The sequence below is a fragment of the Massilia luteola genome (assembly GCF_034420155.1).
GTDB lineage: Bacteria > Pseudomonadota > Gammaproteobacteria > Burkholderiales > Burkholderiaceae_D > Telluria > Telluria luteola.
On record NZ_JAXOFN010000015.1, the window covers coordinates 57,672 to 111,810 of the forward strand.

Below are 54,139 nucleotides of genomic sequence, written 5' to 3' on the forward strand. Positions count from 1 at the left end.
ATGCCGTCGACCTTGTGCATGCGCATGGTCTGGCCTTCCATGCCCATCTGATGGACTTCGGCGCGGCCCGCGACCGGGGTCTGGACGTCGACGAGACGCGTGGCCGTGGCGGAACGCAGCTGCATGAAGGCGCCGGCCGTCTTCTGGGCCGGCACGGTGGCGCGGATCCACGGATCGCCGACGGTCACCTGGGCGAACGCGGCGGATGTGAACAGGCTGGCCGCGGCCAGCACGAGAATGTTTCGATACATGACTTCACCTGACTGAAAGTGGATGGCGGCGCGGGTGCGCCGGGAACGAGGTCAGGCGAAGGCAGGCGGGCCGCGCGGGACGGCCGCCAGCCAGACGGCCAGCGGACGGGGCGCGTGATGGAACAGGAAAGGATGGGGGCCCGTGCCGTGCACGAATACCAAGGGCGCATGGACGGGCGGCGGCATGCCATGGCTGCCCGCATGGGTGAGGCAATAGCCGCAGTCGTCGAGGAAGCCCATGCCGCGATGCTCGTCTTGCATGAGCAGCGCGGCCGCGGCCGCGAACGGCGCGCCGCCGTCGACGCTGCAGACGTCGACCGGGATCTCTGGCCGGCTCGCCGCCAGCGCATGCGAGACCGTAGGCGCGAGCGCGTTCAGCAGCACCGCGAACAGTGCCAACCAGATGAAGCGCATGCGTTTTATCGAACGAACCGGCATGATCCGATTATAGCCGCGTATGCACGCCGTGGCGCACGCGCGGCCTGGGACAAATTGTCCGAATCAGCGCTCGGCCATGAGGATCTCGCGCTCGACCTGCACGGTCTGCTGCCCGTCCGTCAGCCACACCTGGCCGTCCTGGATCGTGCATTGCAGCTGCATCGAGCGCTGGACCATCTGCTCCAGCTGGGCGCTGGTTTCGGCCGGAATGTTAATGATGGAAATTTTCCTCGTGCGTTCGAGCTTGCTGGCCAGGCCCTTGAACCAGATGTTGCTGGTGGCGCTGTAGCTGTACGCGACCACGTGTCCGGCGCGGCCGGCGGCCTTCATGAGGCGGCGTTCGTCGGGCTGGCCGACCTCGATCCAGAGGTCGATCGCACCCGTCAGGTCCTTGCGCCACAATGCGGGCTCCTCGACGTCGAACAGGTCCTTGCCGTAGGTAAGCAGGGGGTCGGCGTGCAGGGCGAAGGCGAGCAGGCGGATCATCACCCGCTCGTCGGTTTCGGATGGATGCCGCGCGATGGTGAGCGCGTGCTCCTGGTAGTAGTTGCGGTCCATGTCCGCAATGCTCAGGTCTGCCTTGTAAATCGTTGCTTTCAGGGCCATTGAAGCCAGTCTTTCAATCTAAAGTGGTCAGCTGAACACGACGGTCTTGTCGCCGTTCAGCAGGATGCGGTGTTCCACGAACCACTTGACCGCGCGGGCCAGCACGACGCTCTCGACGTCGCGGCCGATCGCCGTCAACTGATCCACGCTCATGGCGTGGTCGACGCGCTCGACGTCCTGCTCGATGATCGGGCCCTCGTCCAGGTCGCCCGTGACGAAGTGGGCCGTCGCGCCGATCAGCTTGACGCCACGCTTGTGCGCCTGCGCATACGGACGCGCGCCCTTGAAGCTGGGCAGGAACGAATGGTGGATATTGATCGCCCTGCCCTTCAAGGCTTCGCACAGCCCCGGCGACAGGATCTGCATGTAGCGCGCCAGCACGACCAGGTCGATGCGGTGGGTGTCGAGCAGGTCGATGATGCGCGCCTCCTGGGCGAGCTTGGCCGATTCGCTGGCACCCGCCTCGAGCGGCAAGTGGTGGAAAGGGATATTGTAACTGGCCGCGAGCTGGTAGAAGTCCATGTGGTTCGACACGATGGCCGGAATCTCCACCGGCAGCAGGCCGCTGCGGTAGCGGAACAGCAGGTCGTTGAGGCAATGGCCGATCTTGGACACCATGATCAGCACGCGCGGTTTGCGCCTCGCGTCCTGCAGCGCGCCCTCGGCGCCCAGGTCGGCGCACAGCGAGCCGAAGCCGGCGCGCAGCAGTTCATCGGACATCGCGTCGTCTTCCAGCGCGAAGTGGACGCGCATGAAGAACAGTTTCGATTCCGGATCGCCGAACTGGGCCGAGTCGATGATGTTGCAGCCGTGTTCGGCCAAAAAGCCCGACACGCGCAGCACGATACCGCGGTGATCCAGGCAGGACAAGGTCAGGATATATTCTGGATACATTGCTAGATACTTCAGAATGGTTGAGATTGACTGAGCCCGGTCATTGTCGCATGGATTGCCAATCCGCCATTTCCCCAAACCGGGGTCAGAGCCCGATTTAAAGAAATTGCCAAAAACCGGGCTCTGACCCCGGTTGGTAAAGGAGACGCATATGGAAGCAACGAACCGGCAATTCCGCCTCGCCGCCCGCCCCGTCGGCCTGCCGAAGGCCACTGACTGGCAATTGACGGAGGAAGCGCTCCCCCCGCTCGGGGACGGCGAGGTGCGCGTGCGCGTGCTGTACCTGTCGCTCGATCCGGCCATGCGCGGCTGGATGAACGAGGGTAAATCGTATATCCGTCCGGTCGCCATCGGCGAAGTGATGCGCGCGGGCGGCGTCGGCGTCGTCGAGGCGTCCAGCTCGCCGCACGTCGCCGTGGGCGACCACCTGGCCGGCACCTTCGGCGTGCAGCAGTACTGGACGGGTCCCGTCGACGCGAAGGCCGCCGCGGCCATGAAGATCGATCCCGCGCTCGCCCCGCTGCCGGCCTGGCTGAACGTATTGGGCATGCCCGGCATGACGGCCTACTTCGGCCTCACCGACATCGGCCAGCCGAAAGCCGGAGAGACGGTCGTCGTGTCGGCGGCCGCGGGCGCCGTCGGCGCGACGGTGGGCCAGGTGGCGAAGCAGCTCGGGTGCCGCGTGGTCGGCATCGCCGGCGGGCCCGATAAATGCCGCTACGTCGTCGACGAGCTGGGCTTCGACGCCTGCATCGACTACAAGGCCGGTCCGGTGGCGGCGGGTCTCAAGGAACATTGTCCGCAGGGTGTGGACGTCTATTTCGACAACGTGGGCGGCGACATCCTCGACGCCGTGCTGGCGCGCATCAACCTCAAGGCCCGCATCGTGATCTGCGGCGCCATCTCGCAATACAACAACACGACGCCCGTGCGCGGACCGGCCAACTACCTGGCGCTGCTCGTGAACCGGGCCCGGATGGAAGGCATGGTGGTCTTCGACTATGCGCCGCGCTACTCGGAAGGCGTGCAGCGCCTCGGCGCCTGGCTGCGCGACGGGGCGATCAAGAGCCGCGAACACGTCGTCGAAGGGCTCGACCATTTCCCCGACGCGTTGACGATGCTGTTCGAAGGGAAGAACTTCGGAAAACTGGTGCTCAAGATCGCCGACGACACCCACTGACACCAACCCCGCGCCACCGGAACCATTTCATTTCCCGCCTCTCTAAACTCACGAGCGCATCCATGGACGCTCGCTTTGATTGTTCAGGCACAAGGAGATCGATATGGCGACAAGCAAGGATGGCGGCAACAAGGGCGCTGCCGACTCCGGCGGCAGCGAGCAGAAAAGCCAGCCGGCCAAGCGCGGTTTCGCTGCGATGGACCAGAACCAGCAGCGGCAAATCGCCAGCAAGGGTGGCCAGGCCGCCCACCAGAAGGGCACGGCGCACGAATTCGATTCGGAGGAAGCGCGCCGCGCGGGCCAGAAAGGCGGGGAAGTGGTCAGCCGCAACCGCGCCCACATGGCCGATATCGGACGCAAGGGCGGGGAAAGCCGGCAGTCGGCCAACCGCGCCGCGGCAGCCGCGAAAACGGGCAACCGCCAGGGCGGCAAGGAGCAATGACGTCCGGGATCGGTCCGCGCCCTGGGCCGGTCCCCTTCTCGAAGCGCGCAAGCGCCGACCGCGCCGCCGTGCCGGGCGTGGTCGCCCGTCGCCCCTCGCCCGTCACCTGTTGCATCATCGTCATCCGCTGACGTCAAGACATGGACGTGCTACAGTGCCGCCCTTATGTCTTCTCCCTCCCGCCTGAAATACCTGAGCGCCTATCCCGCCCACGTGCTGTCGCAGGTCGAGCGCCTGATCGCCGACGACCGCCTGGCCGACCACCTGCGCCAGCGCTACCCCGACGCGCACGACGTCCGCACGGACAAGGCCTTGTACGGCTACGTGCAGGACCTCAAAGACGAATACCTGCGCAACGCGGCGCCCGTCGCCAAGGTCGCCTACGACAGCAAGATCGGCATCGTGCAGCAGGCGCTGGGCCTGCACACGGCCATCTCGCGCGTGCAGGGCGGGCGCCTGAAGGCCAAGCACGAGATCCGCATCGGCACCGTGTTCCGCGACGCGCCGCCCGCGTTCCTGCGCATGATCGCCGTGCACGAACTCGCGCACCTCAAGGAAAAGGACCACGACAAGGCGTTCTACAAACTGTGCTGCTGGATGGCGCCGGATTACCACCAATACGAGTTCGACGTGCGCCTCTACCTCACGCAGCTGGACCTCGGCGGCGCGCGCTTGTGGGAGTGACCCGGCCCGCCACGGCGGGATATCACTCCCGGTATCGGCGTTGTCATTTATTTCATCGGACAGCAACAAAATATTGCCTATCTGACATCATATAATCCTGGCGCACACAAGGAGAATCCATGCGCCGATATGCAGTGAACGTTGTTACCGTGGTGTCGCTCGTCCTGGCACCGTTGTCCCCCACGCTCGCGGCACCCGCCGCGCAGGCGGAAGAGCAGGCGCTCGCGGCGCGGATCGATGCGCTGATCGCCCCGTATTTTCCTGCCACCGGCCCCGGGGTCGCCGTGATCGTCACGAAGGACGGCAAGACCGTGTTCCGCAAGGGCTACGGCCGCGCGGACGTGGCGTCCGGCACGGCGCTGCGGGCGGATGCCCCGGCGCGGATCGGCTCGATGACGAAGCAGTTCACGGCCGTCGCCATCCTGATGCTGGCGGATGAAGGCAAGCTGGCCCTGTCGGACGACATCACGCGCTTCCTGCCCGACTATCCCACGCACGGCGCGAAGATCACGATCGAACATCTGCTGACGCACACGTCCGGCATCCCCAGCTACACGGACAAGCGTGGATTCCGCGACGTGATGCGCACCGACGTCACCGTCGCGCAAGGCATCGCGTTCTTCAAGGATGACGCGCTGGAATTCGTTCCCGGCAGCCGGTTCCGCTACGACAATTCCGGCTATTTCCTGCTGGGCGCGATCATCGAGAAGGCGTCGGGCCTGCCGTATGCCCGCTTTCTCGACGAACGCATCTTCAAGCCCCTCGGCATGACGCACACCGGCTACGAGGATGCGCGGTTCCAGCCCGTCACCGGCTACGACGGCCGGGCGCAACCGGCCGGCCCGATCAGCATGACGTGGCCGTACGCGGCCGGCGCGCTCGTGTCGACCGTGGACGACCTCGCGCGCTGGCAGGCGGCACTCGCCGATGGCAAGCTGCTGCGGCCGGACACGCTGCGCCGGGCCTGGAGCGCCCACACGCTCAACGACGGCACGCCCAATCCGTACGGCTATGGATGGTTCGTGGGCCGGCTGCACGGCGTCGACGAAGTCTTCCACGGCGGGAATATCCCGGGTTTCACGTCCGACGCCGTCTGGCTGCCGAAGGAGCATGTCTATGTCGCCATGCTGGCCAACCGCGACGCCGACGGCATCCACGTGCCGCTGGCCAAGCTGACCCACGGGATCGCGATGGACGTGGCCGGCAAGCCGCTGCCGGTGCCGTCCGCGACGGCGCCCGATGCGGCGACACTGGACGGCTATGTGGGCGTCTATCCGATCGACGACAAGCGGGCCCACACGGTCCGCCACGAGAACGGCGGGCTGACGATCCAGGGCACGGGCATGCCGCGCGCGCAGCTGCGCGGGTACCGGAAGGACGGCGTCCTGATCGGCGACAGCTTAATCACTGTACAGTTCCACCGCGACACAAAAGGGGTCGTCACGGACCTGACGATCGACGATGAACTGAACCGCACGACGCACCACCGCGGCAGCACGACGGTGCCCGAACTGCGGGCCGTGCAGGTGGCGCCCGCCGTCCTGGACCGGTACCTGGGCCGTTACCCGCTCGCGCCGGGACTCGTGATCGAGGTGACGCGCGAAGGCGGCACCTTGCGCGCCACGCCGGTGGGACAGCCGGCGATGAAGCTGACGGCGCTGGCGCAGGACACGTTCGTGGACGCGGAACACGACGTCCGGCTCCACTTCGACAAGCGGGCCGCCGGCACGATGGGCATGACGCTGGAACAGGGTCCGCACAAGCTGAGCGCGCCAAGGCAGTGATAAAGCGCGGCGGCGCGGCAGCCAATGGCCGGATCTGACGCAATCCCTCGTTGCCGTAGCGCAACAAGATTTTGAACAAGGGCGGCCGACGGGCAAAAGCTGTCGACTTTCCTTTGAGCACGGATTACAGTCGAGGTCCACACCCTGGCGCTCCCAGCCGGCCCATCCGTCGACTCAAATGCAGCAACAACGCCTCGTTCAGTTCCTGTTACTTCCCCTGGTCGGCCTCGCCAGCCTTGGCACCGCCCGCGCGCAGGACGAGCCGGTGCGCAGCCCGGACTGGCGCATCTCCGGCTTCGGCACGCTGGGCGTCGCGCATGCGAGCGAACGCGATGCGGACTACACGTCGTCCGTCTTCAAGGCCAACGGCACCGGTCTCACGCGCCGCTGGAGCACCGACGTCGACACCCGCCTCGGCGTCCAGCTCGACGCCACGCTGGCGCGGCACTGGTCGGCCGTGCTGCAGGTCGTGAGCGAACAGGGGCTGGACAACACCTACCGGCCGCGCATCGAATGGGCCAACATCAAGTACCAGGTGACGCCCGAACTGGCCGTGCGCGTCGGCCGCATCGCGCTGCCCGTGTTCCTGACGGCGGACTACCGCAAGGTCGGCTATGCGTATCCGTGGGTGCGGCCGCCGGTCGAAGGCTACAACGTCCTGCCCGTCACCAGCAGCGACGGCATCGACGCCACCCTGCGCTGGGACCTCGGCCCCGTGCGCAACGCGTCGCAGGTCTTCTACGGCCACAGCGCCGTCGCCCTGATCGCACCCCTGCACGTGTACGGACGCGGCGGCGTCGGCATCTCGAACACGAGCGACTGGGGTGCGCTGAGCGTGCGCGCCAACATGATCAGCGCCGAGATCTCGAGCGACATCGGCATCGACCTGTTCGACGCCTTCGACGCGTTCGGCCCGGCCGGCCAGGCCCTGACCCGGCGTTATGCGATGGACCACAAGCGCATGACGCTCGCGAATATCGGCGTGAACTACGACCCGGGCAGCTGGTTCGTGATGGCCGAGGCGGGCCGCACGGCCAGCCATTCCTTCCTCGGCGCCACGCGCAACGCCTATGTCAGCGCCGGCTGGCGCTGGAAGTCCCTGACGCCTTACGCGACGTGGGCGCGCGTGCGGGCCGTGGGGACGACGCTGGATCCGGGCCTGCCGACGGCCGCCCTGCCCCCGGTGCTGGCGCCGACGGCGGCCATGCTGAACGCCGGCCTGAATACGCTGCTGATGCGGATCCCGCAGCAGACGTCCGTGGCGACCGGCCTGCGCTGGGACCTGCACACGAACATGGCGCTCAAGGTGCAGCTCGACCGCGTCACGCCGCGCGACGACTCGGTCGGCACCTTCATCAACCCGACGCCGCGCTTCCGTTCCGGGCGCACCACGCACGTGGCCAGCGTCGCCCTGGACTTCGTGTACTAGCATGGCGGCGCACAAGTATTCCCGCTTCCTGGGATCGGCCCTGCTGCTCGCCTGCCTTGCCGATGCTCGCGCCGGCGCGGCCGAACTCGTCGTGATCGTCTCCGCGCGCAATCCCGTCACCACGCTGCGCGCCGACCAGGTGGCCGCGATCTTCCTCGGCCAGTCCGCGCGCTTCCCGGACGGCGCCGAGGCCGTGCCGTACGACCTGCGCCTCGGCGCGCCGATCCGCGACGAATTCTATGCGCGCGTGACAAGCAAGACGCCGGCCCTGCTGAAGGCGCACTGGTCGAAGATAGTGTTCACGGGCCGTGGCCAGCCGCCCGCCGAACTGCCGGACAGCGCGGCCGTGCGGCGCAAGATCGCGGACGATCCGGATGCCATCGGCTACATCGAACGGGGCGCGCTCGACGGCAGCGTGCACGCCGTCCTCGTGGTGCAATGATGACCCCCTCGCCCGCCTCACCTGGCCGGCGCCGGCGTCCCCGCTGGCTCGCGCGCGCCCTCGAGACGCATATCGCGCTGCCGCTGTTCGCGCTGCTGCCGCTGGTCGCCATCTGGGCCGCGACGTTCCACTTCATCGAGACCGAACGTCTCGCGGCCGTCGCCGCCGCGCACGATTCCGCGCGCGAGCAGCTCGACACCTACGAGGCGCAGGTCGCGCGCAACCTGAACGCGATCGACCAGACGCTCAAGGTCGTCAAGTACGCGGTCGAACTGAACGGCCCGCGCGGCGCCCTGCCGGCGCTGCGCGCCCAGGGCCTGCTGCCGCCCGGCCTCGTGTTCGAGGTCAGCATCGCGGACCGCGACGGCCGCATCGTCGACAGCAATCCGCCGATGCCGGGGCAGGACGTGTCGCGCGCGCCCTATTTCACCGTCCACGCGAACGACGATGCCAGCGCGGTCTTCGTCAGCCAGACCGCCGGCGATCCGATCCGCCGCGAACCGCACCTGCATTTCACGCGCCGCATCGACGACGCCGAGGGCAGCTTCGCCGGCGTGGCCATCGTCGAAGTGGACCCCGCGTATTTCACCAGCTCGTACGAGCGCTCGCGTGCCGGCGAACTCGGCCTGCTGGCGCTCGTGGGCAGCGACGGCGCCGCGCGCGCCGTGCGCATCGGCGACGACGTCTCGTGGGGCCAGCCGATCGCGCTCGACGGCCTCACGGAGGAAGCCGTGGCGCCGCAGCCGACGCCGCCCGACGGCGTGGAGCGCTACGCCGGCGCGCGCCGCCTGGCCGGGTTCCCGCTCACGGTCGTCGTCGGCCTGGCCGCGCGCGAACAGATGGCGCAGTACGAGCAGCACTACGGCACCTACCTGGTGGGCGCGACCGCCGCGAGCTCGCTGCTGGTGGCCGTCGTGGCGATGATCAGCGCCTGGTCGTGGCAGGTGGCCAAGGCGCGCCGGCGCGAGCGCCAGGCCCAGCAAACCTATGCGGCGGCGTCGGAGGCCAGTCCGGACGCCTTCTTCGTGCTGCGCAGCGTGGCCGGCATGGATGGCGGCATCGTCGATTTCCTGGTCGAGGGCTCCAACAGCCGCGCCGAACTGTTCACGGGCATCGCCAACGAGGCGCTGCGCGGCCAGCTGCTGGGCGACGTGCTGCCCTACTACCGCACCAACGGCATGTACGACCATCTCGTCCAGGTGGTCGCCGAACAGCGCGTCATCGAAGCCGAGTGGCAGGCCAACGCCGGCCCGGCCGCCGGCCGCTGGCTGCAGCGCCAGATCGTGCCCGTCGAAGGCGGCGCCGTGGCGATGGTGCGCGACATCACGGAGCGCAAGCTGGCCGAGGACCGCATCCGCCACATGGCCCACCACGACGAGTTGACGGGGCTCCCGAACCGCAGCCTGATCCGCGACCGCCTCGACCAGGCCGTGCGCAACGCCCAGCGCAACGGCGGCCACCTGGCCCTCGCCTTCGTCGACCTGGACGGCTTCAAGCTCGTCAACGATGGCCTGGGCCACAACGCCGGCGACGAATTGCTGAAGGTCGTCGGCTGCCGCATGCAGGCCTGCCTGCGCCGCACGGACACCCTCGGCCGCCTGGGCGGCGACGAATTCGTGATCCTGCTGCCGGACGCCGGCGAGAGCCCGCTGGCGTTGACGCCCGTGCTGGAAAAGATCCGCCAGGCCGTGACGGAGCCGGTGCAGATCGGCGACCAGTCGGTGCGCGTCAGCTGCAGCATGGGCGTCGTCGTCTACCCGCGCGACGGCGACGACCCGAAGACCCTCATGATGAACGCCGACGCCGCGATGTACCGCGCCAAGGACCTGGGCAGCAACAACTTCCAGTTCTACACGCGCGAGATGAACGCCAGCGTCGAGGAAAAGCTCGTGCTGCTGGAAGGCCTGCGCAGGGCGCTGGACGCCACGCTGGCGGACGACGCGCCGGACAAGCCGGGCGTGGACGCTCCGGCGGCCGAGGCGCCGGCGGGACGCTTCTACCTGCTGTACCAGCCGAAGGTGGACCTGCGCACGGGCCGGGTGTTCGGCGTCGAGGCGCTGATCCGCTGGCGCCATCCGGAGCACGGCACCGTGCCACCGATGCGCTTCATCGGGCTCGCGGAAGAATCGGGCCTGATCGTCGGCCTGGGCGAATGGGTCGTGCGCACGGCCTGCCGCCAGGCCCAGTTGTGGCGCGCGGCCGGGCTGGACGCGCTCGCGGTCTCGGTGAACGTGTCGGCCCGCCAGTTCGAGGAAAGACGCCTCGTCGAACGCGTCGCCGGCGCCCTGCGCGACAGCGGCCTGCCGCCCTCCTCGCTCGACCTGGAAGTGACGGAAAGCCTGCTGATGCGCGACCTGAACCAGGCCGTGGAACGCATGCGCGAACTGAAGGAGATGGGCGTGACCTTGTCGATCGACGACTTCGGCACCGGCTATTCGAGCCTGTCCGCGCTGAAATCGTTCCCGATCTCGACGCTCAAGATCGACAAGTCGTTCGTGCGCGACCTGGCCTCCAGCTCCGACGACCAGGCCATCGCGCTGGCCGTGATCTCGCTGGGCCACCGCCTGCACCTGCGCGTGATCGCCGAGGGCGTGGAGACGGTCGAGCAGCGCGACTTCCTGCTCGCGAACGATTGCGACGAGATGCAGGGCTATCTGTTCAGCCCTCCGGTGCCGGCCGAGCGCATCACGGAGATGCTGCAGGCGCAGGCCCAGCAACGGCGCCTGGGGAATGCCGAAGCCGTGGCGGGATAAGGAGTTCGGCTACCGGGCGCCGGGAGCGGCCAGCCGCAGGCGCCGGATCAGCGCGTCGGGATCGGCGTCGAGCGTCATCAGTTCCGCGTGCGCGGGCCGCACGAAGCCCGTCTCGACGAGGTGGCCGACGAAGGACGCCAGGCCGTCGTAGAAGCCGTTCACGTTGAGCAGGCCGATCGGCTTGGCGTGGATTCCCAGCTGGGCCCACGTGACCATCTCGAACAGTTCTTCCAGCGTGCCCATCCCGCCGGGCATGGCGACGAAGCCTTCGGCCAGGTCGGACATCATCGCTTTCCGTTCATGCATGTCCTTCACGACGAACAGGCGCGTGAGGCCGGCGTGGCCGACCTCGCGCTCGACGAGGTGCCTGGGGATGACGCCCGTCGCGTCGCCGCCGAGGCGCAGCACTTCGTCCGCGATCACGCCCATCAGGCCGACCTTGCCGCCGCCGTAGACGAGGCCGATGTTGTGCTCGACGAGGGCGCGGGCCAGGCCGCGCGCGGCGTCGGCATACACGGGATCGGCGCCCAGCGAGGCGCCGCAGTAGACGGCAATGGATTTCATGGAGTCCTCAGGGTTCCGGCGGCAGCTTGGCGAGAAAATCGTCGGACAGGCGCTGGAACAGCGCGAGCGTGTCGCCGCGCAGGTAGGGGCCGAGCATCGACAACACCTGATAGCAGCCGCGCGCCAGCGCGTCGGCGATTGCCTGCTGCTCGCTGTACTTGCGCGGATTGCGCACGTATTCGTACGACAGCCAGTACGTGGCGACGACGACCATGTTCGTGGCCATCGCGCCGATCTGGGCGTCGCCCGCCTCGAGCGAGCCTTCGCTGCGCAAGCCGTCGCACAACTCGCGCGCGACCTTGATCTTGTGCGCCAGGATCGCCTTGAAGTGCAGTTCGAGCTTGCGGTTGCGCGACAGGAGGTCGTTCAGGTCGCGATAGAAGAACCGGTATTTCCAGATCAGCTCGAACATGAGGTGCAGGTACAGCCACACGTCTTCCATGTTCGAGCGGCGGCCGGCCGGCACGGTCAGCATGCGCTCGATCTCCGCCTCGAACTGGACGAAGATCGAATTCACGATGTCGTCCTTGTTGCGGAAGTGGTAATACAGGTTCCCCGGCGAGATGTTCATCTCGTCGGCGATCACGGTCGTCGTGATGTTCGGTTCGCCGAATTCGTTGAACAGCCGCAGCGACAGCTCGAGGATGCGTTCGCGGGTTCGGCGCGGGGCTTTTTGTTGCATGGAAACAAATGTGGGTGGACTCACCCGCAAGGATATCATCGACCGGACGGCGCGGCCACAGCCACCGTCCTTCAGGCCCGCGCGGGACGCAGTTCGCGCAGGTTGCGCAACACCTCGGCCAGCACGCGCGGGTTGCGGCCCAGCGCCACGTGGCCGATGCCGCCGAACGCGACGTTGCGCGCGCCCGCCAGCACGCTCGACTCCTGCGGGGCGACGATGTTGTCGTGGTGCGTGTACAGCGACACGATGCGCGCGCGCACGTCCTCGCTCTCGGCGGCGGCCAGCGCGCGCAGCCACGGGCTGTCGCGGCGCATCTGGGCGGCGTTCGCGCCAAGGCCGAAGCGCGCCAGCGCCGTGCCGTGGTGCGGCGTGCCGAGAGTGATCAGTGCCGCCACGCGCGCGCTGCCGCCGGTTTCATACCGTCGCATCCACGCGCGCGCGGCCAGCCCCCCCATGCTGTGCGCGACGATGGCGATGCGCGCGGCGCCCGTCGCGGCGCACAGTTCGCGCACGCGGGCCTCGATCGGCGGCGCGTAATCGTCGATGCTGCCCGCGACCGGTGCCAGGTCGATGCCCGCGTGGCTGATGCCCTCGCGGTCCAGCAGCAGCGCCATGTGCGCCCAGTAGCCGCTGTTGCAGCCGTAGCCGTGGATGAGCAGCACGGGCGGGTACCCGCTGTCCGGGTGGATCGTCATGCGCGCGCGGCCGCGCGGCACGTGCCACGACGTCACCAGCATGCTCGCGCAAAATTCCTCGGCCAGCATGCGCAGACGCGCCCCGGCCCCGAGCCGGTACGCCGGCGGCGTGGCGCTCGCCGCCCATCCCGCCATGACGAAGTTGTTCATGTTGATGACGAGGCGGACCAGCGCCACGGCCCCGATGCCGGCCGCCAGCGCGCCCCACGCCGGCACGCCGCGGCGCAGCAGCACCCACGCGACCAGCAGCGCGCAAGCGGCCTGCACGAGCAGCACGAGGCGCAGCAGCGTGCGGGCGCTGGCCAGCTTCATCGCGTCACGCCTGCGCCTGCGGGCGCGCGGCCGGCCGTCCCGTCAGCGCCTGCGCGAGATCGCTGGCCAGGCGCGCCGTGATGCCGTAGATCGACAGCTGCGGATTGGCGCCGATCGACGTCGGGAACAGCGAGCCGTCGTGCACGGAGACGTTCGCGAGGCCCCGGTAGCGGCCGTCCGGCTCCGTCACGCCGGGGTGGTCCGGGCCGGCCATCGCGCAGCCGCCCATCACGTGGGCCGACACGACGCGCGTCAGGTGCCGTTCGAACGGCAGCGCGGCGATGCCCGCCTTCGCCTCGTTCCAGCTGGCGTAGCGCGGCGCCCGTTCGTGCGCCACCTGCACGCCGCTGGCGCCGACCGCGAACTGGATCTCGGCCATCGTCAGCAGCGCGCGCCGGGCGCCGTCCCAGATCGGATCGTTCAGCGGGTAATCGAGCACGGCGGCGCCGTCCCCGTGCAGGCCGACACTGCCGCCCTGCGACTCGGGATGGAAGCCGTCGCGCAGCAGCGCCAGCATGCCCTGCAGGTGCGGGAACTGGCGCATCATCTCGGCGTGCTCGCGACCGAAGCCCTGCATCGTCGTGGCCAGCAGCACCGGATGCAGCGGCGGCGCCTCCAGCTTGAAGCCGAGCGGGCCGTCGATCGCCTGCGTGTGCATGAAGTGGTCCGAATAGACGGTCTGCGGCGCGCCTGCATAGCCATCCACGCGCTGCGGGAACAGCGCGGCCGACACCAGCGTCGGATGCAGGAAGGTGCGCTTGCCCAGCTGTCCATCGGGGTCCGGCGCGTTCGAGCGCAGCAGCAGCGCCGGCGTGTTGATCGCGCCGCCGGCCAGCACGTAATGGCGGGCACGCACGCGCAACGTCCGTCCCGTCGCGTGCAGGCCGGCCGCGTCCAGCAGCGTGCATTCGAGGCCGTCGACCTTGTCGCCCTTGACGACGAGCCGCTGGGCGCGGGCGCGGGTGACGAGCGTGGCGCCATGGTCCAGCGCGGACGGGATCGTCGTCACGAGCATCGACTGCTTCGCATTCGTCGGACAGCCCATGCCGCAGTAGCCCAGGTTCCAGCAGCCGTTGACGTTGCGGCGGATGAGGCCCGTCGCAATGCCGAGTTGCGCGGCGCCGCGCCGCAGCAGCTCGTTGTTCTCGTTCGGCGCGCCGGGCCAGTCGGCCACGTGCAGCCGCGCCTCCATCAGCGCGAACCACGGCGCCAGCGCGGCCTCGTCGTACGTCGCGAGGCCGAACTGCCGCTGCCAGAACGCGAGCGTCGGCGGCGGCGTGCGGAAGCTCGACGTCCAGTTCACCGTCGTCGAGCCGCCCACGGTGCGGCCCTGCAGGATGTTGATGCCCTTGTCGCGCGTCTTGCGCGCGGCCGATTCCTGGTACAGGGTCGGGTAGGCGTCGGCCTCGCGCATCCTGAAATCGCGCGACGACTTGAGCGCGCCCTCTTCCACGACGATGACGGACAGGCCCGACAGCGCGAGGATCTCCGCCGTCACGCCGCCGCCGGCACCGCTGCCGACGATGACCACGTCGGCGGACAGGTCGCGGTCGCGCTCTTCGCGCGCGCCGTCGATCACCTTCCAGCCGCGCGCGAGGCCGGCGTGGATCGGATCCGGAATCATGGATTCGGCGCTCATGCCAGCGCCTTCAGCGGCCCTGGATAGCCGATGGCATCCCAGTGCGCGGGATCGCTGTACCAGCCGCCGAGCACGAGGTCGTGCAGGGCCGCGTACGCCGTGCGCAGCAGGGCGAGGCGATGCACGCGCCAGTCCTGCAGGAACGCGGCGACCTCGACGTCCCGCGCCGCGGCCCAGCCGTGCGGGATGCCCGTCAGCAGACGCCGCGCCGGCGCCAGCGCGAGCAGGCCGAACAAATCCTGCACTTCCTGCTGGGCGGCGAGGGGCAGGCCGAGGATGGTCTGGTGCACGCGTTCGGTCGTCGCGGCGATGGCGCGGGCCTTGTCGGCTGGCGCATCCGGCAAGGCGCCGGCCAGGATCGCGGGGACGATCGCGTCGAGCGCGGCGCGCGCCTCGCCGTCGAGCACGAACCCGCGCGGCGGCGCCGGATGCGTGACGCGATACCAGCCGCCGCCCGCGGCCAGCAATGCGGCCGCCAGCACGCCGGCTTTCAGGAAGGTTCTACGGGTTGTCTCCATGCCTACCCTTTATCAGTATTTGTAAAAGTGTAAGCGAAACGACCCGCCCCGCGACGGGATGAAACTAGAGCGCGGCGTCTAAGGCTCGCCGACCAAAGCCGCCGCACAATTGCCCAAAACCGGGCTCTGACCCCGAATTGTCGACTCTCGTTAATCGTGGCCGGCGTCGGCGTCGTTGGCCGGCGCGGCTTTCATCATCTGGCGGGCGATGCCGCGCAGGATGTTGACTTCTTCGGTCTCCAGCTGGGCGCGCGCGAACAGGCGTTTCAGGCGCGGCATCAGCTTCTTCGGGTTGGTGGCGTTGAGGAAGCCGATCGCCACCAGCGCGTCTTCGAGGTGCGCGTACATGCCCTCGACCTGCGCCACGCTCGCGGCCTCGCCCTGGAAGCCGACGCCTTCCTGCGTGCGGTTTTCGCCCTGGGCGGCGAGGCGGCATTCATAGGCCAGCACCTGCGCGGCCTGCGACAGGTTCAGCGATGAATAGTCCGGATTGGCCGGGATGTTGATCAGCACATTGCACTGTTCGACGATCTGGTTCGGCAGGCCGAAGCGCTCGTTGCCGAGGATCAGGGCCGGGCGCAGGTCCGCCATGCCGGCCGCGTGCGCGGAAAATTCGCGCGGACTCCACACGGGCGGCGAGAACTCGCGCAGCCGGGCCGACACGGCGGCCGCGAAATTGCAGCCGTCGAGGGCGGCGGCGATGCTGTCCACGATGCGCGCGCCTTCCAGCACGTCGATCGCGCCGCTGGCGAAAGCCACGCTTTCCGGGTCGTGCAGCGGGTCGGCGCAGCGCGGCGACACGAGCACGAGGTCGGAAAAGCCCATCGTTTTCATGGCGCGCGCCACCGAGCCGACGTTGCCGGCGCGACTCGTCTCCACCAGCACGAAGCGCAGACGTTTGAAAAGAGAAGAGACAGTTTCGGTCGGGTTCATTTAAAATAACGCCATCGCGCGGTGACGAGCGTTGAAATGCGGGCAAGAGGTTCGCGATTTTAACGGCTTCGGCACCGCTTTGCTCTTTAATTATTTCTCGTTCAGATCGTTCACAGCGCCCGCGCGCGGTGGGCGTCAGCATTTTTTACGGATAGCTTATGCACCCCATGCTCAATACGGCCATCAAGGCCGCCCGCCGCGCCGCGACCGTCATCAACCGCGCATCCTTCGACCTCGACCGCATCACCGTCAGCGAAAAGAGCCACAACAACTTCGTCACCGACGTCGACCAGGCTTCGGAACAGGCGATCGTCGAAACGCTGCTGAAAGCCTATCCCGACCACGCCATCCTCGGCGAGGAATCGGGCGCCACCGCGAACCTGAACGACGAGAGCGAATACGTCTGGATCATCGATCCGATCGACGGCACCACCAACTTCCTGCACGGCTACCCCAACTACTGCATCTCCATCGCGCTGCGACAGCGCGGCGTGATCACGCAGGCCGTCATCTACGACCCGGTCCGCAACGACCTGTTCACCGCCACCAAGGGCGCCGGCGCCTACCTGAACGACAAGCGCATCCGCGTGCGCAATCCGGACCGCATCAACAAGGCGCTGATCGGCTCCGGCCACGGCGCCGAGCCGCGCGACCTCGCCGAATACCTGCGCATGTACGAAGTGGTGGCGCCGCGCTGCCACGGCCTGCGCTCGAGCGGCTCGGCCGCGCTGGAACTGGCCAACGTGGCCGCCGGCCGCGTCGACGGCTACTTCGAAAAGCACCTCAAGATCTGGGACATCGCCGCCGGCTCGCTGCTCGTGACCGAGGCGGGCGGCATCGTCGGCGAATTCAGCGGCGAATCCGAATACCTGAACAAGGGCGACGTCATCGCCGCCGGCCCGAAGGTCTTCGCGGGCATGGTCGCGCTGCTGAAACCGTTCGCCTGAGCGGCCACCCGCCGTTTCGCGTAAAATACGTCTCGTGTAAGTCCGGGGAATGCCGCGGGCCTTGCTGGCCGCGCGGGTTTCCCGCAGCAGGCAGGCATCGCAGGCGCCTGCAACCATGCCTCCGGCACCCACGAGGTGTCGCGCTCCCGCTTCCACCGGCCCTGTCCCAAATCGGCACAGGCCGCGCTAAAATTTCCATAGCGAAACATTTTTTAACTATAATGTCGCGTGATCGTTGACGTTGCGTCTGCGTTCACGTCTTGGCGTGCCGGCACCAGTACCGGCCGCCCTGTTGTGTAATCCGATCGGCTGGACTGGCGTTTCCGCTGCAAAAAGGCGTGGCAACGACGGGCCGATCCCTACCAGATAACTATGTCATTCAATTCTCTCGGTCTGTCCGACGCCATCGTGCGCGCCGTCACTGAAGCTGGCTATACCGCCCCGACCCCGATCCAGGCCAAGGCGATTCCCGCCGTGCTGGGTGGTGGCGACCTGCTGGCCGGCGCCCAGACCGGCACCGGCAAGACGGCCGGCTTCACGCTGCCCGTGCTGCACCGCCTGTCGACCGACAAGGCCGGCACGCAGCTTTCGAATAAATCGTCCAAGCGCCCGATCCGCGCCCTCGTGCTCGCCCCGACCCGCGAACTCGCGGCCCAGGTCGAGGAAAACGTCCGCACCTACGCCAAGCACACGAACCTGAACTCGGCCGTGATCTTCGGCGGCGTCGGCATCCACCCGCAGATCAAGATGCTGGCGAATGGCGTCGACATCCTCGTCGCCACGCCGGGCCGCCTGCTCGACCACGTGGGCCAGGGCACGATCAAGCTCGACAAGATCGAAATCCTGATCCTGGACGAAGCCGACCGCATGCTGGACATGGGCTTCATCCACGACATCCGCAAAGTGCTGGCCGTGCTGCCGCCGAAGCGCCAGAACCTGCTGTTCTCGGCCACGTTCTCGGACGAGATCAAGGGCCTGGCCGACCGCCTGCTGGACAACCCGGCCATGATCGAAGTGGCGCCGCGCAACTCGACCGTCGAAGTCATCGCCCAGAAGATCCACCCGGTCGACCGCGACAAGAAGCACCCGATGCTGGCGCACCTGATCAAGACGCACGGCTGGAAACAGGTGCTCGTGTTCACCCGCACCAAGCACGGCGCGAACAAGCTCGTCGAGCAGCTCGGCAAGGACGGCATCGGCGCGATGGCGATCCACGGCAACAAGAGCCAGTCGGCGCGCACCAAGGCGCTGGCCGAGTTCAAGGACGGCAGCCTGACGGCGCTCGTCGCCACCGACATCGCGGCGCGCGGCATCGACATCGACCAGCTGCCGCACGTGGTCAACTACGACCTGCCGAACGTGCCGGAAGACTACGTGCACCGCATCGGCCGCACGGGCCGCGCCGGCGCCACGGGCGAGGCCGTGTCGCTCGTCTGCGTGGACGAGCACCAGATGCTCAAGGACATCGAAAAGCTGATCAAGCAGACCCTGCCGCGCCAGGTGATCGCGGGCTTCGAGCCGGACCCGAGCGCGAAGCCGCAGCCGATCCAGCTGCGCAGCGGCGCGCCGGGCCATCCGGGCCGCGGCCGCCCGGGCGGCAACCGCGGTGCCGGCAACGGCGCAGGCGCCGCCGGCGGCGCCAAGCCGCGCACGCAGGCGGCACCGGCCACGGGCCAACGCAACGGCGGCAATGGTGGCGGCAACAACGGCGCGCGCGCCGGCCAGCCGGGCAACCGCAGCGGCGGTGGTGGCGGCGGCAATGGCGGCGGCCGTGGCCGCGGCCCGCGTCCGGCGGCGCCCCGCTCCGGCGGCGACCGCTGATGCACCGCTGATGCGCACGGGCGCCGGTACGCCGGCGTCCACCCGCACGTCGAAGGCCGGGACTCTGTTCCCGGTTTTTTTGTGGCTGGCCGAGATATTTGCGAACTCAAGTACTTGCGAACTGTTAAAATCCAATCTATACTTAACGAATCAAGTAATAGTCCAGCACCCGGAGCCCCCAATGACCTCGACCGATACTACGACCGACACCCCCGACAACCTCACCACCGAATTCTGCCTGCGCCTCTCGCGCGCCTGGGCGACGCTCGTGCGCCGCCTCGACAGCGCCCTGGGCGGCCACCACGGCATCAGCTTCGCCGACTACCAGCTGCTGCTGCACCTGCAGCGCGCGCCGGGCGGCCGCCTACGCCGCGTCGACCTGGCCGACAAGCTGGGCCTCACGGCTTCCGGCGTCACGCGCTCCCTGCTGCCGCTGGAAAAGATCGGCCTCGTCACGCGCCAGAGCGACCCGCGCGACGCCCGCGTCGGCTACGCGCTGATCACGCCGACGGGCGGCGAACTGGTGACGAACGCGACGACCGTCGTCGACAACATCAGCCGTGCCATGCTCGGCGGCCCGGCGCGCGACCAGTTGCAGGCCACGTCGGACCTGCTCGCGCAGATCGCCGGCATCGGCCGCTGATGTCCTGATCCGCCGCGCCTGAACCGGCGCCGCTGCTCGCACCCCCAACCGCAACCACAATCTCAACCACGATGGCGTGCAGGCCAGGCCCGCGCACGCCCCTGCGACGACAAGGAGCTCGCATGAACAACCCATCCCGGCCGCTGCTGCGCGACCGCAACTTCGTGTGGCTGATGAGCGGCGGCGCCGTCTCCATCGTGGGCGACCAGTTCACCCTGATCGCCCTGCCCTGGCTCGTGCTCGAGCTGACCGGCGATCCCGTCGCGCTCGGCATGTCCGTCGCGCTGATGGGCCTCCCGCGCGCCGTATTGATCCTGTTCGGCGGCGCGCTCGTCGACCGTTACGCGCCCAAGCGGGTCCTGATGCTCACCAAGCACGTCAACACCGCGCTGCTGGCCGCGCTGGCCATCCTCGTCTACGGCGGCCACGCGCACCTGCCCGTCGTGCTCGCGCTGGCGCTGGGCCTGTCGCTCGCCTCGGCGTTCGGCATCCCGGCCGGTACGTCGATGCTGCCGCATGCCGTTGCGCCGCAATACCTGCAAGCCGCGAACGGCATGATGATGGGGCTGCGCCAGGCGGCGCTGCTGGCCGGGCCGCTGCTGGCGGGCCTGCTGTTCGCACTCGCCGGCGACGGCAGCGGCGGCCCCCGCCACATGCACGGCCTCGCGCTGGCGTTCGGCGTCGACTGCCTCAGTTTCGCCGTGTCGGCCTGGACCCTGGCGCAGGTCGCACCGCGGCCGTTCACGCCGCCGGCGCCGCAACCGGTACTGCGCGCCGTGGCGGCCGGCCTCGCGGCCGTGTGGCGCGACACCCTGCTGCGCACCTGCTTCATCTACTGGGGCCTGTGCGCCTGCGTGATCGGCGGCGTGATGCAGGTCGCGCTGCCCCTGCTGGCCAGCAGCCGCCTGCACGGCGCGTCCGCGCTCGGCCTGCTGCTGGGTGCGCATGGCGCCGGCGCTCTGCTGGGCATGGCCGCGAGCGGCATCGCCGGACGCCGGCGCGCCGGCAATCTCGGCATGACCTTGTTGCTGGTCGACGGCATCGTCGGCCTGCTGCTCGTGCCGCTGGGCCTGATTACCGCCAGCTGGCAGGGCATGCTGATCAACGTCCTCATCGGCGTGCTGGGCGGGTTCGTGCAGGTCGCGGTGTTCACGTGGATCCAGCAGCGCGTACCGCGCGAACTGCTGGGCCGCACGATGAGCCTGTTCATGTTCGTCTTCATGGGCCTGGCGCCGTTGGCCGCCGCGCTGTCCGGGTGGATCGCCAGCCGCGTCGCGCTGCCGACACTGTTCGGCGGCGCCGGCGCGTGCCTCGCGGGCGCCGCGCTGCTGGCCTGGCTGTTCACGCCGATGCGTGCGCTGCGCGACGCGCCCGCCACGACGGTTTAGCATGGTCGCTGTAACATAGGCGGTTATCCCACCGCAAAGGAACCCGCATGCCCCGCTTCGCCGCCAACCTGAGCCTGATGTTCAACGACCTCGGCTTCCTGGAACGTTTTGGCGCCGCGCGCGCGGCCGGCTTCGACGGCGTCGAGTTCCTGTTCCCGTACGCCTTCGACGCCGAGCAGATCGCCGGCCGCCTGGCGCGCCACCGGCTGGAACTGGCGCTGCATAATTTTCCAGCCGGCGACTGGGCGGCCGGCGAACGGGGCCTGGCCTGCGATCCGCGCCGCGCCGGCGAGTTCCAGGACACCGTCGAACTGGCGCTGGAATACGCGCTCGACCTGGGCGTGAAACGCCTGCACTGCCTGGCCGGCAAGCTGCCGCCGAACGTGGCGCCGGAACGCGCGCATGCCACCTTCGTCGACAACCTCCGCTTCGCCGCCGCCGCGCTGGCCCCGCACGGCATCGCCCTGCTGATCGAGCCGATCAACGACCGCGACATCCCCGGCTATTTCCTGACCCGCAGCGCCCAGGCCGCCGCCATCATCGCAGAGGCGGCCGTACCCAATCTGTTCCTGCAATACGACATCTATCACATGCAGCGCATGGAGGGCGACCTCGCCAATACGCTGCGCGAACGCCTGCCGCTGATCCGCCACATCCAGCTGGCCGACGTGCCGGGCCGGCACGAACCGGGCACCGGCGAGATCAATTTCCCGTTCCTGTTCCGCACCCTGGACGAACTGGGTTACGACGGCTGGGTCGGCTGCGAATACATCCCGCAAGGCGACACCGTGGCCGGCCTCGGCTGGCGTCCGTCCGTTTGAATTGATCATTGGCAATAACGAAGCGCCCAGGTTTGAAAGAATGGGGGCTTTTCCGGCCGGCATTTTGCCGCCCAGAAAGGACCCATGGACCTGCGCCGCTGCCTTTCCTTTTTTGTCCTTGCCGCCAGCCTGCTGCTGGGCGGTTGCGCCAGTACCGGCCAGGTGAGCCTGGCCGAGGTGCGGCAATTCGCCGACGCCTCGGCCCGCGTGGGCGGCTATGGCGAGCTGTCGCGCCGCTACCGCGACACCTACGAGCGCGAGCAACCGTATCTGTCGCCGGGCGCCGACCGCATCGCCAAGGAAAACGATGCGCGCCGGCGCGCCGTCTACGACGACTTCGTCAGCATCCAGAAGACCGTCGTGCTGTACATGCAGACGCTCAGCGTGCTGGCGGGCGACACCCGCTACGACCTGTCCGACCGCATCGACGACCTCGGCAGCGGCCTCAAGGCGAATGCGGAATCGGGCCTGCAGCAGCGGCAGATTGCCGCCTACACGGGGCTGGCACGGCTGCTGACGCGGGTGATCGCGTCCGGCTACCAGAACCGCAGCGTCGAAACGATGGTGCGCGACGGCGACGCCGACGTGCAGATCCTGCTGGAAGCGATGATCACGCTGACCCGGCTGTACGCCAAGACCAACGACAACGAAAAGAAGACCGTGCTCGGCATCTTCGACGTCGAAATCCCCTTTTCCAGCAAGACATCCGACCGCATGCTCGTGACCCTGGCCAAGGTCCATTACCTGAACAAGTCGACGGAATATAAACTGGTCGACAAACGCTATGACCTGGCGTTGCAGGGTTTGACCAAAGTGGCCCTCGGCCACCAGAAACTGCGCGTAAACATCAATAACCTGCATGGCGACGAGATACGCACGATGCTGGCCGCGTACGCGCGCGACCTCACGCGCCTGCGCGACGCCCTGTCCGATTGAGCGCACGAGGAGAGATCATGGCAAACGACACGAATTCCCGGCCGGGCGGAGCCCAGCCCGCGCCGACCGCGCCGCCCGGCCCGGCCGAGGCATTGTCGACGGCACGCCAGGTGGAAGAACTGGCCGACGAGCTTTCGGCGTGCGCGGACAGCATCCACGACCGGGTGATGCGCGACATCCGCCGCCACCACGGCGAGGACGTGCCGGAATCGGAGCAGGCGGCCGCGCGCGCCCTGCTGAACGCGGAGATGGAGCTGCGCCAGCGCGCCAACCGGCTGTATGCGGAGGCGGCGGCCTGCATCGTGTCGGCGCTGGGCCAGCCGCAGCAACACCTGATCCAGCTGACCGTGGACGCCGCCGACAAGATCCGCCGCATCACGCGCATCGGCGACGGCATCACGCTCGTGGCCCGCCTGCTGGGGCTGGCGGCGGCGGCCAGCACGGGCCAGGTCGTGCCCATCCTCGCCGCCGTCGAGGGTCTCAAGGGCCAGCTCGACGTCATTGCCGTCGACAACGCGCCCGCAGCGCCCGCCGCTCCTGCCTGAGGTGTGGCGGTAGGCATCCCCGGCGTTCCGCGCTACACTGGGTTGCCGCCGCGCGGCATCCAACGACACGAACGAAGGGGATCTCCATGAACGTCAATCCACACGTCGAGTCCGGCGCGTTCCGTCACGCCTTCCCCGTGGACATGGCGTGACCATGGAACCCCTTACGCCCGAGCAGCTGGCGCTGCTCAAGACCATGCTCGAACGCCGCGTCGAGGCGCTGTCCAGCGTCGAGCAACCGCAACAGGACGCCAGCGAGCTGCCCGTGGACGAGGTCGAGACGTCGCCACTGGACCGTGCCACCGTACGCCTGCTGAACGACCTGTCGCGCGAAGCCGCCGACCACCATTCGGCCGAGATGCGCCAGCTGCGCCAGGCCCTGGCCCGTTTCGAGGACGGCACGTATGGATTGTGCGAGGAATGCGGCCAGCCGATCGGCGCGTCGCGCCTGCTGGCACGGCCGGAGGCGCGGCTGTGCATCGATTGCCAGACGCGGGCCGAACGACGCTAGGCCTATCCGACTGACCTGGCCAGGCCTGCCTGACTGACTGACTTGTTGCGCCGGCAGTGAGAACGTCGCCCCTGCGCAGGCAGGGGCCCGAGGTCGCTGCGTCGCGTCGCACGCAACCCCGGGGACCCAGCGCCAGCGGCGCTATCCGCCTGCGCCGAACGACGTTCCAGGCCGCGGACGAAATTTCGCCCCGACCCGCAGACGGTCAGACACCCCCTTGCGCGCGCAGTACGGTCGACCGCTCCGTGAAAAAGAGCGGGAGGCCCGTCAGACAGGCCGTCCCGCCCCCACTGCCTGGCGCCCCGCGGTGGCCGGCGCCGGCTCCCCCGAACCAGCCGGACCGACCAGGCGCGGCAGCGCCGTCGCACAACATTCGGCGCGCGGCGTGCGCCGCAGACCGTGTGCAGCACATCGTGCGCCGCACACCGTGTGCCGCACACCGTGTGCCGCTTAATACATGTGCTGGCCGCCGTTGATGGCCAGGTTGGCGCCCGTCATGAAGCCGGCGTCTTCCGAGGCCAGGTAGGCGACGAGGCCGGCGATCTCGTCCGGCACGCCCAGGCGGCCCACGGGGATCTGCGGCAGGATCTTGCCGTTCATCACTTCGCTGGGCACCGCGTCGACCATCTTGGTGCGCAGGTAGCCGGGCGATACCGTGTTCACGGTCACGCCGTGGTGCGCCATTTCCAGCGCGAGCGCCTTCGTGAAGCCGTGCATGCCGGCCTTTGCGGCCGAGTAATTGACCTGGCCAAAGGCGCCCTGCTGGCCGTTGACGGACGAGATATTGATGATGCGCCCCCAGCGCTGCGCCATCATCGGTTCGACCGCCTGCTTGCTCATGTTGAACACGCTGTCGAGGTCGGCACGCAGGACGGCCTGCCAATCCTCGACCGTCATCTTGCGCAGGCTTTTGTCGCGCGTGATGCCGGCATTGTTCACCAATACGTCCACCCGGCCCATCTCGGCCAGCAGTTTCTGCATCATCCATTCGCAGTCGCCGTAGTCGGTCACGTCGACGCGATACGCCGTGAATCGGTACCCTTCGTCCCTCTGGGCGGCCAGCCACGCGTCAGGCGTGGCATTGCCGGGCGAATAGGTTGCCGCCACGCGGAACCCCTCCGCCTGCAGGCGCCGGCAGATTGCCGTGCCGAGTCCACCCATTCCTCCAGTCACCAAGGCTACTTTGTTATCGTGCATGGTTTCATCGTCCTGTCATCAAACCTGCCGCGCCGGGTGCGCAGCACGAAGCACCGAGTCTAGGGCGCCGGACAAAGCCGTCCTTGACGAAGCGCAAACGGATAAAGCTGGGTCGGCCGGACATGGGGGAAGGAAAACGATGTACCTGAGTAATCGGACAGAACGCCGCCGCAGCACGCGGCGGCAGTTACTCAGTGGATGATGTCGGGCACGGTGGCCGGGTCGAAGTCGGCCCAGTCGCCATCGACGATATTGCCCCTGGCCCGTTCGATATGATGGGCGCCGAGGTCGCGCAGCAGGTCGACGGCGCGCTGTTCGAGGCCCCCATCGTCGAACGCGACGGCCACGAGCATGCCGGCCGGACGGTTTTCCACCGGCGCGCGGCCGCCCTTTTCGCTCTCGCCCGATTCTTTCATCTTGGAAAAGCTGAACAGCGAACCGACGTGGGCGCCGACGAGGCCGCCAACCACGGGCCCCAGCGGTCCGGTGACGGGGGTCGTCAAGGCGCCCGCGACGATGCCGATCGCCGCACCTGCGCCGGCGCCCTCGGCCACGCCCATCGGCGACTCCTTCGCGCCCGGCGAGTGGATGTTGTCGCCGCCGATCGGCGTCAGGTCGTGCTGGCCCGGCTGGCTCAGGTAGAACCCACTGATGCGTTCGCTCGAAAAACCGGCGTCGACCAGGGCGCGGCGCGCCCGCTCGACGTCATCCTGCAGCTGGAAGTGCCCTGCAATGATCGTGGACATGGATGACCTCCTGCGTCGATAGTAAGTGCATCATGCATCCCGCCGGGCTGGCTCTCTGTACGCGAGCGCACGCTTGCGCGCGGCTTAGCGCCATTGTCCATAGACTTCGCCGTAATGCTCGGGTTCCGGCGCCGGCGCGGCAAACCAGGCGCGCGGATCCACGCGATAATACGCCTCGAACTCCGCGTACAGGTCGGGATGGCGCGCGGCCAGCTCGTGCGGTTGCTCGAAGAAACTTTCCGTGGCCACCGCAAAGAACTCGGCCGGGTTCGTGGCGCCGTACGGATCGAGCACGTCGCGCTGGCCCCAGTACGCATCGCGCCGCAGCATGGCGAAGTCGCGCGACAGCGTTTCCGACCAGATGCGATAACGTTCCGGACTGCCGAGGAAGGGCGCGCCGTTGTTGCTGCCCGATTCGCTGTCGAGCTGGTGTGCGAATTCGTGCAGCACGACGTTGTGCGTGCCCTCGGATGCCAGGCCCGCGCGGCGCACGTGCTCCCAGGACAGCACGACGCGGCCGTCGCCCCACGATTCGCCCAGCAGGTCCTGGCGCGTTTCCGTGACGACACCGGCGGCGTCCTGCTCGCGACGCGGCACGAGGAAGGCACCGGGATAGACGAGCACGGCATGGAGGCCGGGATACACGCGGCTCGGGCGATTGAGCAGCAGCAGGCAGGCCTGCGCGGCGATGGTCACGCGCATCTCTTCCGTCACCTCGAGGCCGGCGCAGCCGACGAACGTCTTGTGGTGCAGGAATTGCTTGACGAGGCCTTGCAGCTGCGCGCGCAGTTCGGTGGACATGCCCCGGTATTGCGCGACGTTGCGTTCGATGACGCCGAGCTGAAAGGCGGTCAGCGGCCGCCCGAGCACCCGGCGCAGGCGCCAGCGCGGGACGAGCCAGGCCAGCAGCACGGCGAGCGCAAGCGCGGCGCAGACGACAGCGGCTTCCATCGCAATCTCCCGATACCGGTGTTAATTGGCCCCGGCCGGCGCCTGCCGCGCGAAATGCGCGGTGACCGCCTCGGCACCGCCGATCAGCTTGCCGCCGACAAAGACCTGCGGCCACGTGGTGCCGCCGGAGACGGCACGCAGCACGCTGGTCGTGATCTTCGCATCTTGCGGGATGTCCGTGAAGACGATGCCGTTCGCCTTGAGCACGGCCTTGGCGCGCGCACAAAACGGGCAGCCCGGCTTGGAAAACATCACGACCGGTTCGCGCGGGGTCGCGTCCGGATTGATGTAGCGCAGCATGGTGTCGGCATCCGACACTTCGAACGGATCGCCCTCCTTGTCCGGCTCGATGAACATCTTCGCGATGACGCCGTCCTTGACGAGCATCGAGTAGCGCCACGAGCGCTTGCCGAAGCCGAGATCGCGCTTGTCGACGAGCAGGCCCATGCCTTCCGTGAAATCGCCGTTACCATCGGGGATCATCGTGATATTGCCCGCTTCCTGGCCGGCCTGCCAGGATTGCAGGACGAAGGCATCGTTGACGGCCATGCAGACGATGTCGTCGACGCCGTTCTCGCGAAAGGCAGGTGCCAGTTCGTTGTAGCGCGGCAGGTGCGCGGAGGAACAGGTCGGCGTGAACGCGCCCGGTAAGGCGAACACGACGACGGTCTTGCCTTTGAACAGGTCATCGGTCGTCACGTCGCGCCACTGGTCGTTCGGGCGCGCCTTGAACGTGACGCGGGGAACCGGTTTTCCTTCCAGGGCTTCGGCACTCGGCAGCATGGATTCTCCTTGATGGGGTAAGCGGTCAGGGTGCCGCATCCGGCATATGAGCGCGCTTGTCGCCTTTTCAATTGGGAATCTGGAAAAAAACAGCGCCACCCGGCCTGTCGGCGGGGTGGCGCGTCGGCCGCGGCTGCTTCCTGCGGCCGCGGGTCGGATTGCGGGCGCTCAGGCGCGCTCTTTGCCGACCTGGCTCGGCGGCGGGCCGAACAGGGCGGCGACGAGCGGATCGCGGGTCACCGGGCTGCGGTTGACGCGGATCGCGTAATGGGTGTCGTCGGCGAGGATGTGGAAGTGGCGCCCGGTGCCGGCCATGCTCTGCTCGCGCAGGCCCGGACGCTCCTTGCGCGGAGCGACGCCTTCGCGCTTGGGCTGGCAGATGGCGCCCAGGAAGGCCTTGACGCGATCGGGGTCCGGCGAAATACGGTACACGGCCTTGCCCAGGTAGGTGGCGGTGCCTTCGATGTAGCGGGCCAGTTCGATGACGCCGGCTTCGCGCAGGTCGCGGATGTATTTGCGGGCGCCCGAGGGCGAGAATTTGAGGAACCAGGCGATTTCGTCGGCCAGCATCTCATGGGTTTGCAGCTCGCCAATCAGCTTCTGCATGTTCTCGATCCGGCGCTGGGTGGCCGACGTCGACCGCACCCGCTCGATCGGCGCGAGCGAAATCGGTGCGCGCTCGGTCGGCTGCGGTGGGACGCGTTCGATCAGTGCAGAGTTGCTGGAAGTGTGCACCGCGTTGAGATCGCCTTGTACCGCATTGTGGTGAGTCGCTGCATGCATATTGGTCTACTCCGTGAAGAAAGGACTGTGTTCTGGTATGGCCCGGACCGCCGTGTCTGTATGACCACTTGTCAACACGCCGGTTCCGCTTAACTGGATACAAGATTGCCCGCCTCATCACCCCTGGTCTGTGCGCCATCCAACATTTCTAAAAATTTCTGAAAGTTATTTATCCTTCGAGGCAAGAGAAATTCATACGTGAATTGACGAGCAACAAATTGGCGGGGCTCAACGGGAAGCATGCAGCGCCGCCGGAAATCGAAGCGGTATTGATCAGCCGTCGCATGAGCGAGCGCATGCATTCCCGGGACTGGAGATGACGAAGCTGTAATGAAACGAAGCTACATCGCAGGAAGGGCGACGTTGCGCGTAAAAGGCGGATTTTACTTCGCAGTTCGTAACATTTTGAAACAACACGCAATCATGGCATAAATGACTACGTTGTAAAATCACCACAGCAACCGGCCGTTAGGTGCGCTAGCGCACTGACCCGAAAAATAGCCGACTTGTAAGCTTGGCATCAACATCTCTGCAAGGCATGCGATGTCAAGTACCTTTACAACTTATGGGAGTTACCTGTGAATAATACGAAGAAGATCGCTCTGGCCGCCGCCATCCTGTGCTCAGCCGGAACGGCCCTGGCCCAGGACACCACCGAGGTCATCAATCCGTCGTGGTATATCGCCCCGACGGTGGTCGGCATCAAGCCCGACCATGATTTCCTCACCTCGAAGAAGGACTGGGGCGGCGGCTTGAAGTTCGGTAAGGCCGTGCATCCGCTGTGGGATATCCAGTTCGGCGCCACCCAGGCGCGCGTGGACGACAACGGTTACAACTACCGCCAGACCCTCGTCGGCGTCGATGCCCTGCTGATGCTGTCGCGTAAGACCTTCCGTCCGTACCTGCTGGTCGGCGTGGGCGGCGAGCGCGACCACGAGAGCAATCCGATCCGTAACGCGTCCGGCTGGTCTCCCTACTACCAGGCCGGCTTCGGCTTCCAGGTCAGCATGAACGACCAGTGGTCCCTGCAGGCCGACCTGCGCGACGTGCGCGCCCACCTGCGCGACGACGACAAGTTCGGCTTCTCGCGCGCCAACACCAAGTACGCGACCGTCAGCCTGAACTACGCCTTCAACCCGCCGCCGCGTCCGGCACCTGCCCCGGCACCGGCACCTGCACCGGCTCCCGTCGTCGAGACCCCGCCGCCGGCACCGGCCGCTCCGCCGCCACCGCCGCCGGCCCGTTTCGAGAAGGTGACCCTGTCGGCCAGCGAACTGTTCGGTTTCGACAAGGCGACCCTGAACATGCCGCAGCCCAAGCTGGACGACATCGCCGCCGCGCTGCAGGCCGATCCGTCGATCACCGACGTGGACATCACGGGCTACACCGACCGTCTGGGTTCGACCAAGTACAACCAGAAGCTGTCGGAGCGCCGTGCCAACGCCGTGCGCGAGTACCTGATCGGCAAGGGCATCGACGGCAGCCGCCTGAAAGCCTACGGCAAGGGCGAGCAGAACCCGGTCGTGACCGACTGCCACCAGAAGAAGCGCAAGGACCTGATCGAGTGCTTGGCACCGAACCGCCGCGTGGAAGTGGAGCCGATCACCGTCGAGCGCCGCGTGCAGTAATGCGACCATGCAGGGCAGCCGCCCTGCTCGCGGCCGGCAGCAGTCCGCCGGCCGCGCCTGAGCGGTACCGGGCGTAGGCCCTTGAACGCGCCTTTCGGGCGCGTTCGTCTTTTTGGAGGTAACCCGATGGCAGTACAAAACTGGATCCCCTTCTCCCGCCAGGTCGTCCACGTGATGCGCTGCGCCGTGACCGAGTGGCTGGGCCACCGGGCGTCGAGCAAGGGCGCCGCCCTCGCCTTCTACACCTTGTTCTCGCTGGCGCCGATCCTCGTGCTGGTCATCGCGATCGCCGGCTTTTTCTACGGCACCGACGCCGCCCAGGGCCAGTTGCTGGACGAACTGCGCGGCCTCGTCGGCAAGCAGGGCGCGGAAACCATCCAGGCGATCCTCGCCGGCGCCCGCAACAAGGAAAGCGGCAAGCTGGCGACGATCATCGCCACCGGCCTGCTGCTCGTCGGCGCGACGAGCGCATTCGCCGAACTCAAGGACAGTCTCGACGAAATCTGGGACGTCCCGCAGCCGCAGGACGCAACCTGGTGGGATACCGTGCGTACCCGCCTGCTGTCGTTCGGCCTGATCCTCACGCTGGGCCTGCTGCTGATGTTCACGCTCGTCGTGTCGGCCGCGCTGACCCTGCTCGAAAAATACCTGGGCGGCATGTGGCATTCGGCGACGATCGTGCTCGGCTGGGTGGCGTGGGCGTTCAGCTTTCTCGTCATCGCCGTGATGTTCGGCGCGATCTACAAGCTGCTGCCGCGCGTGAAACTGTCCTGGCACGACGTGACCATCGGCGCCCTCGGCACCGCCATCATGTTCACGCTGGGTAAATTCGCGATCGGCCTGTACATCGGCAACAGCGGGACGGCGAGCAGCTTCGGCGCGGCCGGGTCCCTGATCGCGCTGCTGCTGTGGGTGTATTACTCGGCACAGATCTTTTTCCTGGGCGCGGAATTCGCCCGCCAGTACGCCTTGCAGATGGGCAGCCTGCGCGACAAGGACGTGCCCGGTGCGCGCAAGCCGGACGCCGCGCCCGGGTCGCACCCGTCGCCGGCACGCTGAACCCGGCGCGGCGCGGCAGGACGCGTGCGCGTGCGCGGCGACCGTGCCGCGCACACACCTATTCGCCGAGCAGTTCGGCGATGACTTCCATCCCCTCGACGCGCTCCGCCACGACCTTGATCACGACGACGACCGGCACACCGAGCAGCAATCCCCACATGCCCCACAGCCAGCCCCAGAACAGCAGGCTGACGAAGACGGCGGCCGGGTTCATCTTCGCGATCTTGCCCGTCATCCAGGTCGTGACGACCATGCCGACGAGCGTCGCGAGCGCCAGCGACGCACCGGCCACGAGGATCACCATGCGCAGCGATTCGAATTGCAGAAAGGCGACCAGGCCCGTGACCGACGTGATCAACAGCGGCCCGAAGTACGGCATGATGTGCGCCACGCCGGCGAAGATCGCCCACGCGCCCGCGTTTTCCAGGCCGATGGCGCGCAGCGCCGCCCACATCAGCAGCGCCAGCAGGACGTTCGTGACGAGCAGCATGAACATATAGTTCTGGATGGACGTGTTGATGTCTTCGAGGATGTGCACCGTGACTTTTTTCTGCGTCAGCGACGGACCCGTCAGCTTGACCAGCTTGCGCTTGAACGTGTCGCCCGCCAGCAGCAAAAAGAACACGAGGAACACGACCATCGTGGCCTGCGAGATGAAGCTGGCCAGCCCGACGGACCCCGCCAGCAGCCAGTCCATGATGCGGAAATTGCTGGCGCCCGGCGTCGGCGTGGCGGCCGCTACCGATGCGCGGCGCGGCGGCGCGGCCCGTTTCGCACCGCCGCCCGCATTCGCGGCGGCCTGCTCGAGCTCCGCCGCGGCGGCCTGCACCTGCTGGATGGTCGACGGCCCGTCCGACCCGTCCGTGAGGATGCGCGTGACCTTGTGCGTCAGCGTCGGCAGTTCGTCGACGATGTTCAGGAATTCGCCCTGCACCCGTTGCGCGGTCAGGCCCATGCCGACGAGGATCAGGGCGGTGACGGCGGTGGCGCCGATGGCTCGCCTGATGTGCCAGCGTTCCAGCCAGCGCACGACGGGGCTGAGGGTGTAGGCGATGAAGATGCCGAGCAGGAGCGGCACGAGGAAATTCTTGGCCCACTGCAGGCCGAAGACGAAGGCGACGGTCGCGATCACGCCGAGCGTGAGACCGCGCGCATTCACGTGGACGGGCAGGCGCAGTTCGCCGTGGACGGCACCGAGCTCGTCGCCGGTCGGCGCGCCGGCACCGTTCACGAGGCCGGCTTCGCGCGCCGCCTGTTCGAGGTCGGCGGCCGGCATGGCAACCGGAACGATGGTGTCGGATGCCTCGGATGGTGCGGGGCCGGATTGGGCGAGCTGCATGATACCTGCCTGAAAAAAACAGCCGATCCCGGGCACCCGCCGGACAGCTTCCTGCCCTGGCGGATGCCGCACGGTGCGGCGATCGAACTACCGTCGGGCCGGCCATCAACCGGCCGTCCCGATGGCTTTATTTTACGCGGATGTCGTTCTTGACCGACGACACACCCTTCACGCCACGCGCCACGTCGGCGGCTTTCTGCGCATCCTGCGGCTGGGCCACGAAGCCCGACAGCTGCACGTCACCCTTGTAGGTCTCGACGTTGATCTCGGTGGACTTCAGGGTCGGCTCGTTGAAGATCGCGGCCTTGACCTTCGCCGTGATGGCGGCGTCGTCGACGTACTCGCCGGTGCTTTCGTGGACCGGGGTCGACGAGCAGCCGACGACGGTGAATGCGACGGTGGCGGTGAACAGTGCGGTAGCGATGCGTTTGCTGACGTTCATGATGAACTCCTTGTTAGTGGTGGTACTGGTTGTGCTCTTGACGAGCGAGGTGCGGATGGCCCGCTTATTTACCGAACTCGGCCTTCGCGGCCGAGACGCATTGGTCCTTGGCGGCGCCCGCGAAGGCGTCGCATTTCTCCATGGCGACGCGATACGCGGCGGCCACCTTGTCGTCGCGCGCCTGGTTGCGCGCTTCGATCGTCTTCTGGTCGGCCTTGGCATCGGCCTGGGCCGCGACGAGGCGGGCCTTGGCCTGTTCCTGGCAGACATCCTTCGGGTTGCCCGTGAGGCCGGCGCAGCGCGCCTTGTCGGCGTCGTAGTTCGCGGCGGCGATGCGCATGCGCGCCCGCGTGTAGGCCTTCAACGTGTCTTCGTATTTGGCCCGCGCTTCTTCCTCGGCATGCACGCGCACGGCTTTCGCCTCGAGCACGCACACGTCCTTCGGATTGCCCGTGATGGCATCGCAACGGGCACGCGCGGTCTTGTACTCGGCCGCCGCCGCGTCGCGCGCCTGCTGGAAGGCCAGCTTCGCTTCCGGCGTCGCCGCATGGACATGTCCAGCTGCCCACAGTAGGGCGGCCGCCAACAACAGGATCGTGTGTGGTGCGCGCATTGTTCTTCTCCTTTTTGCCACTCTTTTTTGAAGTCCTGGTGACGTTTTACTCTGCTGTAAGGATGATTTCTGTTCGCTGACGAACACAGGAAAGGAGATGGTGAAAACGCCGCGGTTCACGGCCGGGAAGTGGGTGCGTCATCGCACAGACCCGTTACACATGACTGCGTAATCTGATCCTACATTTTTTGCCAGGAGAACAAGTCATGAAAGCTACTCGTACCCTTGCCGCCCTCGTCGCGGCCAGTGCGCTCCTCGGTGGCTGCGCCAGCCAGTCGACCCAGCCCTCGTACGCCAATGACGGCTACCGCAGCGGCTACGACAACACGGCCTCGACGGGCTACGGCACGATCGAATCGATCCAGGTGAGCACCGGCGAAGCCCGCACGAGCGGCGCCGGCGCGATCGTGGGCGGCCTCGTCGGTGCGCTGGCAGGCAACCAGGTCGGCAGCGGCGGCGGCCGTACCGCGGCCACCGTGGCCGGTGGCGTGGCGGGCGCGGCGATCGGCAACCGCGTGGAGGCGAATCGCAATCCGGAAGGCCAGCAGATGTACTCAGTCAATGTCCGCCTCGACAATGGCGAATACCGCACCGTGGTCCAGGACAATGTGTACGACCTGCGTGTGGGCAACCGTGTGCGTATCGTCGACGGGCGCGTCTATCGTTACTGAGTCGTCTCGGAACCGCAGTGATCCTGTCCAGCCGGCGCGAGCCGGCTTTTTCGCGCCCGCGCGATCCGCAGTGTTCCAACGACCGCGGCACATAAAAAGACGGCGTCCAATCAATGATTGCGACGCCGCTCAAGCCCCACCATATTCATGATCGGCAACGACCCGGGGTCGATGTCGACGCGTTGTCCCTAGTATGCCACTTGCTGCGCGCGTTTGCGCTGCAAGTACCAACCGAGCGCGCCCAGGATGACGGCGGCGCCCAGCGCCGGCTTGCCGAGCTTGCGTTTGCGGATGAAGCCCAGCACCGTCAGGGCGTACGGCGCCATGACGGAGATGCTCGTGCCGGTCGGCTTGAGCAACGCGTCGGCCCGGGTCCGCAGCGCCCAGGTCGCGTGGTCGATGACCGAGTGCAGCATCACCTCGGGACGGGCGCCGTGCTTGATCTGCGCGCGCGCGTGGGCGACGCCCGCGCGGAAGAACTCGCCGTCGCGCAACAGGGCCCGCTTGCGCTCTTCGTGGGAACCCTGCGTGTGATGGCCTATCGTCTTGTCCATGTCGTGATCCTTTCTGCTTACATCAGCATGTCGCGGTCGTTGCGCAATTCCTTCATGGTCTCGGGGAACGCCAGCTTGCCCTGCTTAAGCAACGAGAGTCCCTTCATCACGAGGATCAGGGTGATCACGGCGAACACGGCGAACATGACGAGCAGGATCTTCCACCCCATTTCGTCCCAGGCCAGGGCCACGATCATGGCGGTGCCGTAGGCCAGCGCGAACCACGTGGCCAGGGCAGCCAGCGCGAAGATGGCCACGAGTTCGATCACGTGATTGCGCACTTCCGACAGCTCGAGCGCGGCGAGTTCCACGCGCGACACCACGAGGCCGAACAGGTTCCTGGCCAGGCCCGTGATCCCACCCATGAGGCCGGGGCTATGCACGACGGTTTCGTTGTTATCCATGGCTGCCCCCGACCGTTATTATTTGCGACCCAGAATGACACCCAGCAGCAGGCCGACACCGGCCGCCACGGCCACGGTGCGCCATGGGTTGTCCTTCACATAGACATCGGCCGACTGCGCCAGTTCCTTGCCCTTGACCATGGCTTGACCCTGGTATTTGCTGGCCTTGCCCAGCGCTTCGTCCAGCAGTTCCATGCCGCGCTCGCGCAGTTCGTCGGCCTTGTTGCCCGTGAGGGAGGCGGCGGCGCTCAGCAGCGACTGGGCATCCTTGACGAGCGCTTTCATGTCGCCCGAGGTGTCTTTCGCGGCGCCGTTGACGGACGATGCGCTGCCGTTGGCGCGGCTGATGGTATCTAGCATGATGTGCTCCTTGTCATTGGTGGGTAGGTAAAAAGTCAGGCCAGCAGGTCGCGCATGTCGTCGGCGTGCTCTTCCTCGACGGCCAGGATCTCGGTCAGCATGATCTTCGTGGTCGGATCGCTGTCGCCGATGGCCTGGATCATCTGGCGGTAGGACTCGATCGCCACGCGCTCGGCGATCAGGTCGGCGCGGATCATCGCCTGCACGTCGTCCGAATCGTCGTACTCCGCATGGCTGCGCTGGGTCAGCGTGGCCGGATTGAAATTCGGCGAGCCGTTCAGCTGCACGATGCGCTCGGCGATGCGGTCGGCGTGGTCCTGTTCCTGCTGCGCGTGCTCGAGGAATTCGGCCTTGATGTGGCCCGTGTTCGGGCCGCTGACGGTGAAGTAATGGCGCTTGTAGCGCAGCACGCACAGCAGCTCGGTCGCGAGCGCGGCATTGAGCATCGCGATCACGGCTTCGCGGTCGGCCGCATAGCCTTCCGTCACGGCACCGTCTTCGAGATTGGCGGCCGCGCGGCGGATTTCCGCGATGTCGAAGCCGTGCGCCAGGTTGGATGCGTTCTGTTCCATGATGAATCTATCCTCGTTTCTGTGGTGGGTTCAAGCTTCAGCGCTGCGCCGCCCGCGGCGGGATCGTCGCGCCCTCGTTCGACAGCACGATCTCCACGCGGCGGTTCAGCTGGCGGTTGGATGCCGTATCGTTCGACGCGACCGGAAAGGCCTCGCCGTAGCCGCGCATGCCGATGCGTTCGCGCGGCACGCCGAGGCTGGCCAGGGCCTGGGCCACGGACGCCGCGCGGCGCTCGGACAGGTCCTTGTTGTGGGCCGCGCTGCCGGTGCTGTCGGTAAATCCTTCGACCATGACCGTGCGGTCGGGGTTCTGCATCATGATCTCGGCCAGCTTGCGTACGTTCGCCATGCCGTTCGCGTTCAGTTCCGCGCGGTCGGTGGCGAACAGCACGTCGCCGATCGTGACGACCATGCCGCGGTCCGTCTTCTGCGCATGCAGTTCGGCGAGCAGGGTTTCCAGGTGCGCCGCGCGGTCGGCCTGTTGGGCGGCCTGCTGCTGGGCCGCGGCGGCCTGCTGCTGGGCATCCTGGGCCTGGGCCTGGGCAGCGGCGGCCTGGGCCTGGGCGGAGGCGGCGTCGCGCTTGGCACGGTCGGCCTCGGCGGTGCGGGCTTCCAGCTGCACGCGGTCGCGCTGGTGGCTCGCATTGGCGACCTCGGCCTCCGCAGCCTTGGACTTCGCCACTTCCTGGGCCGTGGCGATGCGCTGCTTGGCGACGTACGCGAGGCGGTCGATCGTGTCGAGGCTCTCGCGCTGGGCGGCGGCCTGGTTGGCGCGGTCGAGCGCTTCGCCGGCCTGCTTGAATTCCATCGACGCGTACGTCGCGACCTGCGGGTTGTTGTTGGCGGCAACGAAGTCGGCACGCGCTTCATCCAGCGTGGGCGTCGTGGTCGGTACGGTGCTGCACCCGGCCAGCGCGACGGTGCCGGCCAGTACGATAGCCTTCAGGAATTTCAATGTCATGATGCTTCCTTTCTGCGGTCTGGCGCGCCTTCACGGCGCGGTTCTTGTCGTCGGATGAAGCTACGGTGCTGCCCTGATCAGTGCTGGTCGGAATTGGCGCGGTCGACTTCCTGGCGCAGCACGCGCAGGTCCTCGTTGAGCGCATCGGCGGCGGCCGTGGCCTTGGCCGAATTGGCCTTGCTCTGCGCCAGCTTGGCGTCGGCCTGGGCCTGGACCGCCAGTTCGCGCGCCGTCTTGTAATCCTTGGCGGCGAGCGCCTGGTTGGCGCGCATCATCTTGTCGCGCGCCGCGTTGATCTCGACCGGCGCCAGCTCGGGCGCGCCGGCCGACACGGCGTTCTCGACCGCATTGTGCGAAACCGCGACGGCAGCCGTGGCCGGGGTCTTTTCCGGACTGGCACAGGCGGCCAGCGAAAGTACCGCGGCGGCTGCGCCGACCCGCATCAGCAGGTTCATCGATTTCGTATCCATCTTGCGACTCCATTCTTGAATAGTGTTGGTAACGTTATAACCCTCCAGCCCGCCGAGATCGGTTCGCTGGCGCACATAGACACCCCCTTGGCTTTCCTGCGGCCGGGCTACGGTGCGGCACCGCACATTGACGGGCCGGCCTTTGCGATAATCTGCGATCAACCCATCCCACCAGAACAAATAAAAGGAAGGCCATGACAGCCCAACAGCCCAAGCCCGGCGCGCACATGTCGCGTCCGGTCAAGATCACCCTCGGCATCGTCGGCGTGCTGGTGGCGATCCCCGTCATCGCCATCATCATCCTGCTCACGTTCGACTGGAACCGCATCAAACCCTGGCTCGACGACAAGGTCAGCGACGCGATCGAGCGCCCGTTCGCCATCCGCGGCAACCTTGCCGTCCATTGGGAGCGTCCGTCCGACAGCATACCGAAAGGCCAGCGCACGTGGCGCGATTACATCCCGTGGCCGCACCTGTATGCGGACGACGTCCACGTGGGCAACCCGGCCGGCCTGCCGCAGCGCGACATGGCGAGCGTGCGCCAGTTCTCGTTCTCGCTCGATCCGTTCGGTCTGCTGGCCCACACCATCCACGTGCCGGTGCTGCGCTTCGACGGCCCGCAGGCCGAGCTGCTGCGCACCGACGCCACGCACTACAACTGGGTCTACAAGCCCGAAGAAAAGAAATCGAAGTGGACGCTCGACCTCGAGCGCGTCGTGCTGAACAAGGGCACCGTGCACGTGATCGACGCCGTCACCAAGGCCGACGTCACGGCCGACATCGACACGATCGCGAACGACCCGACCTACGGCATCGCCTGGACCTTGCGCGGCGAGTACAACGGCGCGCCCGTCGGCGGCGGCGGCAAGGCGGGCGCCGTGCTGTCGCTGCGCAACCAGGACGAACCGTTCCCCGTCAAGGCCGACATGCACTCGGCGAACACCCGCATCGCCATCGAAGGGACGGTCACGCGCCCGGCCCACCTCGCCGGCATCGACCTGCGCCTGACCCTGGCGGCGCCGTCGATGGCGCGGCTGTATCCGTTCACGGGCGTGCTGCTGCCGGAGACGCCCGCGTTCTCGACGGAGGGCCACCTGACGGGCGAGCTGGGCAAGGACAAGAGCCGCTGGGTCTACGACAAGTTCAAGGGCAAGGTGGGCCAGTCGGACATCGCCGGCCGGCTCGAATTCGCGACCGGCAAGCCGCGCAACAAGCTGACCGGCAACGTCGTATCGCACCAGCTGCGCTTCGCCGACCTCGGCCCGCTGATCGGCGCCGACTCCAACGCGAGCAAGCGCGCGCGCGGCGTCGCCGACGTGCAGCCGGAAGGCAAGGCACTGCCCGTCGAGAAATTCCATACGGAGCGCTGGAAGGTCCTGGACGCCGACGTCCGCTTCACCGCCGACCGCATCGTCAAGGACAAGGACCTGCCGATCAGCAAGCTGCAGAGCCACGTCGTGATGAACGACGGCGTGCTGACCCTGCAGCCCCTCGATTTCGCGATGGCCGGCGGAAACGTCAACGCGAACATCAAGCTCGACGGCAGCGATGCAGGCAACCCGATCAAGGCCACGGCCGACGTCAAGGCGCGCGACATCCACATCAAGGAATTGTTCCCGCAGATCGAAAAGATGCAGGCGACGGTCGGCTCGATCTATGGCGAAGCGAAGCTCACGGCGACGGGCGACTCGGTCGGCGCGATGCTGGCCGACGCCAACGGCGAAGTGAAGGGTCTCGTCAGCCAGGGCGTCGTCAGCAAGCTGCTGCTCGAGGAAGCGGGACTGAACGTCGGCAACGTCATCATCACGAAACTGTTCGGCGACAAGGAGGTCAAGCTGAACTGCCTCGCCGCCGACCTGGGCGTGAAGGACGGCGTGGCGACCACGCGCACGTTCGTGCTCGACACGGACGACGCGATCGTCGACATCAATGGCTGGGTCAATATGTCGACCGAGCAGTTGGACCTGCGCATCAAGCCGGAGACGAAGGCGCTGCGCGTGTTCACCTTGCGCACGCCGTTCTTCGTGCGCGGCACGTTCAAGCATCCCGACCTGTCGCTCGACAAGAAAGTGCTGGCGCTCAAGGGCGGCGCGGCGGCCGCGCTCGCGATCGTGGCGGCACCGGCCGCGGCCCTGCTTCCGCTGATCAACACGGGGCCGGGCAAGGACAGCCCGTGCAACGCCCTGCTGGCGAAGGCGGGCGCGAAGCCGGTCGCGCCGCCGCCCGGTAAAACGGCAAAGCGTTGAGGTCGGCACAGTGTTATTTGTCGTACAGAGCGCTATGCGGTGCACATGTAAGCTGGGGTCATGGTAAGGCCGGCGTCGTTCCCGAACACAGGCCGGCATCGCGAGGAAGCGCAGGCGTAATGAAACGTTTCGGTATTGGCAAGGTCCCGGCAGCATCGGCAACGGCACTGCTGGCGGCCCTGGCACTATGCGGGATCGCGGGATGTGCGACCGCCCCACCCTCGGCGGCCGTCCGGCAGACCGACGACACCAGCATCACGGCCGGCGTGAAGTCGGCCCTCCTCGGCGATGCCGGCCTGAAGGCAAACGAGATCGACGTCGACACGGACCAGGGTGTCGTCCGGCTGAGCGGATTCGTCAGTTCGGCGGACGACGTGGCGGCGGCCGCCGCGGCCGCGCGCACCGTGAGGGGCGTGAGATCGGTCAGGAATGAGCTTCGCCTCAAGTGAGCATTGGAAACCGTGAAGAAGTATAAGCAACCCACCTCAAGGAGATCATCATGAAAACCATCAAGCACATCATCGTGACCGCATCGCTGGCAACCGTGGCCCTGGGCCTGAGCGGCTGCGCCGGCATGTCGACGCAGGACCGTAACACCGCCATCGGCGCCGGCGCCGGCGCAGTGGTCGGCGGCGCACTGACCGGCGGCAGCGCGGTCGGCACCGTCGGCGGCGCTGCCGTGGGCGGCGTGATCGGCAACCAGGTCAAGTCGACGCACTGAGCGCGCTTGACGCGGCAATGAACGACGCCCCGCGAGCCGGGGCGTTTTTTTCGTCGCCGCCGCTGGACACGTTTGCGGACCGGACCTGCTTCGTGGGCACGGGGTGCCCACTCTACGGGGTGAGCGCGTTTGACGCGGTGATCGGGGCGGGTGACAAAATCATGCGCGTGCCGGCTGGCACAAACTATCACCGCGTGGACGGGTTGCAAAATCGCGCACGTATCGGGGATGCGCAACCGTAGGGCGCACGGCCCTCGCCCACGACATACGGGCTGACGCATTACCGTAGGGTGGGCGGCCCCCGCCCACGATGCCGAGATGCCGACAAAAGGACTCAGGCCAGCACCGGCGCCCCCACGCCCGCCCCCGCTTCGCGCACGATCTCGTAGCAGGTGCAAGCCGCCGCCGCCAGGCGTTCCGGGTCGAGGATCTCGATATTCCCGCGGCTGTAGTTGATGAGCCCCTGCTGCTGCAACGCGCTGGCGGCCTTGGTGACGCCCACGCGGCGCACGCCCAGCGCGTGGGCGAGGAATTCGTGGGTCAGGTGGAATTTGTCGGATTGCAGGCGGTCGCGCGTGACGAGCAGCGAGCGCGCCAGCCGCGCTTCCAGCACGTGGTAGCGGCTGCACACGGCGATCTGGATGGCCTGGGCCAGCAGCGCATCCGTGTAGCGGTACAGTACGCGCTGCAGGGCCGGGTTGCGGCCGAATTCGGCGCGCAGGCGGTCGGCCCCGATGCGGCTCGCGCTGCCCGCACGCTGCACGACGGCGCGCACCTGGGTCGTGTCGTGCCCGAAGGCCACGGTGGCGCCCAGCATCCCTTCGCGCCCGACGAGACCGACCTCGAGCGTCATGCGGCCCTCGGCCACGGCCATCAGCGAGATCAGGCAGTCGTGCGGAAAATAGATATGCCGGATGATGTCGCCCGGCTCGCACAGGACCGCGCCGACGTCCACCTGCACCTGGTCGAGCGCAGGCAGCATGCGGGCCAGTTCCTGCGCCGGCAACGCGGCCAGCAACAGGTTGGCATTGTGCTCGGCGACCACGGGTGGAGCGGCTGAATTCATCGGACCCTCGCGGTTGGACTTCATCGGTTCACACGGTGGCTGAGGTTCGAAAACAAAACAGCGGTATTTACACCGTCCGGAAACATTTGCAAACAACTTTCAGTCAGCCTACCGGCCACGCCATGGCAAGTATGTACGGTGACGCACGGAACAGGGTGTTGTTGCCAGGGACAATGGAAACGTACCGGACCCAGGGGCTTGCGGCCCCGCACCGTCCCCACAGACACCGGAAAGGATAACCATGGAAGCGCACCCCACCCCGCCCACGAGGGCCAGGCAACACCCCCTGCTGATCGCCGCCGCGGTCGCGATCATCCTGTTCTGCGCCATCGGCACGGCCGCCATCATGGGCTGGCTGCCGACGTCGAGCGGCGGCAACCGCGGCCAGTTGAACGAGGCCGACCGTGCCGCCCTGTCGGCCGGCCTGCAACAGCCGGGCCACCCGGGGTATGCGGCGCCCGGCGCGTTGCCGCCCGCCACCGTGCCGGCCGCGCCGCTCGCGGCCCAACCGCTGGCGTCGCCGGGCGTCGCCACGCCGGGTTACGTCGCGTCGGCGCCGGCACAGTCCACCTATCCGGCACCGGCGGGCGCCCAGGCCTACGGCGACAGCGGCAGCCAGGGAGCGACCGGCGCCGGCGCCGATTACGCCGCCGCGCCGGCGCCGCAATACGCACCGGCCGCGCCGCGGACCGCGCATAAATCGACCAGAGTGGCGCAAGCCGACACCCGCGAGAACTGGTGCGGCAACTGCGGCAACATCGAATCGATCCGCCTGATCAAGACGCGCGCCCAGGGCAGCGGCGTGGGCGCGGCCGGCGGCGCCATCCTCGGCGGACTGCTCGGCCATCAGCTGGGCGGCGGCCATGGCCAGCAGCTGGCGACCGTCGCCGGCGCGGTCGGCGGCGCCGTCGTGGGCAACCAGGTCGAAGGCAATATGAAGGCCGACACCAGCTATGAAATCCGGGTCCGCCTGGACGACGGCTCCCTGCGCACCTTCCACCAGCACAGCGTGCCGCCGTGGCGCACGGGCGACCGCGTGCGCATCGTCAAGGGCACGCTGCGCTCGGCCTGAACGGGGAGCGCGCGTGCGAAAAGACCGGGGCTGCGGCCCCGGTTTTGTTTTTGTAAGGCCGACGTGCTATGTTGAAGATAGGTGCCGGCTCGCATGGGATTGCACCTTGTACGATCGTTCACTAAGTTTTCTTTTTCGCAATGTGCGCTGGCGCACGGATGAGTTCGCCTGCGCACATAAGAATCGACCTCAGCTTCATACGGCAGAGAACACTCAAGCGAAAGGACGTGACATGAACAGCGTGGCATGGATCGGCATCATTCTCTGGGGACTTCTCCTGACGGGCTTCGGCCTGCTCAGCGCGGGCCCGTCACCGCAGGCAGCAACGGCCGACCTGGCGGTCCAGGACGTGTTTTTCCTCATCACCGGCGGCCTCCTGACCTGCCTGATCGGCTTCCTGGGACTGATGGGCTTCATGGGCTGGATCCCGGGATTGCACAAGGAACAAAAAAGCGCGATGTAATGTACGGCATCGTACGGAGCGCAGAGGTCGATAGTTCGATACTGGAAACACGGCAAGCAAGCCGTCAACCTCCCGCCGTCAACCATGAGGACATCATCATGCTCTATACAATTGCCGTCATTCTCATCATTCTGTGGCTCGTCGGTCTGGTAACCTCCTACACCGTCGGCGGCTTCATCCACATCCTGCTGGTCGTCGCCGTCATCATGATCCTCGTGCGCCTGATCAGTGGCCGAGGCATATAGTCATCACGACGAAGGCACGCACCGTCGTGCCGAACCGCAGCGACGTGCGGTCCTGACCGATCCGTTTCGCGGTCGTGCCTGCTACTGCGGGTGCGACCACGAAACGGATATTTTTTTTGAAGGAGTCCCTCCATGAAAACAACCCTGATCCGTTCGACCCTGTGCGCCACCGCCCTCGCCGTGGCCGCCACCGGCTGCGCCGACATGAACCAGACCCAGCGCGGCACCGCCAGCGGCGCCGGCATCGGTGCCGGCCTCGGCGCGATCCTCGGCGCCACGACGGGCGGCGGCGGTTCCGGCCGTGCCACGCGCGGCGCGATCCTGGGCGCGGCGGCGGGCGCCGTCGCCGGCAACGTCTGGTCGCGCCACATGGAACAGCAGCGTCAGGCGATGGAACAGGCCACGCGCGGCACCGGCGTGCAGGTCTCGCAGACGTCGGACAACCGCCTCAAGCTCGAGATCCCGAGCGACATCTCGTTCGACACGAACCGGTCCGACATCAAGCCGAATTTCCGCCCCATCCTCGACCGCTTCGCCGCCACCCTGAACGAGAATCCGGCCACCAACGTGACCATCATCGGCCACACGGACAACACGGGCGGCGACCAGATCAACCAGCCGCTGTCGCTCGACCGCGCCGCCCACACGCGCGACTACCTGACGGCGCGTGGCGTGAATCCGGCCCGCATCACGGTCGAAGGCCGCGCCGCCCGCGAGCCGGTCGCGTCCAACGACGATCCGGCCGGCCGCGCGCGCAACCGCCGCGTCGAAATCTTCGTCGGCGAACCCGCCCAGCAAGGCTGAGCGCGCCGGCGCAGGTGCGCGCCGGATTTCACGGCGCACGGTGTATCCTCGGGCAAGGCCAACCACAGGAGATGCCATGTCCAGCGACACCGTGCGCATCGTCCGCGAGGAAATTCTCTCGGACCATTATCTGCCCCTGAAAAACGTCACCTACGCGCTGCGCCGCCATGATGGCGACCTGCAGGTGCAATCGCGCGAGGTCTACGACAGCGCGGATGGCGCCGCCGTGCTGCTGTACAACCGTACCCATCGCTCGGTCGTGCTGACGCGCCAGTTCCGCGTCGGCGCGCGGCTGGCCGGCCACGATGGCTTCCTGCTCGAAGCGGCGGCCGGCACGCTGGACGGCGCCGATCCGGCCACGCGCGCGCTGGCCGAGGCGCGCGAGGAAACCGGCTACGACATCGACCGCGTGCAAGCGGCGCTGCGGCTGTATGCCAGTCCGGCCTCGACCACGGAACGCATCCACCTGTTCGTCGCCGAGTACGAGCGCGAGCGGCGCCGCGACGGCGGTGGCGGCAATGCCGGGGAAGGCGAGGACATCGAGGTGGTGGAACTGGATTTCGACGACGCGCTCGCCATGGTCGAAACGGGCGACATCGTCGACGCCAAGACGGTGCTGCTGCTGATGTACCTGGAGCGCAAGGTGCTGGGGCGGCACGGCGAAGCGTCGTGATCCCCCATCGATGGCGCTGTCCGGCCCTGCCGGGCGCCGCGACAATGTTTGAAAGGAAAACGTAACGATGAACAAGACCATCGCCCGCACCCTCCTGCTTGCCTGCGCCTGCGCGGCGCTTCCCGCCAGCGCCCAGGCCATGAAGCCCGGCCTGTGGTCGCTGTCGAACCAGGTCACGTCGAGCGATCCGGCAGTGGCGCAAGCGATGGCGGCCATGCAGCAGCAGATGGCCAGCATGTCGCCCGAGCAGCGCCGCCAGATGCAACAGATGATGCAGCAGAACGGCGTGCAACTCGACATCGGCGCGGGCGGCGCGTTGCAAACCCAGCTGTGCATGACGCGCGACATGGCCGAGCGCAAGGAATTCCCCGTCCAGCAGGGCGACTGCAAGCAGACGTACACCCAGCAGTCGCCCACCCGCGGCCACATCGTCTTCACCTGTACGAAGCCGCGCGTGAGCGGCGAAGGCGACGTGACGTCGGACGGCGACACGGGCTACCGCGCCCACATGAAGATCAGGAGCGACGAACAGGGGCGCAACCAGGTCGTCGACATGGACGTGACCGGCAAATGGCTGGCGGCCGATTGCGGCAACGTCCGCCCGATCGCCGTCCCGCGGGCGAAGTAGCCGCACGCCCCGAATGGAGTTCAGCCAGGCTGCGTGCCTGGCTTTCTTATTGCCGACGCACGATCGGTTTTACCCCAGATAACTTGCCCAAAACCGGGCTCTGACCCCGAATTGTCGACTCAGGTCGTCTCGGTATAGGCGAGATAGAGGTCGCGCGCTTGTTGGGCCACCGGCCCCGCCGGCAGGTCGCGGGCTTCGTAGCGCGTGCACGGCGTGACTTTGCCGTAGTTGCCGGTGCTGAAGATCTCGCGGGCCGTTTCCAGCTCTTCGGGCCGGACGGTGCGCTCGACCACGTTCACGCCGGCCCCGGCCAGCAGCGCGATCACGCGGGCGCGGGTGATGCCGGCCAGGAAGGTGCCGTTCAGTGCGGGCGTGACGACGTCGCCGTCGGCCGCCACGAGGAACAGGTTCGAGGTCGCGAACTCCGCCACGTTGCCCGCCGCGTCCAGGAGGACGGCGTTGTCGAAGCCGCGTGCCTTCGCTTCGCGCAGCGCGCGTGCCGTGTTGGCGTACAGCGCGGAAGCCTTGGCGTCCGTCGGGGCCATCGTGGGTTCCGGGCGGAGCAGCGGCGACAGGCAGGCGGAAAAGCCGGAGAACGGCGGCAGCGGCGCGTCGAACAGGGTCAGCGCGAAGCCGGCCGCTTCGGGCGTGGGAATCAGAAAACCTTCGGAGGCGAACACGAGCGGACGGATGTACAGTTCCGCATCCGCCGGAAAGCGCGCGAGGCCCTCGCGCACCAGCGCTTCCATCTCGTCGACGCCCAGCGGGCAGCGCAGGCCCACCTTCTCGGCCGACGCGATCACGCGCTCCAGGTGCGGACGCAGGTCCGGCAGGTGGCCGCGCAGCGCACGCGCGCCATCGAAGACCGACGAGCCCAGCCACACGCTGTGGTCCATCGCGCCGAACAGTGGCGTATTCCCTTCAGCCCATTGTCCCTTGTAGTAAGTCAGGTACATATTCTTCCCTCGTGATGACGTCAAGCACCAAGTGTAACGCAGGCCCGGCCGCTCGGTTCGTCAGCGTACAGTGGCCGGAGGTGTCCACGCGTACACTGACATTTCCATGCCGCGAATGTTTTCCATGCTCCCAATTCTCGAACGCCTCGACCCCGACAGCGACCGCATCGACCTCCTCGTCGACCTGGTCGATCAGCTGCGTCCGCGCCGCGCGCACGACCACGGCCACGCGATCGCCCAGGTGCGCACGCTGGCCCAGCTCCTGAAGGGCCATCCCGGCCAGGCCTGGATCCTGCGCCGCTACCTGACGACCCTGCTGGAGACGCGCCGCCACACGAGCCTGTATTCCGACGTCGGCATCCTGTCGAACGACGGCTTCTTCACGGAGCTGAAAAAGCGCATCGCCTACCGCATCCTGCCGCCCGCGCTGGACGAGATGTACCTGTCGGACACGCTCGACAAGGTCCTGTGCCGCGACGACGATTACCTGTGGATCCGCGCCGTGCCGACCGCCGACTGGCTCGACCTGTTCGACGTCGTGGCCGCTGCCGCGCCGCCGGACGGCGCCGTGACCGAACCCGCCGAACCCGCCCGTGCGCGCCAGGTCGTGCTGGCGGGCCTGCTCGACGCGATCCGGACGCTGTCGTGCCGCGTCTGCGCGCTGGGCCTGGAGCCGCGCCTGATCCACGCCCACATGGAGATCGAGGAAGTCGATTCGCCCTTCCTCATGCAAAACATCGAGGCGAACAAATACCTCGACGACTACGGCCGCCTGACCGCGGGCGAGGTCGACACGATGGAAGACGCGCGCCACCTGCTCGTGATGCTGGACCAGTGCGAAGACGTCGTGCTCAAGATCCGCAGCAAGGCGCTCGCCTCGGGCACGAGCGTCGCGCTGACCTACCTGCTCGTCGCGCTGACGCAGAGCATCGACCGCCTGCGCAAGCTGCTGTTCCTCGTCGATACGAGCGGCGAGCTCCCGTCCGCGCCGACGGTCGACGTGGAAGCGCTCGCAAACGAGGCGACGCCGCCCTCCGAGCCGCCGACCAGCCTGCGGCGCGCGGCCGCCGTCGACCTCGCGCAGGAACTGGCCGAGGCGCACAACACGAAATACGAAGTGCGCGGCCTGCTGCGCGACAACATCGACCTGCTGGCCCGCAACGTGACGGAAAACGCGAGCCGCACGGGCGAGCACTACATCGCCGAACGGCGCGCCGACCTGCGCGGCATGTTCGCGTCGTCGGCCGGGGCCGGCATCGTCATCGGCGTCATGGCGCTCTTCAAGATCCTGATCTCGTACCAGCACCGCGCGCCCCTGATCGAAGCGCTGTTCTACAGCCTCAACTACGCGGCCGGCTTCATCCTCGTGCACGTGCTGCACTTCACCATCGCCACCAAGCAGCCGGCGATGACGGCCGCGCGCATCGCCGCCGCGCTGCACGACACGGCGCAACGGGGCAACGTGCGCGGCAAGAGCCGGCGCCAGGTCGACGTCGACAGCATGGCGGCGCTCGTGAACAAAGTGTTCCGCACGCAGATCGTCGCCGTGCTGGGCAACCTCGCGACCGTGATCCCTGTCGCGTGGATCATCGCCCTCGCGTGGTACTGGGCCTTCGGCACCCACCTCGTCACGCCGGCCAAGGCCGAGCACCTCATCGCCGACAGCCATCCGTGGCACTCGCTCGCGCTGCTGCACGCGGCCATCGCGGGCGTGTGGCTGTTCGTGTCCGGCCTCGTGTCCGGCTACTACGACAACAAGGCGCTGTACACGCGGATGGGCCGGCGGGTCGAACAGCTGCGCTGGCTGCGCCGCCTGCTCGGCGAGGAACGGCGCGCCCGCTTCGCGCGCTACGTCGAGGACAACCTGGGCGGCCTGATGGGCAACTTCGTGTTCGGCGTGCTGATGGGCACGACGGCCACCGCCGGCTTCCTCCTCGGCCTGCCGCTCGACGTGCGCCACGTGACGTTCTCGTCCGCCAACTTCGCCATCGGCGTCGTCGGCCTCGGGAAGCCGCTCGATCCGGAGACGATCGCCGTGACCGTCCTCGGCATCGCCCTGATCGGCATGGTCAACCTGCTGGTGAGCTTCGGCCTCGCGCTGTGGGTGGCGCTCAGGGCGCGCAAGGTGCGCTTCCACCACGGGCTGAAGCTGCTGCATGCGCTGGGCCGCCGCCTGTACGCGGCGCCGCTCGATTTCTTCATCGGACCGCGTGACCTCGACGAGGTGCCGCTTCCCGCCAACCCGCGAGGATTCAAATGAAATCCCCCCTGCGCTTCGCTCGCCGCCTGTCCCCGTTCGCCTGGCTGCTGGCCCTGTGCCTGTGTTGCGGCGTCGTCGCGTGCAAGTCGCTGCCGGACGTCGACCCGGACCCGCCGGCCAAGGGCACGCCGACGATCGAGACGACGAAGGGCACGCTGGCGCCCAGGAAGGCGTCCGCCCTCGTCGCGCGGCGCTGGGCCAATGCGAGCAGCAACCTCAAGGCGCTGGCCGCGCTGGAAGAACAGGCGACCGGCGTGCCCCTCATCGCGGGCAACAAGGTCACCCTGCTGTTCGACGGCCCCGCGACGATGCGCGAAATGATGGCCGCCGCGCGCGTCGCCACGAGCTCCATCAACCTCGAGACCTATATCTTCGACCAGGACAAGATCGGCAACGAATTCGCCGACGTCCTGATCGACAAGCAGCGCCAGGGCGTGGCGGTGAACGTGATGGTCGACGCCGTCGGCGCCCTCGCGACGCCGGCCGCCTTCTTCGACCGCATGCGCCAGGCCGGCATCCGCGTGCTGATCTTCAATCCCGTCAACCCGGCCAAGGCGCGCGGCAAGTGGGAACTGAACAACCGCAACCACCGCAAGCTGATGGTCGTCGACGGCAAGGTCGCGTTCACGGGCGGGATCAACATCAGCAGCACGTACGCCAACAGCTCGCTGTTCCGCTCGCGCCGGAAGCCGGACCAGGTCGACGGCGACAAGGTCGGCTGGCGCGACACCCACGTCAAGATCGAAGGCCCGGCCGTCGCGCCGCTGCAATGGTCGTTCATCGACCTGTGGGTGCAGCAGGAAGGCGGCGAACTGCCGCAGGCCGAGTATTTCCCGACCTTGACGCCCGCCGGCGACAAGATCATCCGCGTGCTCGCGTCGGATCCGGACCACGAATCGGACATCTACAAGGCGCTCGTCGTCGCGATCAACGAGGCGAAGAAAACGATCCACATCACGTCCGCCTATTTCGTGCCCGACCAGCAGATCGTCGACGCCCTGATCGCGGCGGCCGGGCGCGGGGTCGACGTGAAGCTCGTGCTGCCCGGCGTGTCCGACCACAGCCTGATCCGCTATGCCGGCCAGGCGTTCTACGACCAGCTGCTGGCCGGCGGCGTGCACATCTTCGAGCTGCAGATCGCCGTGCTGCACGCCAAGACGGCCGTGATCGACGGCGGCTGGTCGACGATCGGCTCGGCCAACATCGACCGGCGCAGCTTCATCCACAACTACGAACTGAACGTCGTCGTGATGGACCCGGCGTTCGGCACCGCGATGGAAAGCGCGTTCAACGAGGACTTGCGCGACTCGAAGGAAGTCCTGCTCGAACGGTGGCGGCACCGGCCGTGGTCGGACCGGATCAAGGAATGGATGTCGCGGTTGGGGGAATACTGGATTTAGGTGGACATGCGGGCCGAGGGCTTCATGCGAGCTGACCATTTCACGTGAGTTGACCGCTTCACTTCGTCGTTCCCGCGCAGGCGGGAACCCAAGCACTTCACGTGAGCTGACCACTCACTTCGTCGTTCCCGCGCAGGCGGGAACCCAAGCTTGAGCCGCCTGGGACGCAAAATTGGGTCCCCGCCTGCGCGGGGACGACGGTGATTTGCGCGCGGGGACGATGTCGATATGTCCGGGACGGCGTCGATATGCGTTCAAGACTAGATCCCCGCCGCCATCATCCCGTCCGCGACCTGCGCCCAGACATTCCCGCTGCGCATGAATTTTTCGGTCGCGAGCAGCTGGAACTGGTGGTGGACGCTGTCCCAGCCGTAGCGGTCGACTTCGATGCGCAGCGGCTCGATGCGGATCACGTTGAACGAATTCACCTCGCCCCGCCCGCGCGTGGACGTCGCCGTGCCGGCCTGGACGACGAGCGCGGCGTACTCGCTGATCTTGTAGCGCGCCTGCGTATTGCCCGCGTGGCTCATGTGCAGGTGGCCGGCCATCAAGAGGTCGACGCCCAGCTCCGCGAACACGTCCATCGCCATGTGCGCGCGGTCGACCAGGTCGTCTTCTTCCACACCGTTGGGCAGGTCGAACGGGTGGTGCGTGACGACGACGCGCGTGACGCCGGACGGAAGCCCGGACAAGGTCGCGCGGATCTTCTCCACCTGTTCGCGGTTCACGCGGCCGTCCTTGAACGTGAGCGAGCGCGCCGTGTTCACGCCCAGCACGGCGATCTCGTCGTCGATATGGACGGGGTCGAGGTCGTCCGTGATGTAACGCTTGTAGCGGTCGAGCGGCTGCAGGAAACGGCGGAACACGTTGTACAGCGAAATATCGTGGTTGCCCGGCACGATGATCTGCGGGCCGGGCAAGGTGTCGAGCCAGGCCTTGGCCTCTTCGAACTGCTCGCTCTTGGCGCGCTGCGTCAGGTCGCCCGAGACGACGACGACGTCGGGCGCGAGCCGGTGGACCAGTTCGCGCAGCGGATCGAGCAGCACGGGGTCGACGCGGCCGAAATGCAGGTCGGACAAATGGACGAGTGTGCGCATGGGTTTCCCTTTCGGTCAGCGATCGTTGGCGCCATTCTGCACCGGCGGCACGAGCACCGTCAGTGCGCCAGGCCGCATCCGGTAGTGCAGCGGCGGATGCATCTCCGTCACCTCGCCGTCCGTCGCCACGAGCAGGTGTCGGCGGTGGGTGTCGATGTCGAACGCGGGCGCCGTCAGCACGTCGAAGTCGCGCGCCTCGCCGAGGCGGCCGCGCAGCGCGTCGATGGCGAAGCGCAGCAGGCCCAGGCGCGTGGGACGCTGGGCCATGTACAGGCTCAGCACGCCTTCGTCCAGGCGCGCCCGCTCGCCGATCGCCAGGCCCTCCATCGTGTAGGCGTTGTTGCCGATGAAAACGAACGGCGTGCGCCGCGCCAGGCGCTCGCCGTTCACGTCGAGGCGCATCGACAGGAACGGATAGCGGTGCAGCGCGGCCAGCGCCGCCCAGACGGCCGCCGGCCACTTGCCGCGGCCGAGGCGGCGCTGCTGCTTCTCGCGGTCGCGCACGATGTCCGGGTACAGGCCGAGGCTCGAATTGTTCAGGAAGATGCGGCCGTTCACCTCGCCCACGTCGACTTGCACCGGCCGGCCCGTCGCCAGGTTGCGCACGGCCGCATCGAGGTCGAGCGGGATGCCGAGGTCCTTGGCGAAGTGGTTCAGCGTGCCGAGCGGCAGCACGCCGAACGGCACGCCGCTGTCGACCATCACCGAGGCCACGGCATTGATCGTGCCGTCGCCGCCGCCGGCCGCGACGAGGCGCGCGCCCTGCTCCAGCGCGCGGCGTGCCGTCGCGATCATCCGCTCGCCGCCATCGGCCAGGACCAGTTCGGCATCCAGTCCCGCGTCGGTTAGTTGCGTCTTGAGCGTCTCGCACGCCGCCTCGTCGTGCCCGGTGCCGGCGCCGGCGTTGACGATCACGGTCACGGGCTTCATCCGAGGTCCTCCGCTGCGTGGCCACGCTCGCTCCACGAGCGCCCGCCGCGCGCCAGCCGGCGCCGGTGCAGGGTCGAGACGGCCGTGATGCAGATGGCCAGCCACGCCGCACCCTCGGCCGCCGCGGCCAGCACGTCGGACAGGTAGTGCACGCCCAGGTACATGCGCGACAGCGCGACGAGCGTCACCATCGCGGCGGCGCCAAGCACGACGAGCGCGCGCGCGCGCCACGCGTGCACGCGGCGCCCGAGGTAGCACGCGAGCAGGCCATAGAACACCGTGGCCGCCGCCGTATGGCCGCTGGGGAAGCTGTAGGTGAGCAGGCTCAGCAACGGGTCGTCGAAGGCCGGGCGCACGCGCCGGAACACGTGCTTGAGCGCGACGTTCAGCAGCATGCCGCCCGGCACGGCGATGACACAGACGACCAGCCAGTAATGCGCGCGTCGGCGCCAGAACCACAGCGCCAGCAGCGCGCCCATGATGCTTGAACCGACGAGGCCGTTCCAGTGCGTGACGAACAGCATGGCGCGCGTGAAGCCGGGCGTGGCACGGTCGTGGAACCAGTGGGCCAGGCGCACGTCGACGAGCGTGATGGTGGCGCCCGTCACGACGTCCTCGGCGATCGCGCCGAAGATCCAGGCGGCCGCCAGCAGCAGCGCGAGGCCGACGGTCAGGTGCAGGCCGAGCTCGCCCTCGGGCGACAGGCGGGCGGCGAGGAAGCGCGCGAGGCGTGGCGGAACGGTATTCAGCATGCCGTTCCAGATGGGGGGTATTGGTGAAAAAACCACACAAATATGCAACAACTGTTTTTTTGTACAGTAACTGTGGATTCATACAGTAGTTGTGTTATTCTGCACCTACTCGAGCAAGACATCTTGCCTGGAACAGCCCAACCTGATTCGCAAACCAACTCGATTAAGGGATCGTCATGACTACTCTGAACAGCTCCTTCGGCCTTGAATACGCTCCAACGCCTTTCCTGCTGCGCCTTGGCCGCCGCGAAGTGCTGGTGACGCGCGACTTCCGCAAGCGCTTCTACCCGGTCAACCCGATCATCGAGTGCGATACCGGCGTCGAACCGGGCCACGTGGAAGTGCTGCTGCTGCGCCGCTGGCTGCTGATCCTGTCCAAGGCGCATTGAGCTCATAAGCATCGTCGTTTAATTCGTTGTCTTTCGCTGTCCATGCAGTCGAAAGGAAACGATGTTCAAAAAAGGCGCGCGTCTGTCCGGGGCGCCGCCGCCCAGGGCGGTCGCCGCCGGCGCGGGCACACAGGCCCGTGCCGTGACCGATGCCCTGCGGGCCGCCGTCGTCGCGCCGGCCCTCGTGTGATATCGATGCTATCAGCGAACGCGGCCTTATCGCGCACAACTGGCCGCCGCGCGCGGCTCACCGCGGTGCGCCGCGCAGCGCCCGTTATCGTGCTTGCAAAAATCTCCTCTCGCTCCACCTTGTCACAACGTCTTGAATTCTGCCGTGCGACCACGATTGTCGTGATCGGTCATCGTATCGACCTACGCATTGAGCGGGCCTCCGGAATCCGCATGCCGCGGGATGCGGCGTCCGTTCTCAACCGAGAGAAGGAGCATTCATGGCACTGCAATTACGCAAGATTAACGAGCAGGTGATGGTCATCACCGGCGCCACGAGCGGCATCGGCCTCACGACGGCGCGCATGGCCGCCGAGCAATGCGCCAAGCTGGTCGTCGCCGCGCGCAGCGCAGACGCGCTCGACCAGCTGGCAAGCGAGCTGCGCCGCACCGGCACGCAAGTCGCGACCGTCGTCGCCGACGTCGGCAACCCGGCCGACGTCGAACGCATCGGCCTGGCCGCGATAGAACGCTTCGGCCGCATCGACACGTGGATCAACAACGCCGGCATCTCGATCTTCGGCCGCAACGAAGACGTGTCGCTGGACGACATGCAGCGCCTGTTCGACACCAATTACTGGGGCGTCGTGCACGGCTCGCTGGAAGCCGTCAAGCATATGAAAGCGCGCGGCGGCGGCACCATCATCAACCTGGGCAGCGAACTGTCCGACCATTCGATCCCCCTGCAAGGCATCTACGCCGCGTCGAAACACGCCGTGAAGGCATTCACGGATTCGCTGCGCGTCGAGCTGGAAAAAGACAAGGCCCCGATCTCCGTCACGCTCGTCAAGCCGGCCGCCGTCGACACGATGTTCGTC

Annotated in this window: 61 protein-coding genes (2 of these 61 only partly in view); 32 read left to right on the plus strand and 29 right to left on the minus strand. The window is 67.4% G+C overall.

Going from position 1 to position 54,139, the window contains the following annotated elements; genetic code table 11:
• The 4 genes from U9J41_RS16190 to purU form a co-directional block, all read right to left on the minus strand.
• Positions 1–251, minus strand: partial view of a copper chaperone PCu(A)C gene (locus tag U9J41_RS16190; RefSeq protein WP_322403217.1) — the 5' portion only. 193 nt of this gene lie to the left of the window's left edge; 251 of the gene's 444 nt are visible here — the first part of the coding sequence; it begins with the start codon at positions 249–251; the stop codon falls past the left edge of the window.
• 51 nt (positions 252–302) lie between these two features.
• Positions 303–665, minus strand: coding sequence for a DUF2946 domain-containing protein (locus U9J41_RS16195; RefSeq protein ID WP_322403218.1), 363 nt, complete (start codon positions 663–665; stop codon positions 303–305).
• Positions 666–752: 87 nt separating this feature from the next.
• Positions 753–1,295: a YaeQ family protein gene (locus U9J41_RS16200; RefSeq protein WP_322403219.1), complete on the minus strand. Its 543-nt coding sequence runs from the start codon at positions 1,293–1,295 to the stop codon at positions 753–755.
• A 27-nt stretch (positions 1,296–1,322) separates the two neighbouring features.
• A complete protein-coding gene (purU, locus tag U9J41_RS16205; RefSeq protein ID WP_322403220.1) occupies positions 1,323–2,189 on the minus strand; it encodes a formyltetrahydrofolate deformylase in 867 nt (288 codons plus the stop codon).
• A gap of 151 nt (positions 2,190–2,340) precedes the next feature.
• Between purU and U9J41_RS16210 the strand changes: the two genes are divergently transcribed.
• From U9J41_RS16210 to U9J41_RS16240, 7 genes are all read left to right on the plus strand, one after another.
• The gene (locus U9J41_RS16210) at positions 2,341–3,369 is read left to right on the plus strand and encodes an NADP-dependent oxidoreductase (RefSeq protein WP_322403221.1); all 1,029 of its coding nucleotides are present in this window, start codon (positions 2,341–2,343) and stop codon (positions 3,367–3,369) included.
• 103 nt (positions 3,370–3,472) lie between these two features.
• Positions 3,473–3,811 carry a KGG domain-containing protein gene (locus U9J41_RS16215; RefSeq protein ID WP_322403222.1) on the plus strand — a complete coding sequence of 113 codons (339 nt, stop codon included), beginning with the start codon at positions 3,473–3,475 and terminating at the stop codon, positions 3,809–3,811.
• 165 nt (positions 3,812–3,976) lie between these two features.
• On the plus strand, positions 3,977–4,495 hold the full coding sequence (locus tag U9J41_RS16220) for a M48 metallopeptidase family protein (protein ID WP_322403223.1): 519 nt from the start codon (positions 3,977–3,979) through the stop codon (positions 4,493–4,495).
• Positions 4,496–4,614: 119 nt separating this feature from the next.
• Positions 4,615–6,279 (plus strand): serine hydrolase, encoded by a 1,665-nt coding sequence (locus U9J41_RS16225; protein ID WP_322403224.1) that lies wholly within the window; start codon positions 4,615–4,617, stop codon positions 6,277–6,279.
• A gap of 178 nt (positions 6,280–6,457) precedes the next feature.
• Positions 6,458–7,708 (plus strand): hypothetical protein, encoded by a 1,251-nt coding sequence (locus U9J41_RS16230; protein ID WP_322403225.1) that lies wholly within the window; start codon positions 6,458–6,460, stop codon positions 7,706–7,708.
• 1 nt (position 7,709) lies between these two features.
• On the plus strand, positions 7,710–8,150 hold the full coding sequence (locus U9J41_RS16235) for a type 2 periplasmic-binding domain-containing protein (protein WP_322403226.1): 441 nt from the start codon (positions 7,710–7,712) through the stop codon (positions 8,148–8,150).
• Positions 8,147–10,903: a bifunctional diguanylate cyclase/phosphodiesterase gene (locus U9J41_RS16240; RefSeq protein WP_322403227.1), complete on the plus strand. Its 2,757-nt coding sequence runs from the start codon at positions 8,147–8,149 to the stop codon at positions 10,901–10,903. Before U9J41_RS16235 ends, U9J41_RS16240 begins: the two co-directional genes overlap by 4 nt.
• Before the next feature lie 9 nt (positions 10,904–10,912).
• Here the strand turns inward: U9J41_RS16240 and U9J41_RS16245 are convergent, their stop codons facing one another.
• The 6 genes from U9J41_RS16245 to U9J41_RS16270 form a co-directional block, all read right to left on the minus strand.
• A complete protein-coding gene (locus U9J41_RS16245) occupies positions 10,913–11,467 on the minus strand; it encodes an LOG family protein (protein WP_322403228.1) in 555 nt (184 codons plus the stop codon).
• A gap of 7 nt (positions 11,468–11,474) precedes the next feature.
• Positions 11,475–12,149 (minus strand): TetR/AcrR family transcriptional regulator, encoded by a 675-nt coding sequence (locus U9J41_RS16250; protein ID WP_322403229.1) that lies wholly within the window; start codon positions 12,147–12,149, stop codon positions 11,475–11,477.
• A 71-nt stretch (positions 12,150–12,220) separates the two neighbouring features.
• The gene (locus tag U9J41_RS16255) at positions 12,221–13,156 is read right to left on the minus strand and encodes an esterase/lipase family protein (protein WP_322403230.1); all 936 of its coding nucleotides are present in this window, start codon (positions 13,154–13,156) and stop codon (positions 12,221–12,223) included.
• Between the two features lie 4 nt (positions 13,157–13,160).
• Positions 13,161–14,795 carry a GMC family oxidoreductase gene (locus tag U9J41_RS16260; protein WP_322403231.1) on the minus strand — a complete coding sequence of 545 codons (1,635 nt, stop codon included), beginning with the start codon at positions 14,793–14,795 and terminating at the stop codon, positions 13,161–13,163.
• Positions 14,792–15,313 (minus strand): twin-arginine translocation signal domain-containing protein, encoded by a 522-nt coding sequence (locus U9J41_RS16265; RefSeq protein WP_322403232.1) that lies wholly within the window; start codon positions 15,311–15,313, stop codon positions 14,792–14,794. The genes U9J41_RS16260 and U9J41_RS16265 overlap by 4 nt, the downstream gene beginning before the upstream one ends.
• A gap of 150 nt (positions 15,314–15,463) precedes the next feature.
• The gene (locus tag U9J41_RS16270) at positions 15,464–16,246 is read right to left on the minus strand and encodes an RNA methyltransferase (RefSeq protein WP_322403233.1); all 783 of its coding nucleotides are present in this window, start codon (positions 16,244–16,246) and stop codon (positions 15,464–15,466) included.
• A 167-nt stretch (positions 16,247–16,413) separates the two neighbouring features.
• Between U9J41_RS16270 and U9J41_RS16275 the strand changes: the two genes are divergently transcribed.
• The 8 genes from U9J41_RS16275 to U9J41_RS16310 all read left to right on the plus strand — a co-directional run bounded on the left by U9J41_RS16275 (position 16,414) and on the right by U9J41_RS16310 (position 23,858).
• Entirely contained in the window at positions 16,414–17,193 is a 780-nt protein-coding gene (locus tag U9J41_RS16275) for an inositol monophosphatase family protein (RefSeq protein ID WP_322403303.1), read from the plus strand.
• A gap of 372 nt (positions 17,194–17,565) precedes the next feature.
• The gene (locus U9J41_RS16280; RefSeq protein ID WP_322403234.1) at positions 17,566–19,014 is read left to right on the plus strand and encodes a DEAD/DEAH box helicase; all 1,449 of its coding nucleotides are present in this window, start codon (positions 17,566–17,568) and stop codon (positions 19,012–19,014) included.
• A gap of 181 nt (positions 19,015–19,195) precedes the next feature.
• Positions 19,196–19,657, plus strand: coding sequence for a MarR family winged helix-turn-helix transcriptional regulator (locus U9J41_RS16285; RefSeq protein WP_322403235.1), 462 nt, complete (start codon positions 19,196–19,198; stop codon positions 19,655–19,657).
• A 122-nt stretch (positions 19,658–19,779) separates the two neighbouring features.
• Positions 19,780–21,045, plus strand: a complete 1,266-nt coding sequence (locus tag U9J41_RS16290) for an MFS transporter (protein ID WP_322403236.1) — start codon at positions 19,780–19,782, stop codon at positions 21,043–21,045.
• 47 nt (positions 21,046–21,092) lie between these two features.
• Positions 21,093–21,866, plus strand: a complete 774-nt coding sequence (hyi, locus tag U9J41_RS16295) for a hydroxypyruvate isomerase (protein ID WP_322403237.1) — start codon at positions 21,093–21,095, stop codon at positions 21,864–21,866.
• 84 nt (positions 21,867–21,950) lie between these two features.
• Positions 21,951–22,802 carry a hypothetical protein gene (locus tag U9J41_RS16300; RefSeq protein ID WP_322403238.1) on the plus strand — a complete coding sequence of 284 codons (852 nt, stop codon included), beginning with the start codon at positions 21,951–21,953 and terminating at the stop codon, positions 22,800–22,802.
• A gap of 17 nt (positions 22,803–22,819) precedes the next feature.
• Positions 22,820–23,347 (plus strand): hypothetical protein, encoded by a 528-nt coding sequence (locus U9J41_RS16305; protein WP_322403239.1) that lies wholly within the window; start codon positions 22,820–22,822, stop codon positions 23,345–23,347.
• Between the two features lie 154 nt (positions 23,348–23,501).
• A complete protein-coding gene (locus tag U9J41_RS16310; RefSeq protein WP_322403240.1) occupies positions 23,502–23,858 on the plus strand; it encodes a TraR/DksA family transcriptional regulator in 357 nt (118 codons plus the stop codon).
• A 450-nt stretch (positions 23,859–24,308) separates the two neighbouring features.
• On the opposite strand, the gene phbB is transcribed toward U9J41_RS16310, so the two are convergent.
• The 5 genes from phbB to U9J41_RS16335 all read right to left on the minus strand — a co-directional run bounded on the left by phbB (position 24,309) and on the right by U9J41_RS16335 (position 28,318).
• Complete coding sequence (gene phbB, locus U9J41_RS16315; protein ID WP_322403241.1) at positions 24,309–25,055, minus strand: acetoacetyl-CoA reductase; 747 nt, start codon at positions 25,053–25,055, stop codon at positions 24,309–24,311.
• Between the two features lie 191 nt (positions 25,056–25,246).
• Positions 25,247–25,801 (minus strand): hypothetical protein, encoded by a 555-nt coding sequence (locus U9J41_RS16320; RefSeq protein WP_322403242.1) that lies wholly within the window; start codon positions 25,799–25,801, stop codon positions 25,247–25,249.
• A gap of 84 nt (positions 25,802–25,885) precedes the next feature.
• Positions 25,886–26,752 (minus strand): M90 family metallopeptidase, encoded by an 867-nt coding sequence (locus U9J41_RS16325; protein WP_322403243.1) that lies wholly within the window; start codon positions 26,750–26,752, stop codon positions 25,886–25,888.
• Between the two features lie 21 nt (positions 26,753–26,773).
• Complete coding sequence (locus U9J41_RS16330) at positions 26,774–27,535, minus strand: glutathione peroxidase (protein ID WP_322403244.1); 762 nt, start codon at positions 27,533–27,535, stop codon at positions 26,774–26,776.
• 168 nt (positions 27,536–27,703) lie between these two features.
• Positions 27,704–28,318 (minus strand): winged helix-turn-helix domain-containing protein, encoded by a 615-nt coding sequence (locus tag U9J41_RS16335; RefSeq protein WP_056450762.1) that lies wholly within the window; start codon positions 28,316–28,318, stop codon positions 27,704–27,706.
• A gap of 578 nt (positions 28,319–28,896) precedes the next feature.
• Here U9J41_RS16335 and U9J41_RS16340 point away from each other — a divergent pair.
• A complete protein-coding gene (locus U9J41_RS16340) occupies positions 28,897–29,946 on the plus strand; it encodes an OmpA family protein (RefSeq protein WP_322403245.1) in 1,050 nt (349 codons plus the stop codon).
• Between the two features lie 126 nt (positions 29,947–30,072).
• The gene (locus U9J41_RS16345) at positions 30,073–31,005 is read left to right on the plus strand and encodes a YihY/virulence factor BrkB family protein (protein ID WP_322403246.1); all 933 of its coding nucleotides are present in this window, start codon (positions 30,073–30,075) and stop codon (positions 31,003–31,005) included.
• A gap of 58 nt (positions 31,006–31,063) precedes the next feature.
• On the opposite strand, the gene U9J41_RS16350 is transcribed toward U9J41_RS16345, so the two are convergent.
• The 3 genes from U9J41_RS16350 to U9J41_RS16360 form a co-directional block, all read right to left on the minus strand.
• Positions 31,064–32,344 (minus strand): AI-2E family transporter, encoded by a 1,281-nt coding sequence (locus U9J41_RS16350; protein WP_322403247.1) that lies wholly within the window; start codon positions 32,342–32,344, stop codon positions 31,064–31,066.
• Positions 32,345–32,471: 127 nt separating this feature from the next.
• Positions 32,472–32,786 carry a BON domain-containing protein gene (locus tag U9J41_RS16355; RefSeq protein ID WP_322403248.1) on the minus strand — a complete coding sequence of 105 codons (315 nt, stop codon included), beginning with the start codon at positions 32,784–32,786 and terminating at the stop codon, positions 32,472–32,474.
• A 64-nt stretch (positions 32,787–32,850) separates the two neighbouring features.
• Entirely contained in the window at positions 32,851–33,399 is a 549-nt protein-coding gene (locus tag U9J41_RS16360; RefSeq protein ID WP_322403249.1) for a hypothetical protein, read from the minus strand.
• Between the two features lie 206 nt (positions 33,400–33,605).
• Here U9J41_RS16360 and U9J41_RS16365 point away from each other — a divergent pair, with 206 nt between their 5' ends.
• On the plus strand, positions 33,606–34,070 hold the full coding sequence (locus U9J41_RS16365) for an outer membrane lipoprotein (protein ID WP_322403250.1): 465 nt from the start codon (positions 33,606–33,608) through the stop codon (positions 34,068–34,070).
• A 188-nt stretch (positions 34,071–34,258) separates the two neighbouring features.
• Here the strand turns inward: U9J41_RS16365 and U9J41_RS16370 are convergent, their stop codons facing one another.
• The 6 genes from U9J41_RS16370 to U9J41_RS16395 form a co-directional block, all read right to left on the minus strand.
• Positions 34,259–34,624 (minus strand): hypothetical protein, encoded by a 366-nt coding sequence (locus tag U9J41_RS16370; protein WP_322403251.1) that lies wholly within the window; start codon positions 34,622–34,624, stop codon positions 34,259–34,261.
• A 17-nt stretch (positions 34,625–34,641) separates the two neighbouring features.
• Positions 34,642–35,028: a phage holin family protein gene (locus U9J41_RS16375; protein ID WP_056450742.1), complete on the minus strand. Its 387-nt coding sequence runs from the start codon at positions 35,026–35,028 to the stop codon at positions 34,642–34,644.
• An 18-nt stretch (positions 35,029–35,046) separates the two neighbouring features.
• Positions 35,047–35,313 (minus strand): ElaB/YgaM/YqjD family protein, encoded by a 267-nt coding sequence (locus U9J41_RS16380; RefSeq protein ID WP_322403304.1) that lies wholly within the window; start codon positions 35,311–35,313, stop codon positions 35,047–35,049.
• Between the two features lie 110 nt (positions 35,314–35,423).
• Positions 35,424–35,960, minus strand: coding sequence for a ferritin-like domain-containing protein (locus tag U9J41_RS16385; protein WP_056450739.1), 537 nt, complete (start codon positions 35,958–35,960; stop codon positions 35,424–35,426).
• 37 nt (positions 35,961–35,997) lie between these two features.
• A complete protein-coding gene (locus tag U9J41_RS16390; RefSeq protein WP_322403252.1) occupies positions 35,998–36,921 on the minus strand; it encodes an OmpA family protein in 924 nt (307 codons plus the stop codon).
• Between the two features lie 77 nt (positions 36,922–36,998).
• On the minus strand, positions 36,999–37,391 hold the full coding sequence (locus U9J41_RS16395) for a DUF4398 domain-containing protein (RefSeq protein ID WP_056450732.1): 393 nt from the start codon (positions 37,389–37,391) through the stop codon (positions 36,999–37,001).
• 194 nt (positions 37,392–37,585) lie between these two features.
• Between U9J41_RS16395 and U9J41_RS16400 the strand changes: the two genes are divergently transcribed.
• The 3 genes from U9J41_RS16400 (at position 37,586) to U9J41_RS16410 (ending at position 40,358) form a co-directional block, all read left to right on the plus strand.
• Positions 37,586–39,637 carry an AsmA family protein gene (locus U9J41_RS16400; protein ID WP_322403253.1) on the plus strand — a complete coding sequence of 684 codons (2,052 nt, stop codon included), beginning with the start codon at positions 37,586–37,588 and terminating at the stop codon, positions 39,635–39,637.
• Positions 39,638–39,756: 119 nt separating this feature from the next.
• The gene (locus U9J41_RS16405) at positions 39,757–40,086 is read left to right on the plus strand and encodes a BON domain-containing protein (RefSeq protein ID WP_322403254.1); all 330 of its coding nucleotides are present in this window, start codon (positions 39,757–39,759) and stop codon (positions 40,084–40,086) included.
• A gap of 50 nt (positions 40,087–40,136) precedes the next feature.
• Entirely contained in the window at positions 40,137–40,358 is a 222-nt protein-coding gene (locus U9J41_RS16410; protein WP_056450720.1) for a glycine zipper 2TM domain-containing protein, read from the plus strand.
• Between the two features lie 334 nt (positions 40,359–40,692).
• Here the strand turns inward: U9J41_RS16410 and U9J41_RS16415 are convergent, their stop codons facing one another.
• The gene (locus U9J41_RS16415; RefSeq protein ID WP_322403255.1) at positions 40,693–41,424 is read right to left on the minus strand and encodes a Crp/Fnr family transcriptional regulator; all 732 of its coding nucleotides are present in this window, start codon (positions 41,422–41,424) and stop codon (positions 40,693–40,695) included.
• Between the two features lie 241 nt (positions 41,425–41,665).
• Here U9J41_RS16415 and U9J41_RS16420 point away from each other — a divergent pair, with 241 nt between their 5' ends.
• The 6 genes from U9J41_RS16420 (at position 41,666) to U9J41_RS16445 (ending at position 45,309) form a co-directional block, all read left to right on the plus strand.
• Positions 41,666–42,496 carry a glycine zipper 2TM domain-containing protein gene (locus tag U9J41_RS16420; RefSeq protein ID WP_322403256.1) on the plus strand — a complete coding sequence of 277 codons (831 nt, stop codon included), beginning with the start codon at positions 41,666–41,668 and terminating at the stop codon, positions 42,494–42,496.
• Positions 42,497–42,728: 232 nt separating this feature from the next.
• Complete coding sequence (locus U9J41_RS16425; protein WP_322403257.1) at positions 42,729–42,959, plus strand: hypothetical protein; 231 nt, start codon at positions 42,729–42,731, stop codon at positions 42,957–42,959.
• A gap of 98 nt (positions 42,960–43,057) precedes the next feature.
• The gene (locus U9J41_RS16430; RefSeq protein ID WP_157202169.1) at positions 43,058–43,204 is read left to right on the plus strand and encodes a lmo0937 family membrane protein; all 147 of its coding nucleotides are present in this window, start codon (positions 43,058–43,060) and stop codon (positions 43,202–43,204) included.
• A 132-nt stretch (positions 43,205–43,336) separates the two neighbouring features.
• Complete coding sequence (locus U9J41_RS16435) at positions 43,337–44,008, plus strand: YiaD family glycine zipper/OmpA-like lipoprotein (protein WP_200958422.1); 672 nt, start codon at positions 43,337–43,339, stop codon at positions 44,006–44,008.
• Between the two features lie 76 nt (positions 44,009–44,084).
• Positions 44,085–44,681: an NUDIX domain-containing protein gene (locus U9J41_RS16440; RefSeq protein WP_322403258.1), complete on the plus strand. Its 597-nt coding sequence runs from the start codon at positions 44,085–44,087 to the stop codon at positions 44,679–44,681.
• 67 nt (positions 44,682–44,748) lie between these two features.
• Positions 44,749–45,309 carry a DUF3617 domain-containing protein gene (locus tag U9J41_RS16445; RefSeq protein ID WP_322403259.1) on the plus strand — a complete coding sequence of 187 codons (561 nt, stop codon included), beginning with the start codon at positions 44,749–44,751 and terminating at the stop codon, positions 45,307–45,309.
• Positions 45,310–45,428: 119 nt separating this feature from the next.
• On the opposite strand, the gene U9J41_RS16450 is transcribed toward U9J41_RS16445, so the two are convergent.
• A complete protein-coding gene (locus U9J41_RS16450) occupies positions 45,429–46,265 on the minus strand; it encodes a branched-chain amino acid aminotransferase (protein ID WP_322403260.1) in 837 nt (278 codons plus the stop codon).
• A gap of 124 nt (positions 46,266–46,389) precedes the next feature.
• Between U9J41_RS16450 and U9J41_RS16455 the strand changes: the two genes are divergently transcribed.
• Both U9J41_RS16455 and cls read left to right on the plus strand, forming a co-directional pair.
• Positions 46,390–48,525 (plus strand): site-specific recombinase, encoded by a 2,136-nt coding sequence (locus U9J41_RS16455; RefSeq protein ID WP_322403261.1) that lies wholly within the window; start codon positions 46,390–46,392, stop codon positions 48,523–48,525.
• Entirely contained in the window at positions 48,522–49,925 is a 1,404-nt protein-coding gene (cls, locus tag U9J41_RS16460) for a cardiolipin synthase (protein ID WP_322403262.1), read from the plus strand. Before U9J41_RS16455 ends, cls begins: the two co-directional genes overlap by 4 nt.
• Positions 49,926–50,185: 260 nt before the next feature.
• Here the strand turns inward: cls and U9J41_RS16465 are convergent, their stop codons facing one another.
• The 3 genes from U9J41_RS16465 to U9J41_RS16475 are packed head-to-tail and all read right to left on the minus strand — an operon-like array spanning position 50,186 to position 52,704.
• On the minus strand, positions 50,186–51,022 hold the full coding sequence (locus U9J41_RS16465; RefSeq protein WP_322403263.1) for a metallophosphoesterase family protein: 837 nt from the start codon (positions 51,020–51,022) through the stop codon (positions 50,186–50,188).
• Between the two features lie 15 nt (positions 51,023–51,037).
• Positions 51,038–51,952 (minus strand): diacylglycerol/lipid kinase family protein, encoded by a 915-nt coding sequence (locus U9J41_RS16470; protein ID WP_322403264.1) that lies wholly within the window; start codon positions 51,950–51,952, stop codon positions 51,038–51,040.
• Positions 51,949–52,704 carry a phosphatase PAP2 family protein gene (locus U9J41_RS16475; RefSeq protein WP_322403265.1) on the minus strand — a complete coding sequence of 252 codons (756 nt, stop codon included), beginning with the start codon at positions 52,702–52,704 and terminating at the stop codon, positions 51,949–51,951. The genes U9J41_RS16470 and U9J41_RS16475 overlap by 4 nt, the downstream gene beginning before the upstream one ends.
• 176 nt (positions 52,705–52,880) lie before the next feature.
• Here U9J41_RS16475 and U9J41_RS16480 point away from each other — a divergent pair, with 176 nt between their 5' ends.
• The 3 genes from U9J41_RS16480 to U9J41_RS16490 form a co-directional block, all read left to right on the plus strand.
• Complete coding sequence (locus tag U9J41_RS16480; protein ID WP_056447608.1) at positions 52,881–53,093, plus strand: hypothetical protein; 213 nt, start codon at positions 52,881–52,883, stop codon at positions 53,091–53,093.
• 61 nt (positions 53,094–53,154) lie between these two features.
• Positions 53,155–53,283 (plus strand): hypothetical protein, encoded by a 129-nt coding sequence (locus U9J41_RS16485; protein WP_322403266.1) that lies wholly within the window; start codon positions 53,155–53,157, stop codon positions 53,281–53,283.
• A 259-nt stretch (positions 53,284–53,542) separates the two neighbouring features.
• A protein-coding gene (locus U9J41_RS16490; protein ID WP_322403267.1) for an SDR family oxidoreductase crosses the window boundary here: on the plus strand, positions 53,543–54,139 show its 5' portion. The gene runs 462 nt beyond the window's last position; only the first 597 of its 1,059 coding nucleotides appear in the window; the start codon lies at positions 53,543–53,545; its stop codon lies beyond the right edge, outside the window.

Coding starts and splice junctions, on each gene's coding strand:
- U9J41_RS16195 (WP_322403218.1), bottom strand. CDS start 665: ATGCGCTTCATCTGGTTGGCACTGTTCGCGGTGCTGCTGAACGCGCTC.
- U9J41_RS16200 (WP_322403219.1), bottom strand. CDS start 1,295: ATGGCCCTGAAAGCAACGATTTACAAGGCAGACCTGAGCATTGCGGAC.
- purU (WP_322403220.1), bottom strand. CDS start 2,189: ATGTATCCAGAATATATCCTGACCTTGTCCTGCCTGGATCACCGCGGT.
- U9J41_RS16210 (WP_322403221.1), top strand. CDS start 2,341: ATGGAAGCAACGAACCGGCAATTCCGCCTCGCCGCCCGCCCCGTCGGC.
- U9J41_RS16215 (WP_322403222.1), top strand. CDS start 3,473: ATGGCGACAAGCAAGGATGGCGGCAACAAGGGCGCTGCCGACTCCGGC.
- U9J41_RS16220 (WP_322403223.1), top strand. CDS start 3,977: ATGTCTTCTCCCTCCCGCCTGAAATACCTGAGCGCCTATCCCGCCCAC.
- U9J41_RS16225 (WP_322403224.1), top strand. CDS start 4,615: ATGCGCCGATATGCAGTGAACGTTGTTACCGTGGTGTCGCTCGTCCTG.
- U9J41_RS16230 (WP_322403225.1), top strand. CDS start 6,458: ATGCAGCAACAACGCCTCGTTCAGTTCCTGTTACTTCCCCTGGTCGGC.
- U9J41_RS16235 (WP_322403226.1), top strand. CDS start 7,710: ATGGCGGCGCACAAGTATTCCCGCTTCCTGGGATCGGCCCTGCTGCTC.
- U9J41_RS16240 (WP_322403227.1), top strand. CDS start 8,147: ATGATGACCCCCTCGCCCGCCTCACCTGGCCGGCGCCGGCGTCCCCGC.
- U9J41_RS16245 (WP_322403228.1), bottom strand. CDS start 11,467: ATGAAATCCATTGCCGTCTACTGCGGCGCCTCGCTGGGCGCCGATCCC.
- U9J41_RS16250 (WP_322403229.1), bottom strand. CDS start 12,149: ATGCAACAAAAAGCCCCGCGCCGAACCCGCGAACGCATCCTCGAGCTG.
- U9J41_RS16255 (WP_322403230.1), bottom strand. CDS start 13,156: ATGAAGCTGGCCAGCGCCCGCACGCTGCTGCGCCTCGTGCTGCTCGTG.
- U9J41_RS16260 (WP_322403231.1), bottom strand. CDS start 14,795: ATGAGCGCCGAATCCATGATTCCGGATCCGATCCACGCCGGCCTCGCG.
- U9J41_RS16265 (WP_322403232.1), bottom strand. CDS start 15,313: ATGGAGACAACCCGTAGAACCTTCCTGAAAGCCGGCGTGCTGGCGGCC.
- U9J41_RS16270 (WP_322403233.1), bottom strand. CDS start 16,246: ATGAACCCGACCGAAACTGTCTCTTCTCTTTTCAAACGTCTGCGCTTC.
- U9J41_RS16275 (WP_322403303.1), top strand. CDS start 16,414: ATGCTCAATACGGCCATCAAGGCCGCCCGCCGCGCCGCGACCGTCATC.
- U9J41_RS16280 (WP_322403234.1), top strand. CDS start 17,566: ATGTCATTCAATTCTCTCGGTCTGTCCGACGCCATCGTGCGCGCCGTC.
- U9J41_RS16285 (WP_322403235.1), top strand. CDS start 19,196: ATGACCTCGACCGATACTACGACCGACACCCCCGACAACCTCACCACC.
- U9J41_RS16290 (WP_322403236.1), top strand. CDS start 19,780: ATGAACAACCCATCCCGGCCGCTGCTGCGCGACCGCAACTTCGTGTGG.
- hyi (WP_322403237.1), top strand. CDS start 21,093: ATGCCCCGCTTCGCCGCCAACCTGAGCCTGATGTTCAACGACCTCGGC.
- U9J41_RS16300 (WP_322403238.1), top strand. CDS start 21,951: ATGGACCTGCGCCGCTGCCTTTCCTTTTTTGTCCTTGCCGCCAGCCTG.
- U9J41_RS16305 (WP_322403239.1), top strand. CDS start 22,820: ATGGCAAACGACACGAATTCCCGGCCGGGCGGAGCCCAGCCCGCGCCG.
- U9J41_RS16310 (WP_322403240.1), top strand. CDS start 23,502: ATGGAACCCCTTACGCCCGAGCAGCTGGCGCTGCTCAAGACCATGCTC.
- phbB (WP_322403241.1), bottom strand. CDS start 25,055: ATGCACGATAACAAAGTAGCCTTGGTGACTGGAGGAATGGGTGGACTC.
- U9J41_RS16320 (WP_322403242.1), bottom strand. CDS start 25,801: ATGTCCACGATCATTGCAGGGCACTTCCAGCTGCAGGATGACGTCGAG.
- U9J41_RS16325 (WP_322403243.1), bottom strand. CDS start 26,752: ATGGAAGCCGCTGTCGTCTGCGCCGCGCTTGCGCTCGCCGTGCTGCTG.
- U9J41_RS16330 (WP_322403244.1), bottom strand. CDS start 27,535: ATGCTGCCGAGTGCCGAAGCCCTGGAAGGAAAACCGGTTCCCCGCGTC.
- U9J41_RS16335 (WP_056450762.1), bottom strand. CDS start 28,318: ATGCATGCAGCGACTCACCACAATGCGGTACAAGGCGATCTCAACGCG.
- U9J41_RS16345 (WP_322403246.1), top strand. CDS start 30,073: ATGGCAGTACAAAACTGGATCCCCTTCTCCCGCCAGGTCGTCCACGTG.
- U9J41_RS16350 (WP_322403247.1), bottom strand. CDS start 32,344: ATGCAGCTCGCCCAATCCGGCCCCGCACCATCCGAGGCATCCGACACC.
- U9J41_RS16355 (WP_322403248.1), bottom strand. CDS start 32,786: ATGAACGTCAGCAAACGCATCGCTACCGCACTGTTCACCGCCACCGTC.
- U9J41_RS16360 (WP_322403249.1), bottom strand. CDS start 33,399: ATGCGCGCACCACACACGATCCTGTTGTTGGCGGCCGCCCTACTGTGG.
- U9J41_RS16365 (WP_322403250.1), top strand. CDS start 33,606: ATGAAAGCTACTCGTACCCTTGCCGCCCTCGTCGCGGCCAGTGCGCTC.
- U9J41_RS16370 (WP_322403251.1), bottom strand. CDS start 34,624: ATGGACAAGACGATAGGCCATCACACGCAGGGTTCCCACGAAGAGCGC.
- U9J41_RS16375 (WP_056450742.1), bottom strand. CDS start 35,028: ATGGATAACAACGAAACCGTCGTGCATAGCCCCGGCCTCATGGGTGGG.
- U9J41_RS16380 (WP_322403304.1), bottom strand. CDS start 35,313: ATGAAAGCGCTCGTCAAGGATGCCCAGTCGCTGCTGAGCGCCGCCGCC.
- U9J41_RS16385 (WP_056450739.1), bottom strand. CDS start 35,960: ATGGAACAGAACGCATCCAACCTGGCGCACGGCTTCGACATCGCGGAA.
- U9J41_RS16390 (WP_322403252.1), bottom strand. CDS start 36,921: ATGACATTGAAATTCCTGAAGGCTATCGTACTGGCCGGCACCGTCGCG.
- U9J41_RS16395 (WP_056450732.1), bottom strand. CDS start 37,391: ATGGATACGAAATCGATGAACCTGCTGATGCGGGTCGGCGCAGCCGCC.
- U9J41_RS16400 (WP_322403253.1), top strand. CDS start 37,586: ATGACAGCCCAACAGCCCAAGCCCGGCGCGCACATGTCGCGTCCGGTC.
- U9J41_RS16405 (WP_322403254.1), top strand. CDS start 39,757: ATGAAACGTTTCGGTATTGGCAAGGTCCCGGCAGCATCGGCAACGGCA.
- U9J41_RS16410 (WP_056450720.1), top strand. CDS start 40,137: ATGAAAACCATCAAGCACATCATCGTGACCGCATCGCTGGCAACCGTG.
- U9J41_RS16415 (WP_322403255.1), bottom strand. CDS start 41,424: ATGAATTCAGCCGCTCCACCCGTGGTCGCCGAGCACAATGCCAACCTG.
- U9J41_RS16420 (WP_322403256.1), top strand. CDS start 41,666: ATGGAAGCGCACCCCACCCCGCCCACGAGGGCCAGGCAACACCCCCTG.
- U9J41_RS16425 (WP_322403257.1), top strand. CDS start 42,729: ATGAACAGCGTGGCATGGATCGGCATCATTCTCTGGGGACTTCTCCTG.
- U9J41_RS16430 (WP_157202169.1), top strand. CDS start 43,058: ATGCTCTATACAATTGCCGTCATTCTCATCATTCTGTGGCTCGTCGGT.
- U9J41_RS16435 (WP_200958422.1), top strand. CDS start 43,337: ATGAAAACAACCCTGATCCGTTCGACCCTGTGCGCCACCGCCCTCGCC.
- U9J41_RS16440 (WP_322403258.1), top strand. CDS start 44,085: ATGTCCAGCGACACCGTGCGCATCGTCCGCGAGGAAATTCTCTCGGAC.
- U9J41_RS16445 (WP_322403259.1), top strand. CDS start 44,749: ATGAACAAGACCATCGCCCGCACCCTCCTGCTTGCCTGCGCCTGCGCG.
- U9J41_RS16450 (WP_322403260.1), bottom strand. CDS start 46,265: ATGTACCTGACTTACTACAAGGGACAATGGGCTGAAGGGAATACGCCA.
- U9J41_RS16455 (WP_322403261.1), top strand. CDS start 46,390: ATGCTCCCAATTCTCGAACGCCTCGACCCCGACAGCGACCGCATCGAC.
- cls (WP_322403262.1), top strand. CDS start 48,522: ATGAAATCCCCCCTGCGCTTCGCTCGCCGCCTGTCCCCGTTCGCCTGG.
- U9J41_RS16465 (WP_322403263.1), bottom strand. CDS start 51,022: ATGCGCACACTCGTCCATTTGTCCGACCTGCATTTCGGCCGCGTCGAC.
- U9J41_RS16470 (WP_322403264.1), bottom strand. CDS start 51,952: ATGAAGCCCGTGACCGTGATCGTCAACGCCGGCGCCGGCACCGGGCAC.
- U9J41_RS16475 (WP_322403265.1), bottom strand. CDS start 52,704: ATGCTGAATACCGTTCCGCCACGCCTCGCGCGCTTCCTCGCCGCCCGC.
- U9J41_RS16480 (WP_056447608.1), top strand. CDS start 52,881: ATGACTACTCTGAACAGCTCCTTCGGCCTTGAATACGCTCCAACGCCT.
- U9J41_RS16485 (WP_322403266.1), top strand. CDS start 53,155: ATGTTCAAAAAAGGCGCGCGTCTGTCCGGGGCGCCGCCGCCCAGGGCG.